We start from the raw sequence: 57,671 nt of genomic DNA, 5'->3' as shown, positions 1-57,671 counted from the left end.
TGCATCATTGATGAAATAATCAGCCAGTGGTGAAAGCATTTTTACCATATGGGTTTCGGCCTGCTGTGGTGGTTCTCTCTGCAATATTTCTTCGGAGTAGAAACGTACATTCTCCAGTAGAAGAATTTCTCCTCCTTTTAGATCCTTAATGGCCTTCCGGGCATTGCTACCAAATATGTCATCCACATAACCCACTGGTTTATCCAGTAAATTGGAAAGGGCTTCAGCATGCTGTTCCATTGTTGTGAAATCTTTTTTACCCGGACGACTCTGATGAGCAATTATAACAGTTTTAGCACCTTTGTCTGCCAGTTCAGCTATGGTTTCAGCGTGTAGTTTTATGCGTGTATCATCAAGTAGTAGTCCAGTAAGGGGGTCAACTGGTGAGTTTATATCCACTCGTACCAGTACTGTCTTTCCCTCCACTTCCAGGTCATCTATGGTGTTAAAATCAGAGGCCATTATTTATTCCACCGTTAAAGGATTTTAAAATATTCCAAGTTAGATATTTTCCATGTTCAAGATTTGTTACTCTTATCGGGTTTATATCTGTAATATATGATTATATCTGTACGATCATATCTGTATTAGTGCGTTTATCTGTTTAATTCCCATAATTATTACTAACAGTAATCATTCCCCAAGATTAAATGTTTTTACTAGATTTGGTATTGATTGCTGAAATTATTATGGTCTTAGAATCATTATAGTCTTAAAACGGATTATTTATTTTCCTTAATTTTATTTATTTCCGATTAAGTTAGATTCTATTCTGATTAAACTAGATTCATCCTATTAAACTAGATTTCATCTACAGGTAGGCCTATTAGGTTAGATCTTACTTACCAGATCCAGAAGGGCCTGTTTGGGGTCAGAAGCCAATATAATTCCTGATGCCAGGAGCACTCCCTCACTTCCCAGTTCCAGGGCTGCTTTCATATCATCTCCAGTAGAGATACCTGCACCACACAGGACTCTTACATTGGGATTGATATCTTTGATTGCTGCCACACTTCCCTCCACTATTTCAGGTTCGGCCTGTGATACAGGTATCCCTGATCCAATGAGTTCTGGTGGTTCTATTGCTACAAAATCAGGTTTCAAGGCGGCTGCGGCTGCACTGGTCTCCACATTGTTGGTACACACTACACTGATCATGTCAGCTGCAGTGACTTTGCTGATGACTGTATCAATATCAGCCAGTTGCATTCTCTGCTCAGAATGGTTGATAAGTGTGCCTGATGCTCCTGCTTCCTTCGCACATTCAATTAACATACTACCAGTGTGTCCGCCGGCATCCACCGGGTCAATGTGTTGAGCTAGAACCGGTATTTTTACTTCCTGTGATAATCTCCAGAGGTCGGCTCCTTGAGGTGCCGCTACCATGTTAACTCCAGTTTCTTCAGCTACTTGTTCCAAAGCTCTGGCTAATTGCAGGGCTTTTTCTCCAGTAGACTCTAAGTAAGTTTTAAAATTCAAAATTACCAGAGGGGTTTGTGTTATTTTCATAATCAGCCTCCTAAAAATGTGCAGTACTCTGTATTTCTTTTTAAGGGCGAGATATAAAAATATTTTGGTTTTAATCCAGATTGAATTCATACCCCTAAAATCTATAATAATTAGATAAAACCCTAAAAAATGGTTAATAAATAGTCTTAAAAAAAACTGAGATAAAATGGCAAATCCTATGAAAAATGGTATATGTAGTGGTTTATTATTTTGATAAAAATGTTAATAAAATAAAAAGAGATAGTTTCAACAGTTCTGCGTTGAACTGCTGAATTTTTCGTTTATTTCTAGGTTTTAATTTAGTAGTACTTTTATCCGCCTGCAATCACAGTTGCTGAGCTGTCGTGAGCAGTTGGTTGTCCTACCCATGCCTGACCAGAGTAGTCAGCATCAACCCAGCTATTACCATTCCAAACCTCAACAGAACGATGATTGGAAGAGTAGCTGTTTGCATACTGAACAATTCGTGCTCTTGTACCGGATGCTGTTAACTGACTGTACATAGCATTACTGACATCCCAGCAATCACCACTGTAACCCTTACTGTAACTGTAGGATTTAGTGTAGCTTCGAACTGCAGTTGCATAGGTTTTCTTGGATGTTGATTTACTTGAACTGTAACTAGTGTCACTGGTACTTTCACCGGCTGCTGCCTGCACCTGAGCTAAATACTTATCCCAGTTCGCCATGGCATTTTTAGTATCATTACCCACAACACCGTCAACAATTAAACCGGATTCTTCCTGGAAATCTTTAACAGCTTTTTCAGTGTCATTACCAAAAACACCATCAATATTACCAGCGTAGTAACCGTAATCAGTCAACCACTGCTGTAGTTCTTTAACTTTATCACCGGTAGCTCCAAGCTTCAATGAACCATTAGTAGTAGTGTTATTTCCTAAAATCTTACTTGAATTCTCACCAAACGGCTTGTTATTAACAATCACAGACTGAGCCTCATTAACCTCAGCACCTGTAACACCAACCTGCAAACCACTGGCAGGATTCACACCATTCGCACTATTATCCTGGTCACCCACAGCACCCGAAATCGGGACCACCGCAACAACCATACATAACATACATAATACTGCGTAGGTAGAGTTTCGCTTCACTCGCTTAATTATACCGCCTCCGTGCCCCATAAAATCAAGTTTATGGGACTCTCTTGGACTACATTATGATGGAAACAATATCCCTTATAAAGGTTTCGAAAAAAATCTCGAAAAACGGACCATAGAGGGCTTTTTTTAGGATTTAAGACACGCTATGAGGTTATTTAACTTAACGATCTGGGACCGGCTGCTTCCTTTAGTATTTTTAGTAAATCACCTTAATTTAAAGCCCATTTCCCCAAAATAAGCTTATGCAATTCCAGTTTATATGAGGGATATACTTCCTTATAAGGCATAAAATGGAATTAATCAAACTTTAAATGATTAAAGACCATCAAATCATGAGTTTTTGTTAAATAAGATTTATATGAACCTTAATTAAATTTAAGAGATTTTAAGGCATTTTTTAACAAATGAGGTCTGATTCTTTTCTATTAATAATTTTTACCCATTTAAAATGGAATTTTTAATAACTAATTGCCGGAATATATATTCCGGTAGGGGCCAATGGAACTTGATTGTACCTTCATTAACCTAAATAAACCTTAAATAATCTATAAACAGATAGTAACTGTAATAAAGCACAAAATATTAAAAAAAAGATAAAATAAATTTTTTAACACATAAGCCTAACTCTCCTCCGAAATATTCTAAATAAAAAATAAATAATCTACCTTAGAATATAGTAGAATATAGTAAAAATAATGGATGACAATGAACTCTTTCAAAACGAATATTAGTTAAATACAAAACAAATATTTCTTATATTATTCCCCATATTTTTTCAATTTCTTAAGACAATCCTAAACATTATTTTTCTATAAAATTTTTCTATAAAAATGATTATTAAAAATAGAACTATTCATCTACTGTAGAATCAATATGGGATAGGTGAACTTAAATTTGAGTTCTATCCATTATACAATTAATCTTATACAATTAATCCGAAATATACCAATTACAAGATGCAAATTACCTAATAACTAATGTAACTATTTAAAAAATAATGTAACTATTTAAAAAAAATCACTAAATAATCACTGAAATCATATACAATACTAATTATCACTTACCCAAGAAGAATTAAAATTTAGGTGAAACAGGAAAATGCCATTAACAGATCAGGCCATAGAAGCACTGGAAAAGAAAGGATATCGTTTTGTGGGTTCAAAAAGACATGCAGCAGCTAAAGTGTGTCACTGGACTAAAAAAAGTATCATGGACGATGGTGTTTGTTATAAAGAAAAATTCTACGGTATAGAAAGCCACCGTTGCCTGCAAATGTCACCCAGCATAGCATTCTGTCACCATAAATGTCTCTTCTGTTGGAGGGATATTTCCATAACCAGCACTACCTGGGAGGAAGAGTTCGATGATCCAGGGGAAATAATAGATGAATGTATAAAAGCTCAGCGTAAACTGCTGGTGGGCTTCTTTGGTAATCCTAATGCCAACAGTCAAAAGATAGCAGAAGCTCAGGATCCCACCAATGCCGCCATATCACTGGCTGGGGAACCATTATTATATCCTTCTATCAACCAGCTTCTGGAGGAATATAAAAAGAGGAAATTCACCACCTTCCTGGTGAGTAATGGTCTCAGTCCAGATAAGCTGGGAAGCCTGGATCCAGAACCAACTCAACTGTATCTGTCCCTTGATGCCCCCAACATTGAAACCTATAAGAAGCTCTGCGATCCCCAGATTAAAGATGGTTGGGAGAAATTAAATCATTCACTGGATCTTTTATCAAGTTTCAACTGTCGCACCGTGATTAGAATGACCAGTGTTGCAGGTTACAACATGACCCACCCGGAGGAGTATGCGCGGATCATCGAAAAAAGTGACCCTGATTTCGTGGAGATCAAAGCTTACATGTATGTGGGTAGCTCGCGTGACCGTTTAAAATTCGAAAACATGCCCCGATCCAATGATCTTAAGAATTTTGCCCAGGAAATTGCCAGTTTATGCGGGCGCAAAATTGTAGATGAGTCTCCTGAAAGCAGAGTGGTACTTCTAGCTTAATAAACGTGTTCTAGTTTAATTCTAGTTTAATTCTAGTTTAATTCTAGTTTAATTCTAGTTTAATTCTAGTTTAATTCTAGTTTAATTCTAGTTTAATTCTAGTTTAATTCTAGTTTAATTCTAGTTTAATTCTAGTTTAATTCTAGTTTAATGAGATTTATTGTAAACACAAGTTAGGAAATTACTTTTGTAATATAAATCGTTTCTCAAATAATCATAAAATTACTATTACTAAAATAAAATTAATACAAAGCAATGGGTACAATGATTGGGCTAAAAAATAGATTATAATCCCCATAAATATAAATTATCAAAATATGATTGCCCCCATATAGTTATATGTTATAAATTTGATCATGACTCTTTTTTATTCACCCCATTATCCAAAGGAAGGAATTACAGGAACCCAATAGAGTTTTGAATCATAATTTTCCCATAGATTTAATTAGGTGTTAAACATAATATGGAAATGATATTAAAATAATTGTTAAAAATTAAGATCAACGGAGTGGTAGGATGAAAAAGTTGTTGTTAGTTCTAATAATATTAATAGCATTTTTAGGTTCCGTATACGGTGCAAGTACCTCTGGTTTTGCAATAACCTATGGAGAGACAACTTACAATAACCCTTCCTATAAAAGTACGGTGAACACCTACTTCCAATCCCATACTGATAAAAATTTGAGTACATTCAATACCAAGGTTGTTACTGCATCACAGGTGAATCAAATTGCCAAAAATATCACTGGACGCACTTACAACTCTAACCAGATTTTTTCCTGTGCACTGGTAGACTTGAGCTACAGTCAGGGCATCAAGATCATTGTGGACAGCAGCAAAATAAACACAGTGACCTCTAAAATGTATGCCAATGCATTAAAATCCACGGGAATTACCAACGGTTATGTGGTGGTTACATCACCAGTCAGTGCTACTGGAGAATCAGCACTTACGGGAGTGTTAGAATCTTATGAAGTCGCAGTGGGAACTTCCATACCGGAAGAAGCAAAGAAAGCAGCCACTGAAGAGCTTTACACTGAAACCCAGATTGCCAACCAAACCGGTCAAAGCACGGATAAAATAGCTGAACTGTTTGATCAGGCCCAGCAGGAAGTTCAAAAACAGAATTTACAGGACCCCACCCAGATAAAAACCATCGTTATTAACGTGGCCAACAGTATGAATATAAATTTAACTGACAGTCAGGCTCAGGACATAGCAAATGCCCTTGCTAACTCTCAAAAAGTTCAGGGCAGCCTTACTGATTTCAAAAACCAACTAGAAGCTGCCACCCAGCAAGCATCTCAATCCCAGGGCATATTGAATCAGATAAAGAATTATCTGCAGAGTTTCGCTGATTATATTATGAGCTTTTTCGGAGGATAAGATCAATCTTCTAATCAATATACATTATTATGAGCTTAATCAAAGGGATAAAATCATTATAAAAATTATGAGCTTCATAGAAGAGAAGATCATTATAAATAATAGATCCAGATACCATTAAAGATGTGAAATTGTCAGATTATCCAGTAGTCATATCATATATTAGTTATATGAAAAAAAATCCACAATGGCAAATACAACAAAATCGAAAAACAGATTGATCAATGACTATGCTTAAAAATTAGTAACCTTCCACCAGATTACTGGTAAACACAACCCAATCAATCTGAACATAGGACCCTACGATTATTATCATAGGCCATGATACTCAGCTAACCAACAATGATATGGGAAATATCATCCATTGACTCCCTGCATCCATTTGTAATTATCCATTATTAATAGACCAGATACAAAATAGTGATAACCATGTTAATCGCCCAAAACCATTTACAGCTCATATTAGAAGTGGCCGTGATAATACATATGGGCGTTTTACTGCTTATAAATATCATTCCATTCACTTTGAGCATGGTACTTTTCTTGTCCCTTATTTTAACCATGTTCTTGGCGGGAATATTCAGTGTAGACACAGCCCTTCTTTTCCTACCATTTTTCTCTCATCAGGAATTTACCCACCCCTTTGGTCCACTTGCGGTTTTCGCCTGGACAACTCTTTCTGCATCAGCCAGTCTGTTAAGTGAAGTTGAAATCAAATCAACATCAATAACTGCCCTTTCACTGATTCTTTTCGGTGTGATAGCCGTTGCCGGAGGTTTAATGCACCGCTCATTCCTGATATTATGGTTCCTGGGATGGTTCCTGGGATACTTTATCATGTCCAAAAGCTTCCGCAGAAGCGTTAAAATTACCAGAAAAAGGGTTTTTACAGTTGTAGGAGCAGCAGTAGGCGGTTTTGCCCTTCTGGAAATCTTATCAAGAGTATTAAATGCTACGGTACTCAGCCCCCTACTTAGATTAAGTAGATTAGAAGAATATGCAATTCCCAGTCTGAAGATGGTTGTTAAAAACACTCAACTTTGGGGACACGTTCAAGGTTCCTGTTACTGGGGAGCAAGCTGCCTGGGTGGATCTGATGGATATGTAACATTACCCATGAACCTGATAAACACGTTCACCCTACCATTCCCATTGTTTTTTGGAGTTTTAGTCACTAAAAAGGATGTTATTGACTATATGCTCCCTGGAATCTTTGGAGTCGCCTTTGACTTCGGATTCGGTGGGCTCTTTGCTTTAATGTGCTGGTGTGTATTTGTCATGTGCAGTGGTTTTTACGTACTTCGCAAGTACCGAAGCAAAAGGAGAGTTGGAAATAGGAGATACTTGGGAAGAGAAGCCCTCTTAATCGGGGCATTAACCGCATTCATGGCTCAAACCATAATCGGACTGTTCCTATTCAACCGAAGCTTTAATGGATCCGCTATGATAACCTACATATTCTTATCTGCAATGGTGGTAGCTCACTTAGTAAGTGTAAGACCCAGTTCAAGATAAAGATACAGGTTTAAATAAATACAATCCACTACTTTTATGATTCATTTTACATTTTTTCCAATCTTATCTATCAACAATGTAAAAAAAACTGTTTAAATAAATTAATAAAGAAAAAACAGATGCATAACAGAGAAATATGAAAAAAATGTAAGAACAAAAACTAGTGGTAAAATTTTTAATTAATTATATTTTAAGATAAACTTTACTTTTTAATCATTTTTGGAAAATATGAAATGAAAAATAAAAATAAAAGATTAATTTTTACTTAACTCATTGCATAACTCGACTGCTTTCCTGGCAGCAGCTTCCATAGATGTTTCATAGCTAACTCCTGCCTCGGTAAGAATACGTTGCCCCTCTTCTTCATTGGTACCAGTAAGGCGGATAACCAGAGGTATTTCTCGTTTAGTCTCCTCTAAAACACTGATAACACCGTTGGCCACATCATCTGCACGAGTGATCCCACCTAAAACATTTAAAAATACTACCTTTACCTGAGGGTTGGATATGACCAGGTTCAGTGCCCGGGCTATGTTTTCCTGTGATGCTCCGCCCCCAATGTCCAGGAAAGTGGCTGGTTTTCCACCGTAGAGTTTGAGCATGTCCATTCCAGTGAGGGTGAGACCAGCACCGTTACCAATGACTGCAATATCTCCATCCAGCTTCACATAGGCAAATTCATCACTGGGTTCAGTTTTAAACCTTGCCAGGTCCCGGTGACGGTACAGAGAATCATCATCAATATCCAGTTTGGCATCAGCAGCTATAATTCCCTTGCTGGTGAGTACCAGGGGATTGATTTCTGCTATATTGGCATCATACTTTTTGAATATCTGGTAAAGTTTCCAGATGATCCCACCAACTGAGGATATCAGATCATTAGTTACTCCCATTTTACGAGCTATCTCCCGTGCCTGGTAAGGCATGAACTCATCCAGGGGATCCAGATAATATTTAAATATTTTTTCAGGAGTTTTATGAGCTACTTCCTCAATATCCACCCCACCAGATTTACTGGCCATTATAATGGGTTTGCGAGCAGACCGGTCCACTGCCACACTCAGATAAAATTCATCCTGAATATCAAGCATTTCTTCAACCAATACTTTCTGGACAGTTTCACCCCTAATATCAGATCCTAATAATGTTTCAGTGATTTGATATGCTTCAGGAGGGTTTTCAGCGAATTTAATACCACCGGCTTTGCCTCTTCCACCAATAAGAACCTGGGATTTTATAGCCACTGGCTTATTAATAGTTAGAGCAGCTTTTTGAGCTTCTTCAGGAGTTTCTGCCATTATACTTTGTGGTGTGGGTATTTTCCCTTCACGGAAAATCTCTTTGGCCTGGTACTCATGGATCTTCAAATTTTAAGCCTCCTGAGTGGAAAGTTCCATTCCTGCTTCAAATGCAGACAGATTTTTTTCCTCAGTTCCAGGTGGAACACTGGCCACTATAGCGTTACGCGCTGCCTCTTCAGATATAACCTTGGTGAAACCGATTATAGCACCAATCATTACGATGTTAGCCACGATTCGTAGGCCCACCTTCTCATCTGCGGTACGGGTGGCTGGTGCATGGTAAACTTTAATATCATGTTCTTCCACAAATGAACGAATCTTATCTTCCATTACCATGTCTGGGTCTATTATCAGGATACCCCCCTGTTTCAAGCCGTCCAAGTAAGCAATTAATGCTTCATGGGACATGGCTACAAATATGTCAGGATGGTGCACTTTAGGATAGTCAATTTCTTCATCACTGATGACCAATTCTGTCCTGGAAGCACCTCCTCGTGCTTCAGGACCATAAGACTGGGTTTGAACTGCATGTAATCCATCGTATAACGCTGCAGCCTTACCTATGACAATTCCTGCCAGTATGACTCCCTGACCACCAAATCCGGCTATTCTTATTTCTTTACGCAATTTATTAATCCCCCTGATATGCTGATCTGATTGAGGATGGTTTTCCAGTTGTGCATTTGGCTTCCATCAGCTGACAGATCTTGTCTGAGAATTCAGCTTCTTCCTTGTTTTGGAATTCCCCCACTATGATCTTTCCTTCCAGTTCCTCCTCAGAAAGCTTGTCTGCCCTTTTCTTAACAATACTCGCCTCTTTCATCCATTTCATCATCTCCACTGGGGATCGCATCTTGTTTTTACGACCGAAGTAAGTTGGACACTGGGAAATCACTTCTATGAATGAAAATCCATTATTCTGAATCCCTTTTTTAATGGCGTTGGATAATTGCACTGGCTGAGCAGTGGTCCAGCGGGCCACATAGGTTGCACCTGCAGCTTTAACCATCCTGGAAAGGTTGAACGGCCTTTCAACTGCCCCGTACGGTGCTGTTGACCCGTAACTTCCCTTGGGACTGGTGGGACTGATCTGTCCACCGGTCATCCCGTAGATACTGTTGTTGATACATATGACTGTGAGGTTGATGTTACGGCGTGCTCCGTGGATTAGGTGGTTGCCACCTATAGCTGCTGCGTCTCCATCACCTGTAAACACTACAACTTCGCTTTCTGGGTTGGCCAGCTTGACACCAGTGGCAAATGATATGGGTCGGCCGTGGGTGGTGTGAAGTGAGTCACATTTAACGTAGCCCGGCACTCGGGAGGAACATCCAATCCCTGATACCATTATCACCTTTTCAAAGTCCACATTTGCCATTTCCATACCGTTGAAGAATGTGTTCATGATAATTCCATTTCCGCATCCTGCGCAGAATATGTGGGGAAGTCTATCCTTCCTTAAGTATTTCATAAAACGGTTTTCCCTGTTTTGGTCCATCTTCTTCATCTCCATGGATGAAAATATATTATACTAGTTTAATATCGATTGAAATTGATTTATATCATTTGGATATATCGTTTGATTAATTTATATCGATTTAAAGTGTTTTTAGTTTAAATTATGAAGAATATATTGTTAATTTTATGTTAATTAAATCCAATAATCTAATTGATCATCATTTACCCTTGATTTTTTCCAGGATCTCTTCTGGCAGGTGCATCTCACCACCGATCTTGGGTGCTAGTTCTGTCTTTACTCCGGGAAGGATCCTTTGAATTTCATAAAATATCTGTCCAAGGTTCATTTCCACTACAATTACCCGCTGAGCTCCCTCAACAGCTTCCTGGATCATTTTCTCAGGGAATGGCCATACAACATCCATTTTAATAAATCCTGCCTTTAACCCCTGTTCCCTAGCTGTTCTAACTGCTTTGAGAGCTGATCTTGAGGGTGCACCGTAGGAGATCACAACTACCTCTGCATCATCCACATCTTCGGTTTGTATCCGTGCTATATCATTGGTATGATGCAGGATCTTGTCACATAAACGTTTAACCAGTTTGGAGTGTGCTTGTGGACTGGAAGTATCAGGGTATCCCCGCTCGTCATGGGTGAGTCCAGTGATATGCATTTTATATCCATCACCAAAGGCAGGCATGGGACTGACTCCATCAGGCTCTGCATGGTATGGTAAGAATTCTCCAGGTTCCTGGGTGGGCATCTTCCGGGCAGTAATTTTAACTGTTTCCGGGATGCTGATCTTCTCCCTCATATGGCCCACTATCTCATCACTCATGACCATCACCGGGACACGGTACTTTTCAGCCAGGTTAAATGCTTCTACTGTGAAATCAAAACATTCCTGTACTGATGATGGGGATAATGCTATGATTTCGTAGTCTCCGTGGGATCCCCAGCGGGCCTGCATCATATCACTCTGACTGGCCATGGTGGGCTGTCCTGTGGATGGAGATCCTCGCTGCATATTCACTATCACCAGGGGAGTTTCAGTCATTACCGCGTATCCAATGTGTTCCTGCATCAGGGAGAATCCTGGCCCTGAAGTAGCGGTCATGGCCTTCACACCAGCCCACACCCCACCTATAACTGCACCCAGGGCAGATATTTCATCCTCCATCTGGACGAATGTTCCTCCCTCACGGGGTAAGAATACTGCCATGTCTTCTGCGATTTCTGTAGATGGAGTTATGGGGTAGCCAGCAAAAAAACGACAGCCCGCTTTAATTCCCCCTCTGGCACAGGCTTCATTGCCCTGTATAAAATAATCCTCAGTTTTCATCCTTCTCATCCACTTTTTCATCTACTCTTATTGCCTGATCAGGACACATCATAGCACATAATTGACATTGCGTGCATTTGTCCTCATTTTCAGGTACTGGAACCTGCACACCCTTCTTGTTAAGGATTCCAGATGCCTGGTAAACCTTACGGGGACAGAACTCGGTGCAGATGTTGCAACCTTTACACAGATTCTCATTAATTGTTATCATGAAATCTACCATTTTTTTATAAAATATTAGTTTTGATATTTTAAATAATTGTTGATGATTACATCCTTCATTGAAGCCACTAAATCACATCCCACCGAACAGGATGAAGTTTAATATCTTTAATAAAGCTCATGAGTGCTAATAGTTCAAGAGATTAATTGCTCAAGAGATTAATTGCTCAAGAGATTAATTGCTCAAGAGATTAATTGCTCAAGAGATTAATTGCTCAAGAGATTAATTTTTTTTAATCCACTTCTTCCACATACATGAGAGGATACTGAAGTTCTTCAATGTAGTGCATGCGCACCACCACCCTGGTTTCCTGGTACACTGATGTGACTTTCACGTCCAGCATGTCTCCAGAGAGGGAAAGATACTCATATTCATTCTCTGCTTTTTCGAGCATTTCACGGTCAATTCGCACTTCAACACTACTGATGCATGGTTGTAATGTTAGGGATTCTTCAATGGCTTTTTCCAGAGAAGGAGCACTATCCATACTTACTGGTGTCCCTACAAACTGATGAAAAAGAGCTCCCATGGTAATTGCCCCTTCAAATATGGCCCGCTCACGGGTGGTGATATTCTGGAAATATTTCTCGTCACTCATCTTAAAAACACCTGATTTTAAATTCAATTTTACTCTACATTGTTATTAGGTGGACCATGACTATTTAATTAGCTATTAATCATGACCTCCCTAGAATCATTGACAAAAAAATATGAAAATCAAGATCAATTAAATTTTTAACACATTATGAATAATCGATGGTATTTAGAGAAGTATAGAATTTGAAACACTACTACATTAAATTAATTTAATTTTAGAATCCTAAACTCAAAAAATCACTGATACGGGACATGTTTGACTCCAATGTTTCCGGGGGAATAGGGAAAAAGTATCCCAACATCAGGAAGAAGGTTAAAGCAACCGTCAGTATGAACAGTATGATCCTGTCCTCTTTAACCGGGTAAAAATAACTTAAAACAGTGCCTCCTATCATAAATAGCAGGATTATGATAATTGCATAGTGTTGCTGTTGACTGGGGATTCTGGAAGTTTTGATGGGATAGATGTTCCCCTGTTTAGCCTCGATCATCAACCTTTCCTTGGTTGATCCCAACGGATAACAGGTTATTAGAAACAGCACGTTACCCTGTTCAACTGACAACCGGTAATCCGCGGGTACTATGGTGCTGTTTTCAATGATGTATTCAACATAACCTATTCCCGGCCATTCCAGAGTTACGTTATCACCGGGTTGTAGCTGGTCCAGTTTCAGGAAGGGAGATCCATGTAGCGTGCGGTGTCCAAATAGAACCACAGTACCACTACCCGGTTTAGAAGATTGAGGTTCGTGATAAATTCCATAATCCACTGATTTGTTGTTAATGGCTTCATCAACACCAATTTTAGGAATTATAATGTAAGGAGTGTCTCCAGGTTGCTGGTTAATGGTTTGGGTGGCAGAATAGTAATTAACCTCTACCAGGGCATACAGGGAAATTATGACCATTCCGGCTATAATAAAAAAAGTGGATAGTTTCATGTGAATTCACTGATCAATATGAATCTTTGATTAGTATGGTTAAAATATACGTTCACGACTATTTCATGAAAATGATATTTTGAAATCTAAGTTTAACAGTTAATGAATATTCATTACCAAATATTCATCCTACTAACTTTTTATTTAATATAATTAATTTTAACTGAATATTCATTACAACTTCAGATTATCAACCAGTTCCCATCTGAAGAAATTAACTTTCCATTAAGAACTTAGTTCCTATCTGGAGAACATAACCCCATTGGAAGAAATTGGATGTCCTATCGGAAGAACTTAGCGTAAGCTACGCCTGCACCTATGATGATTACACCAACCAGGAATAAACCAAATGGAACACCGGTTTGCGATGTAGGTACAGTGGTATTTGTAGCGGCTGCTGCAGTGGTAGGTATGGAAGATGCTGCAGCTGCAGAACTTCCTTTAGATGTTGAACTTGAAGATGTTGCTGGCCACTGGTAAGTGTAGGAATAATGCTTGCTTTGACCGGGGTATAAAAGTACATCCCATGCTGCAGTATTGGCCCATGGTACTTCTTTATCCGTGTATGTGACTTGAGGATTACTATAAGTTAAACTTGAGTCAATTGGAACAATTGGAGCTCGTACAATTCCTGATACTTTTGGACGTGTTGTGTCTGTATTTTTTATCCAAAAACAAAAATGACCCTTCCAAGAAATAAGATCTAAACTTGGATTCAGGTACTCAATTTCATTAGGAAGGAACCAAGAGGCCTGTAAACCAGGTTCATTTAAAAGAGGCCAAAAGGTGTTGTTCGCTCCGGGTTGCCTTATATAAGAATTCGGATTAACTTCACCAAAGTTAGTGGCAGTCACTTTAAATGAAACAGTTTTAGTTTCTCCGGGTTGGATTTTCCACCCAAGATCATCCTCATCCACATCAGACATGTATTTAATCATTTTTAATGCACAAGGGTCTGTCCATACTACTTTCCAGTATATGGGGGAGCCAGAAGTAGTATCTAATGTTCCAGTGTACTTTTGACTTATCTTGAAATATTCCACATGGTCATTGTTATTTTTAATAGTGACCGTTATGGTAGACTCCAAATAAGTAAACTTTACTTCTGAGTTTTGTTCTGAAACCCATGTTTGTTGATCTTTGGTTATGTCATCCACAGCCCACGAAGATGAAAGGGATATACACAGGACTACCAATATCACGACCATGAATAATTTGTTGATGTTCATCTAAGCCTCTCCCCCAATTAATCGCTCTAGTTATCCCATGTTTTTATCCGTATCCATCTATGCGGTCCCGTATATCTTTTTCAACTCAGTTATCATCCATTCCGGAGCATTCTGAGTTGGAACTGTGAGTTGTAAGCTCTGACTGTTCTGCATCAGGAACAGGGCATTTTCACGGGGTACTTCCAGCACCACCATGTACCTTACATCCAGTTCTCCCAAATTGGAAGCCCGTTCAAAGTCAGACAATCTCCAACCATAAGCATTGAGTAAACTGGTGACTTGCGCCTCGTTCCAGGTGTTGGATGCTGCAGCCTTGAGGAGTTCTTCAACATCTGTATTTGCAGTTTGAGTTCTACTGTTGGTCATGGTCAGAGTGTTAACTGCAATTTCCTGAGATTGTTGCAAGTTAGCAGTCACTGTTCCACTGTCTTTTGCCCTTAAAATCGCCAGAACAGTAGCTCCACTAATGGTTGGCGATGAAGTTGTTGCAGTAGAAGTTGTTGCAGTAGTTGTGTTATTACCAGTTGGGGTTGTTGCAGATGAATTGGTAGTGGTCAGGTAAACATCCACACTGTCACCCACATTAATCAGACCACCCGCAGCTTGAAGTCGGGTGATTATTATGGGAACCGCTACAGTGTCCGGAGTTTTAATTTCCATGTTAGATAGTACCGCTGCATCTGCCTCGTTAACAATCTTCTGAGCATCTACAACTTTCACTATCAGGTTCTTCTGCCCACCGGCAGCATATGTGATCATTACCCTTCCGTAAGGATCCTGTTTAGTTGTTATCTGTTGATTTTGATAGTCACGCCAGCTTTGAGTGGCTGGACCTATTACATCCACCGCCAAAACCATTTCTGGCGTTGTTCCTGCATCAATCTGTGCAAGAAGCAATGTTTTATTGTAATCCGTTGCAAGTGCACCTTTAAAGTAGGTGTTTACCTCTGTAATCTTGGTTTGCTTGGCTGCGGTCATGGCATCCTGGTAGGGTGCGAAGACCAAAAAGTAGTAACCAGCACCAACTAATATAATAAGTATAATTCCAAATACAGCCGCACCAACCAGGGTTCTTTGATCATCATCAGAACCACCACCCAATCCTGCTGCACCACCAATAGCACCGAAACGTCCTTTCTTCTGAGGTTGTTTCTTTAATGGTGGTTTTAAAGCTGGTTTGTCTCGGGGTGTGGGACGAGGTTTAGGACGGGGTTTTGGCATTGGCCGGGGCTTTTTATCACCAGAAGATAGTTTTCCATTATCCCCCTTGCCATTGTTATTTATTTTTTCCTTAGATTTTTCAGTGGCCTTGGACACCATTCCTTTAAGACGTCCCCCGATGTCCGAGTCATCTTGTTTCCCGTCTTTTCGAAGATCAGGAACATCTTTTTTATCTTTATCCTTTTTTCCTAAGATCTTATCTAACATGTGGACCACTTCTATGAAGCCTGCCGTATAATTCCATAAGAGGCACAATTATTACATATATTATAGTGAAGATGAATAAAAGCTTTGCGGGAAGATAAGCAATTGCTGAGGAAATGTTCTGGGGCAAAATTGTTCCAATGATTAATACACTGCCACCGGCCATCAATAACATACCCCTAAATTTAGGATACTCAATGGTACTTATCATTAACACCGCAATCACTGCCATGATGATTAATGCAAGGTCCATTCGAAACATGCCTGAGAGGTAGAATGATCCTAGGATCAACGCAGTGATAGGTATGGGTAGTCCCACGAATTTATCTCCACCTGGAACATCACTTGAATCTGCAAGTACATTGAACCTGGAGAGTCTTAATATTCCACATATAACTATTAGGAGTGCTACTAGTATATTAAGGTATGGTATAGAATACGATTGGCACGCGCAAAACAAAAGCATTCCAGGGGCAACACCAAATGAGATCACATCCGAAAGTGAGTCCATGTTCGTGCCAAAACCATGTTCATCAACTCGGTTAGTTTTTCGGGCCACCCAACCATCCACAGAGTCAAAGATCACCGCCAGGAGGATGAACTTGGCTGCCAGTATTAAGTCCCCAGTGGCTACCATTACCACTGCCAGGAACCCGGAAGAAGCATTAGCTAAAGAAACAAAGTCAGCAGCAGCCACGTAATGCCTTATATTCATATTCATACTCCACTATTAATTATAAGAATATTATCAACTTTTTTTATGCATCTGAGCAATTATAGTCTCCCCTGCAGTTGGTTTTTTACCTTCAGTAACCATCAGTTCAGTGTTTTCATAGGGAATAATTAGATCAACTCTGGAACCGAATCTTATCATTCCCAAACGGTCCCCTGTTTTCACCTGGTCACCTACTTCCACGTACTGAACTATACGCCTGGCCACGAAACCAGCTATCTGTATGACACCCACTTTTCCATACTCTGAATCTATAACTATTAAATTCTTTTCATTTTCAGTAAGTACATTTCGCATGGCAATTTTAAATTTACCAGAGTAATGTTGGGTCTTCACAATCGTTCCAGAGATGGGAGCCCTGTTCACATGAACATCAAAGGGTGACATAAATGTACTTATCAGAATACCCTTCCCTCCAGGACTTAATATATACTCCATTAGTGGATCTTCATAGTGAACTGTTTTTACACGATCGATTTTTCCCTTTAATACCCTACCATCTGCCGGAGCGACAATTAGCCCCCCATTAGAGGGTATTTCCCGGTTAGGATCCCTGAAAAACTGCATCAAGAAGGCTATCATTGAGAACATTATAAAACTTATAATAACGTAGCCAAAAAGAAAGGGTAAAACCGCAAGGGTTAGTAGTATGCCTGCTTTTTTTAAAGTTCCTTTGACGAACATGTGTTATCCCTGTTATCAAAAATTTAGGTTGATTAGTGCTGTATATCGGCCTTATGACCAAAAGGACAACAACAACACATTATAAAACTATATATACAGTTAGCATATGATAGTAGCTTTAATCATTTACTTATAAATTTATAAACTTAATGATAATCTTAGAATTTAATGGTAATTCAATCACTTACTTATATATTACTGAGAAATTAAAAGTAATTTCATATATTAATAAGATTAAAAGTAAATCTCATCCCTATCACAATATTCAAAATTATTTATTATATTTATAAGGTATAAAAGGCTTCAATGAAGTTAATTATAAAAAACTTTCAATTACAAAATTAGATTCAATTACATAATATTAAATGACTAAATTTCAGAAAATAAGGGTGATTTAAACCATTGATTATAACCATTTAATTATATATATTATAGAAATTAAATTGATATGCTGAACTATTTATTATATACTAAATGCTTACCAAAAAAAGCTAAATTCAATTTTAATAAAAGTGGTAACTGATGATTGAGAATAAAATAAAGATCCTGAGAAAAGCAGCCGAAGTTTCTACAGTACAGGATTCAGATTATATATGGTGTGTCATTGCTGGTAATGAAGACATGGTCAACAATGTAGCTTACTCTGCTATAATGGATAAAGACAGGGTTAAAGTGCTCTGTAGAGAACATGTGACCACCAGAGAATCATTTGTAACCAAAAAATTCGATTTTATCATGCTTCATGGTGAAACAAGTAAAATAAGAGAATTGAGCATGATATGTAAAGAGAATGGTGGTGCTTACCTCAAAATAGCACCTTATTATGTTAAAGATGAAGGTAATCTTCTTTTAACAGTTGGTCCTGAAAATGCCATCAAAAAATTTGTAGGGGATTGTGAAAAAAGCATGGTGAAACTTTCATTCCTGTTGGAAGATCAAACCACAGGATTTATAGAAACCGATGTTTACATAACCAATATATTACCACGTTTCATTCGCAACACCATAGACCCATTATTCAAAATGGCCGATGTTGCCCTATCAACTGTCTTAATATCTGCAGAAGATGAGAACGTTCAAAAAATTAAAGATATTGCCAGATCCAATAAGATATTCTTAATTGAATTTAATAAAATTTTGAAGAATTAGAAATATTAATGAAGTTTAAGGAGGATTAAAATGTTCGGTTTAGGTAAGAAAGAGGAAGTAGAAGATGACAAGAAACAAGCCTTGTCCAATACTTTGGGCATAGACTTAGGGACTCTTAACACAGTGGTGGCTAGACCATCCGGAGATAAATTTGATTTATTCAAAATACCCTCAGTAGTGGCTGTAAAAAAAGAAGACCCTGGTTACGTACTGGCAGTTGGTGAAGAAGCCAAAGCCATGCTTGGAAGAACCCCAGAGGATATAATTGCAGTAAGACCACTCAGGCAGGGAGTTATTGAAAGCATTGCTCAGGCAGAATCACTACTACTGTATTCCATGGATTTAGGTTCCGGTGATGACACCGCAAGTATCGACCGAATTGTTGTTGGTATTCCTGGAGACGCTTCTGAAGTGGAGAAAAAAGCTGTAGAAGACATTGGAAAAAAAGCTGGAGCCAATTATGTTCTGGTGATAAGTGAAGGACTGGCAGCAGCAATAGGCGCAGGTCTTCCAATTGCAGAAGCCTCTGGTACCATGGTGATCGATATAGGTGCTGGATCCAGTGATGTGGTAGTAATTTCCCTTGGTGGAATAACCGATATTGAAACCATACGCAGCGGTGGAGACGATATAGACTCCAACATCGTTGAAAAAGTGAAAGAAATCTACAATGTAGAAATAGGTATCCACGAAGCTGAAAAAGCCAAAATAGAAGTGGGAATGGTTCACTCCGAAACTGATGGAGAAAATGGTAAAACCGTGGTTATTGGTAAATCCATGGCAACCAACAAACCAGAAAAAGTGGAAATAGATTCCCACCTGGTGGCAGATGCTGCTGAACCAATCATTGTTAGACTGGTAGATGCCCTGGCAAAAGTCCTAGAAAGAATGTCACCCGAACTCATTTCCGGTGTTTACAACAAAACCGTAGTAGTAGGTGGAACTTCCCAGCTTAAAGGACTTAAAGAACGTATCTATGAGGAAGTAGGTGTTCCCGTGGAGATCTCAGATGATCCAATGACTGTGGTTGCCAAAGGAACCGCAATTGTGGCTGCTGAACCACGTGCACTGGAACCAGAAGTACGTCTTAAAGCCATGAAATAAATATTAGTAAAATATTTGTGATTAAATCGGGTCGTTATCCTTTAAAACAAGATTTCTAAAGAGGATAACATCATCCCCATTTAAATCACGGTCTATTTTAGGATGCCTATTTTAAATATAATTTAGGAATATCCATTTTTAAAAAGGTACACCCTTTTAAAAAAAATTAAAGATAAATAATAACAAAAATATTGAAATCCATGAAAATATTAGGAATAGATGAAGCAGGCCGAGGATCTGTTTTAGGGCCCCTGGTTGTTTGCGGTGTTGCAGTGGAAGAAGATCGAGTGAAATATCTTGAAAGACTCGGTTTAAAGGATTCCAAGAAGATTTCACCCAAAAGGAGATTATCTTTATCCAGAAAGATAGAAAGAATCGCAGAATGTCATACTGTAAACATCACTGCTCTGGATATAGACACACTACGATCACGGGATGTTAACCTGAATGAGATTGAAAAAATCGCCATTAATCAGATCATTGGTAATTCTAACCCATCCACTTGTTTCATTGATTCCATGGATGTTAAACCGGAAAGGTTGGCCAGTGAACTGGAAAGCATGCACTCACAACTCAATGTGGTGTCTGAACATAAGGCAGATGACCATTACCCCATTGTCTCTGCAGCATCCATTGTAGCCAAGGTGGAACGTGACCGGGCCATACAAAATATTCGAAAAACATACCCCGATGTAGGATCTGGTTATCCCAGTGATCCCAAGACCATTGAATTCTTAAAAACACTCAGCCAGGAGACACCGAATGAGTTACCAGAATTCATACGCAGGTCATGGGCTACAGTTGAAAGAATATTAAAATAATTAAAGGTTAATTAGATTTATTTGAATACATGGAATATTAAATGGATAATTGGAATATTGGAAAATATTTGGAATAATAGAATTGGAATAACTGAAATTACTAAAACAGATAACAATTCATGATAACAATTCTCAAAATCAATATAATCAATATAATTCTTAAATCCACATTAAACTAATACGAGGATAAGATGATCTACGAATTTTTCGCAGGCTCCTTTGCCACCATAATGGAGATGTTCAAAAGTGGAGGAGTCATCACCTATATCATTACCCTAATCGGAATTTATGGAATATATTCTTCTGTAGAGAAAATATATTACCTGCGCAAGATATCCTTGGTAGGATTACCCCAGATCATGGGAGACGTTAACAAAGCCATGGAAAGAGGTGGTTCTCTGGAAGCATTACGTTCCATAGGACGTTACCAGAATCCTATTTCTAAAATAGTTGCAGAAGCCCTTAAAATCGGTTTTCGTAACAACAGAGAAGTTGAAGATGCCATGGAAAGGGTGTTCATTGTGGAAATGAGCCGTATGACCAAAGGACTGGATACCATACGAACCATTATTGAAATAGCACCCCTTTTAGGATTGATTGGAACTGTTCTGGGAATGTGGTACACATTCAAAGCAATGGGAGTAAATGCCAGCCCGACTGGTATGGCTGAGGGTATTTACGTGGCACTTATTACCACCATTGCCGGTTTGGCCGTGGCCATAATTATCCTCCCCCTATACACTCATATTAACAGTAAAATAGAGCATGAACTGGATAAAATAGAAATCGCCAAAAAAATGACCAACTGGCGAACTGCAGAGATGCGCATAAAAGTGGATTCAGATATTGAAAATGCAATTACTGCCTTAAAAGAATCTGATGGTATTTTAGAAGTGAAGGAACTTCATCAGGATAAAGAAGCTAACATCTGGATTTCACTGAATCCCCACATGCTGGAAAAAAGTATCGGCAACATAATTAAAGAGAAATGCAATACTGAAGCCAGGATTGTGGAAAGTAAGCTAAAACAGTGAAAATAAATCAGTAATTTCAATAAATAGTAAAATAATGAGTAAGGTTCAAATAATAATTGTTTAATACGAATTTCAATTAACTTCAATTAGAATGTAAATAATTCAAAGTAATTAAATCCACAAAATAATTATATTCCTAATCAGAAAAAACCCAATTTCGGATTATATCATTACATAAAACTGTAAAATTGAATAATAAACTAAATAATAATTAAATTAAAGGGGAATTTGGAGATGACTATAGATACCAGTAGTTACCGTAGGAAAATGCGTAGCAAACAGGCCAGGGTTAATCTGGTTCCCCTCATTGATGTTATTTTTACTATTCTCATATTTCTCATGGTTACCAGTAGTTTCCAGGTTGCAGCTGATTCCAGTGCAGGTAAACCACAGGTAAGTCAAAGCAGTGGAAGCTCAGAATACTACCTTTTCCCAGTGACTGGTCTTAAAACTGTCACCGTCAATGGAGTGGATATGTCCAAAGACATTCGTAACAGTGCCATTGCAATCCACACTCAAGTAATTGATGAAGGAGAAATCATTATCAAACCCAAGGAAGGATCCATCATCATCACTACACCTGCAGGGATGAGTCCAGATAAGGCCGTTAATATTCCCTCAACTTGACCCCACCCAGTTTGACCTACGACTATTTACTGTATGATACATAATTACAAAATACACTCCGTGAACTTTTTATGAAGTTTGCAGATAATTTAGGATTAAAACTCTAGGATTGTAAACTCTCATAGATTGCATAATCATTTAAAATTTAAAAGAGTGAATATTGGAAAGGTGAAATACATGTATCTAGGAAGAATATTGGCAGTTGGAAGTAACAAAACAGGTAACTTTGTGGCGTATAGGGTGTCCAGCCGTTCATTTCCCAACAGGATGACCAGCACGTTCCCTGAAAGGGTGGCTGTGGTTCCAAAAGAAGGATTTGAAAAGGATGTTTTTGTCAGTCCCTACATAGCCTACAATTGTATCCGTCTGGTGGATGATGTGGCAGTGGTTTCCAATGGTTCCCATACCGATGTTATTGCTGAAAAAATAGCATCAGGTATGAATATCCGGGATTCTCTGGCTCTTTCACTCATGACCATGGACTACGAAAAAGATGACTTTAACACTCCCCGGATTGCAGGGGCTACCACTTTAGATGGGGACTCATACATTGGCATTGTTACCCATGAAAAGGTCCAGGTGGAAAAGGTTCCTAAGGGTGAATCCAGTTACATTGCTACTTATGAACATATCCAACCCAATAAAGTGGAATTTAGTGCAGGTAACGTCTCAGAAGCTGCTCAATTCATAATGGATGGAGGCAAATTCGCAGAATTCACCAATCCAGTAACTTCTGCCGCTGCATTCGGTAAAAACAGTTGGGAATTAGATTCCATCTAAATCATACAAAGATTCAACGGTTAAAAAAATTTCCAACATTTTTTTTAAGATTAGAATTCTCCTCAAAAAAATTTCACAGATTAGAATTCATCAAAAAACCTGCTGTTTACAATGTAATCAGTGAATTATGTAAACTGAATTTTGTAATCCACATTATGTAAACTGGACTTATGTAAATTGGAATTATTTAAAGCAGAATATATGTAATCTGTGAATAATGACACTACACTGATAGAAAAATAAATTATTTAAATTTATAAAAATATCCCTTCTGTGTGAAACTATGGAAATTAAAATTATAGGAATCAAAGGTATTCCCCTCATTAAAACTGGAGATAATCTATCCCAACTTATCTTAAAGGCGGCAGAACTGCAGGACCTTCAACTGGATAATGAGGATATTCTGGTTATTGCTGAAACTGCAGTGGCCAAAGCTGAAGGCAATTTAATTCATTTAGAAAATGTTAAACCAAGCCCAAATGCCATAGAAATTGCCGAAGTAACTGGGAAAGATGCAAAGTTGGTTGAAGCAATAATTAATGAGTCAAATGAAATCATTAAGGTTGGACCTGACTTCATTATCTCAGAAACTAAACATGGTTTTGTGTGTGCCAATGCAGGTATTGATGAATCCAATGTAGATGATGGGCTGGCAACACCCATACCACTGGATCCGGATAACAGTGCCCAATTGATAAGGGAAAAATTAGAAAAAACTACTGGGAAAAGTGTTGCAGTAATAATATCTGACACACAGGGCAGAGCATTCCGAGAAGGTGCTATCGGAACCGCAATTGGAATTTCAGGGATGTTACCAACATGGGATCGTTGTGGTGAGCTTGATTTATATGATAGAGAACTTAAAACTACCAGTATAGCTGTTGCTGATGAATTATCATCTGCAGCATCCATGGTCATGGGTCAGGCCAATGAGGGAATACCAGTAGTTATAATCCGCGGTGTTAGTTACTTTAAGAAACTCAGAAATGAATATGCCAATATAAAACCATTAATAAGACCCAAAAAATACGATGTTTTCCGTGAATAAATTGTTTTCTAAACAACATATTATCTAAACCCACACACAAAAAGATCATTTAGAACTTAGGGAATAATATTGAATAAAATGGAAATATCGGATAATATGGAATGATTTAAAACTGTGAATAAACTTTCATAGAAAAAAAACTTCATAGAATAATGAGGAAACTTTGAAGAAAAATTTAAGGATAATGAAATTTTTAAATAAAAAAACTGTTTAAGAAAAATGCTTTATAAAACAATTTGGTTTTATGAACACATTTGATTCTATGAAACATTGGCTGAAATGATTGAATTATCTGAAATGATCGAATTATGAGTTGATCTTATGCCTGTTAATCAGATTGAAACACAACTGGAAGCTATAACCACTACCATTGCTTATCTAGAAAAGAAGGGTTCTTGTGACCCAGAAGTTCTGAAAGAACTAAAAAATGAGCGAACTCGCCTTTTAAAGGAACTGAATGTTCATTAAACAGGCATTTAATCCTTAATAATTATACAGTCATTAATAATTATGAAGAATGAACTGTAGTTTATAACAAATATTGATAATTAGTTTATACGTTGATAAAAATGATAAGCGTGCTTTCCGGTGGAACCGGCACTCCAAAACTCCTTCAAGGTATGATGGGGTTGGTAAATCCTGAAGATATCACGGTAATTGTGAACACAGTGGAGAATGATTATTTCTCAGGAGTTTACGTGGCCCCTGATGTGGATACAGTGCTTTACACCCTGGCCGGGATCATCAATGAAGACACTTGGTACGGAGTTAAGGATGATAGTTTTATAACCCATGACCGGTTAAAGGAAATCGGGTGTCCGGAAACCCTAAAGATTGGAGATCGTGACCGGGCCCTGAAAATCCAGAAAACAATATTAATGAAAGAACATTCCCTATCTGAAGCTGTAGATACCCAGAGAAGGGAACTGGGAATCAAGTCCAGAATAATTCCCATGAGCAACCAGCAATCCCATATCACCATAACTACCAATCTAGGTGAAATGGAATTCCACCAGTTCCTGGTTGAAAACCAAGGAAAACCAGAAGTACGCAAGATCAGTTATCAGAAGGTTGATCCTGCTCCAGGTTTAATAGAGTCAATTGAAAACTCAGATATGGTAGTTATTGGACCTTCAAATCCCATAACATCCATAGGACCCATAATATCAGCCAAAGGTGTTCGGAAAGCTCTTAAAAATTCTTATGTTGTTGGTGTATCCCCAATAGTTGGTGATAAACCAGTTAGTGGTCCTGCAGCTAAGTTTATGCAGGCAATGGGTCATGAAGTTTCATCTCTGGGCGTGGCTGACATATATAAAGATTTTATGGATAAATTCATAATTGACCTGGTGGATAAAGATCATCAGAAAGAAATAGAAAGACTAATATCAGATGTCATGATAACAGAGACCATCATGACCAATGTCATAGATAAGATAAATTTAGCCAGATGTATTTTGGGTGAAAATATATGATACAAATGACTTTAATTCAAATTGACAACTACGGACCCTGGACTGTTACCCCCAAACCAAGGGCCGAAGCAGACCTGCAGATATTGCAGGCAGAATTATACGCCGACCTGCAAAGGCAATTCGCAGTCAAAGGGGGACTGGTTTTCTTCACCCGCTTTGATAACATGCTGGCGGTTACCAACGGAGTGGACATGGATCACCATCTGCGTATTCAAAGGTCCATCAACAACCGTTACCCCATAACCGTGAGTATGGGTGTGGGAACTGCCGAAACTCCCTACGAAGCACAGAGAAGCGCCACCAGTGCACTTCAAAAATATGGTGGAGCCCAATCAGAGGACCGTAGCGAAATCCTGGCCATTGAAGGCCTGGTGAAACCAGATGACAGTTTTGTGCAGATTGCCCATATTGACATAAATGGAATCACCGATTCCTTAACCGATATCATTCCTGCGTATGACACTTCTTTTATAGTTAATCGAGTTCAGCACTTCCTCATGAAAAAATTAATTGAAAAGGGATCTTTGCTCTTTTTCATTGGTGGAGATAACTTCATGTCTCCATGTAATGGTATGAATCCCGAAGGACTGCTCACCATAATTGAAGAAATTGAAGAAGAAATTAATATCGCCCTGAAAGCAGGCGTTGGAAAAGCACCTACCGCTGAAAAAGCAGCTAACCTTGCTGATCTAGCCCTAGAAGAAATTCGGGATGGTTGCACCTACAATCTGGTTCATGTTTTGAAGGAATAAAATTTACACACTATTGAAATTTTTATAAAAAAGTTAATGGATAGTATTAAAAAATAACGGATTGTATAGTCTTTCAGTATCAATTTGAAAATTAAACAGTTCATGATATTTGAAGCTTCATGAGCAGTTGATGCTAATTATACTAACCTTATGATCAAATACTAACCTTTCAATCAAAGATTTGATTGACTCAACTAACAACAATTATATTTAAGAACATATTGGAGTGGAATTTATTGAAGTCCTAGCTCCCATGGCCGGTATCACCGATGGTACTTTTTGCCGGGACATTTCAACGCTTGGGTTTGACATGGTAACCTTGGGAGGTTACAATGCCGATCAACCCACTCACAATGCAGGACAGGACATCCTGGCACGTGGAAGACCTGAGTTTGACTTAAAACCAGGGGAATTAATTTCTCACCTGGAAAAAGAAACGTTTCTCCTTAAGGATCAGGACACATGGAACGGCATAGTTTCAGTTAATCTCCGTGCCATGACTCCAGATCCTATTATTGAAGTTTCCCGACTTAAAAATGTGGATGTGGTGGAGATCAACGCCCACTGCAGGCAACCGGAAATAACTGATCTGGGCTGTGGACAGGCCCTCCTGAATAACCTGTCTCATCTGGAAAAATTCACCAGAGAAGTGGTGAATAAGGCAAAGAGTGAAGTATCAGTGAAAATACGAGCAAATGTCCCCGGTGTGGATGAAATTAAAGTAGTTCAGGCCATTGATCATGTTGGAGCGGATTATTTACATGTAGATGCCATGAAACCTGGTTTTAACTCAGCAGATTATGACCTGATTAAATCCATCCGTCCAGAAACTTCTATGTTCATTATTGGTAACAATTCAATTAGGGATGTTGAATCCGCCCAGAAAATGTTGGCTGCTGGTGCAGATGGAATATCAATTGCCAGAGCTGCCATTGGCGGAACACTGCCCTTTGATCTATCCCTAATATAGCAGTGAATATTTTTTTATATATAAAATTTTTAATATTAAATCATATAAATTAAAAACAATGGATCAAAATAATAAGAGAACATAAGGCCCATAAGATAAACTACTCATTTAATTTATTATTATTGAAGAAGGTGGTTAAATGTCTTTTATAAAATTGGAAAACGTCACCAAGACCTTTGATGGTGTAGAAATCCTGAAAAACCTGAACATAACCATAGAGGAAGGCGCTGTCCTGGGTATTCTGGGAAGAAGTGGCTCTGGAAAGTCAGTCCTCATAAACATGTTAAGGGGAATGAAGGACTACCGCCCCACCGAAGGCCGAATCATTTATAATTTGGCTGTTTGCCCCGAATGTCTGAGGGTGGAACCACCTTCAATGGCAGGGAAACTCTGTGGATGTGGATGTAATTTTGAAGCTCAGAAAGTTGATTTCTGGAATGCGGATCGTAAACTTTTCGCTGCAGTCAAACGTCGTATTGCCATCATGCTCCAGAGAACATTTGCTCTTTACGAAGATGACACAGTTATAGATAACGTTATAAAATCAATCACTGGACACGATGAAGAAGAAAGCACCTACATGGCCATTGATCTTCTGGATATGGCCCAGATGACCCACAGGATCACCCACATAGCACGTGATCTTTCAGGTGGAGAAAAACAGAGAGTGGTTCTGGCTAGGCAGATCGCCAAGGAACCAATGATATTTTTAGCTGATGAACCCACTGGTACACTTGACCCTCAGACTGCTGAATCCATACATCAAGCCCTAATTAAAGGGGTAAAAGAAAAGGGAACCACCATGGTCATCACTTCCCACTGGCCAGAAGTAATGCGACAACTATCTGATTACGTAATCTGGTTAGAGAAGGGAGAAATTGTGGAAGAAGGAGACCCTGAAACTGTGGTAAAAAGTTTCATGAAACAGGTCCCCCTTCCTGAAAAGAAAACCGAGTTCAAGGCTGGTGGCCCCATCATAAAAATGGAAGGAGTAAAAAAACACTACTATTCCATTGATCGGGGAGTGGTTAAGGCAGTGGATGGTATAGATCTGGAAGTAGATCAAGGAGAAATATTTGGAGTGGTTGGACTCTCAGGAGCAGGTAAAACCACCCTTTCCCGTATTCTTTATGGTCTCACCGATCCCAGCAGTGGCCAGATAATGGTTAAATTAGGGGACAACTGGATCGACATGACCGAAAAAGGTATATTCGGCAGAGGCCGTGTTAAACCATACCTTGGAATATTACACCAGGAGTACAGCCTTTATCCCCACAGAAACGTTTTAGGAAACCTCACCGAAGCAATTAGTCTGGAACTACCCGCAGAATTTGCTAAAATGAAAGCATTATACGTCTTGAATGCCGTGGGTTTCGATGAAGCTTATGCTGAAAAGATAATCACCAAATATCCGGATGAGTTAAGTGGAGGAGAAAGACATCGAGTGGCACTGGCCCAGGTTCTAATTAAAGAACCAAATATCGTCATCTTAGACGAACCCACCGGTACCATGGACCCCATAACCAGGGTACAGGTTACTGATTCAATCAGAAAAGCAAGGGATGAACTTAAACAAACTTTCCTCATTATAAGCCATGATATGGACTTTGTGCTGGATGTTTGTGACCGTGCAGCCCTCATGAGAGGTGGAAAGATCCTGAAAATTGGTCTGCCTCAAGATATTGTTGAAGATTTAACCCCTTCAGAAAAAGAAAAAATGTTAAAGGAGGAATAAGATGGTCTGGGAAGATTCACCATCACATGTGTGTCGAGGTGGAGACAAGAGAGCCTTAACATTCTGTTGTCCTCCTGTCAAGCCTTGCCCCATAGTATTCGCTCTTGAAGAAGCTGAAATGACTCCTCAAGAGTACATTGAGATTAAAGAAAAATTTGGAGAAAAAACCCGTCTGGGTGAGGGTGAAGGAACCTGTTTCGGATCCCTGGTATGGTGCTGTAAACCATCCAAACCATGCCCACTGCGGGACATGGTACTGCGCAGGATCGATATGAGTCCTGAAGAGTACATGGATCTAAAACACCAGTTATCACAGGAACTGGTAGGTCATGAAACTGTAGATAACGAAGAAAGTATTAAAGCTCTTTCTGATACATTCGGTGTTTCCAATGAGGAAGCAACACAGGTTCTTTCAGAGTGCGGTAACGACCTGAAAACTGCCATTAAGGTTCTCAGGATGAAAAACCTGGAGTTATAAACCAGGGAGTGTTACCCATGGGATGGACCCCGCTCTACCTGGAGATGCAGGATAAAAACGTCTTGGTGGTTGGAGCAGGGGAAGTTGGGCAAAGAAGAGCAATCCGTTTCCTGGAGGCTGGTGCTAATTTGACTATGACTGGAGGTCAGGTCCCCCAAGAGCTCGAAGAAATGGGAGTCATTCCCCAACCAAGTTCAGAGCTTCCGAAATGGGTTGATTGGGCTGATCTGGTGGTGGTAGCCAGTGGAGATCAGCAGTTGAACCAGGAAGTAGCCCATCTAGCTAAAGATAAGCTCATAAACCGTGCTGATTATCCGGAAGAGGGTAATTTTATTGTTCCATCCTCTTTTTTTATTAAAGATGTGCAGTTTTCCATTTTCACCCAGGGAAAAAGTCCAATTATGGCACGACAGCTGCGAAAACGTATCCAGGCCATGATCCAGGAAGAAGATATTTTAAAAATGGAACTTCAGCATTTCACTCGCCAGTTACTCAAAGGAAAAGTGCATGATCAAAAAAACCGCCGCGATTATTTATACCAAATATTAAATGACAAGAAGATTAATGAATTTTTAGATAAAGGTGAACTGGAAGAAGCCCAGAATTACGTTACCTTTCTTCTAGAAACCCAATATTGATACATAAATATTAATTTCAAACTACAATCGGAAGACAATCTTGACCATTATTATTACAAAATTAACTTAGAGTAATATAATTATTATGAAAACCTAACGTTTTCCAGTTTTAGGAGGGCTAGAGTGATTCTTAACATCAGGATCGACCATAAAACAGCGGATATTCGCAAAATAGAGGAATCCACCCATAAATTGGATGAAATATTCGCGAAAATACAGGAAGATCACTCAGTAAAGGAGTACATTCTTCTAAAAACCTGTAACCGTGCCGAACTTTACCTGATTCTGGATGAATGTTATTTGGATTACCACTGGGGTGGCCTGGTAGTCGAAAAGAATGAAAAAGCCCTTGAACATGTTCTTAAACTTTCCTGCGGATTGGAATCCATGATCATTGGAGAGGATCAGATACTGGGCCAGTTGAAAGAGGCCCATAAAACCAGTATCAAGGAAAAACATTGTGGCCCAGTTTTAGGGACCATCTTCACCAAAGCCGTACACGTAGGACAGGCAGTGCGGAAGAAAACACGAATAAATCAGGGATCAGTTTCCATTGGTTCTGCAGCAGTTAACCTGGCAGAATCTGTTCTAGGTGATCTCAAATGTAAGAAAGTGCTGATTATAGGGGCAGGTAAAATGGGAACCCTGGTGGCTAAAGCCCTGGTGGAAAAACACCTCAAGGCAATCGTGGTGGCTAACCGTACCTATAATCGGGCAGTTTGTCTTGCTAAGGAATTAGAGGGAAGTGCAATTCATTTTGACCGTCTGGCTGAGGCTATGTATGATGCAGATGTGATCATATGTGCAACCGGAGCTCCTCACCCCATACTTACTCAAGAAAAGGTGGAAGCATCTGTTCCTGCTGAAAACCTGGAGAAAATGGTGATGGTTGATATTGCCAATCCAAGGGATATTGAGGAGGATGTGGCTCAGTTGGGAGTGAGACTTTACAACATAGATGATCTCCGTGATATTGCCGATAAAAACAGGAAAATGAGGGAACGTGAGGCATGTGAAGCTGAAAAGATTATTGCTGAGGAATTGCAGCTTTTGGAAACATCCCTGCGGCATCTGGAAGTAAAACCCATTATTGGAGATATCAGATCCCAGGCCGAAGTAATCAGGCAAAGAGAAACCAAAAAGGCACTTCGCATGCTGGGAGACATGAACGGCAAGGAGAAGGTGGTTGATGACCTTACCAAAGTGGTAGTTGATCGTGTTTTTTATGATATAATCCATAATTTAAAAGAAGCAGCAGAAAATGATGATAAGGATGTTTTAGAAGCTGCAAAGTATATTTTTAAGGATGAAACTCGCTGATAATTTTTAGATAATTTTTATACCCCTAATAATTACTAATTTTGATTAAAAAGTTAAATTAAAGTTATCTTAAAAAATCTATGAATCAATTCCATAAATCTCCTAAAAATAATTCATTAGAATCCTCCTAAAATATCCATAAAAAATAATTCTATAAATCTTCTAAAATGTCCATGAATTTAATCAACTCCAGCATGGTTCAGATTAGATTAACTAATTGAACCTATCATTTAATTTATACTATTTATTAATTAAATGATGTTTGTCAGTTTTTGACTGCATCAAATCAACCTAAGCAACATATTCTACTACCAATATTGTAGATTCGCGAAATTAATTTTAGATTCTCTAATATAAACTGTTTACATGAACTCTTTTTGACAAAAATAACAGATCATATTTAAAAAAAAATATTTAATTTTATAAATCATTTATTTCTTCATCTGGCGATTTATCCGGTACATCAATCAAGCCTAGTAAACGTGTGGTGAATATCATTAGAAAAGGAGCGATTAGTACTGTAGAAATGACATCCCCCACTGTGGAACCCAAATACGGAATTCCATGGAGGGTGTCAAAAATTAATCCTCTGACAATGTAAAGGATGACTATGGTGATAAAAGAGACCACAACCATATTTTTTAGACCTACGCTGCGTATTTTTCTAAATACATGAGTTAAGTTAAAACCCCAGCGAAGGCTCCCCTCATGATGAGCCATGGTTAGAATTGCACCCTGCATCGTAATGTTAAAACAAAGAAAGAAAAATAATGCAATGATTATTGTTAAATAAGTGTTCAGTGGCCCAAAATCAAGGTTAGTCATGTCCACAATCTCAGCAAATCCAAAAATAAAGAGGATGACCGGAATGATAAAGTAAACGATTAGGATCACGCTTTCCTTGATTCCATGAGTGAACAAGTTTAAGGGATGGTGGAAACTGGGAGGTCGAGTTGATCCCTGTACTGTTTCCTCCACTATACGAAAACCATATCCGACCTCCATAAATGACAAAAATAAAAGAATAATAATTATTAAAAAGCCAAATAAGCCCCACAATGGTGAAAAATCATCAAGCCCTATAATATGATCGGTTAAAAATAATATTAACCCTAGTACTAAAAAATTACGCCAATCAGAGACTGAATAAAATATTGAATCTTTTATAATGGACTTTAATTTCACAGAGAACACCTGCATCCCCTAAAAACTCTATTTAAATTGCCATATGGATAAATTAGGGGGATCTTGTTAGATAATGAATTTAATTACTGATATTAAATTTAAACTTATATAAACTGTTTTTCACAATATCTCTCTAACCAATCCTGTTAATTTTATCTTAAATTATTATTTATATCTTAAATAATTAGAATTATTATTTAAGGACTCTTTTAAAATATTTCAGAAGTTTATAAGCAGATTATATGATCAAAATAGATATAATAATATACCATGTTTGAACGTCAAATATAGTACATCTAGTTAAAAAAAGAAAAAAATACAAAATAATTTCAAAATAAGGGATTAAAATAAGAAATGAAAAAAGGGGATTAAAAAAAAGAGAGATTGGAAATAAATTCCCCATTAAATACATATGATTCAGGCAAACATATTTTTAGGTTCATTTTTCTCTTTTTCATGATGTTTAAGTGCGTACTGGAAGTTATCCCAGGTTACACTGTCCTGATCTTCAGATATTGCCTTATGCAGTGCCACTTTAAGCAGCCGGTCCTTGATGTCTCGGCCAGACATACCCTTGGATATGCTAGCCAGTTTCTTCGCATCAGTGTCAACTGGTAAAGGCATTGATTTTATGTACATTTCCAGAATCTTTCTTCTTTCATCCTCATCAGGGAGCGTGAATTCTATTTCCTCTTCAAACCTGCTTCTTAGAGCATAATCCAATAATTGAGGATTGTTAGTGGCCCCAATGGTTACAACTCCCAGGTTGGGGTTGATACCATCCAGTTCGGTTAACAGGGCATTGACCACCTCAGAAACATCTCCTCTCAGGGACTGGTATTTACGGTCCAGGCCAATGGCGTCTATTTCATCAATGAAAATAACTGCAGGTCCACAGGCTGATGCTGCATCGAAAAGGTCGTGTATCTGGCGTGCTCCATCACCCACATGTTCTCCTATGAGACTGGTGGCTTTAACCAGGAAAAGGGGAACCTGAAGTTCATGGGATAATGATTTAGCCAGCATGGTTTTACCAGTACCAGGTGTACCATGGAACAATACATTCTTTGGTGCCCATTCCTGGAAGGTTTCTGGTTCCTTCAAATATTTGGTTATAATCTTACATTTGGTCTTGGCCCGTTCCTGGCCAATAACATCACTCATTTTAAGGTCGCTTTCGATTTTTTTAATCTCACGAACCTCTTCCACCTCCATCAGGAGTATGGAAGTGTTTTGAGTTATCCGGGAATCATCTGGATGGGCTTTAATTACCTTGAAAGCAAAATCTGGCAGTAATTTCTGGTCAAAAAGAAATGAACCTTCTTTTACTGTGGAGCCTACCCATTGTTCCCGAGCATAGAGTTCGAAAAGTTCATTATCGAATATTTCGATCTTAGGATTTTCCACCAGGTTGCACAGGAAAGGATAACCAATGGATTGAAGTACCACCATTTTGGTTTCTTTCCCGACTTCTTCCAGACCAGTGGAGGTCTTTTTTTCAGATACAATCGGATCAGGAGTTATGTTGTTGAGTTTCAATATATCACATTTTTACGCCTTTTTTCAAATAATGGCATGATAAATTCTTATTTTGTTAAATATTAGATTTAAGAAATAAAACTGATTTTATAATGTTGAATTTATATATAGATTATTTGTAAGATTTATATATAGATGTTAGTTATTTAAGAGTTTTTTCATTTCTTAAAAATTAGGATAATATGACAGTAAATTGATCAATTAACTCAAAATTAATGTGAAAAATATAATTTTATTTTATAATCAATATGCACTTTATTTTCAGCTAAACCATCAACATATCCCTTATTTGATATCGAATAATACTATTTTGATTGGGAATTATCTTTTGTCTACCCCATTTTGGCTTTGTATTTGATAAAAAAACCGTTCTTATTAAATTTCAACTGAATGAACCATTCTATTGCCTTCTCAGGAAGAATAACTTAACATAGATGGGTGTTATTCAGGAGGTTAAATCCAAAAATTTTAAATAGTTTGTTCTATAAGTATAGAACATTCGATATATGTAGAACTATTCGATACCAGTAGAACAATAAATAACATGTAGGACGCGATTTATCAAGGAGCAAAGAATATGGGATTCATTGACTTGTTTAAAAAACCCCAAACGGTTGAAAATAATCAAGGAGGAGATAAAATGGAGAAAGAAGGTGCATTAGATATGTTCTGTTACCAGTGTTCACAAACAGCCCGTGAAACTGGTTGTACCGTTGTAGGAGTATGTGGAAAACAGCCCACTGTGGCCCGACTGCAGGACAACCTGCTATTTGCCATAAAAGGAATATCAGCTTATCTATACCATGCCCGTGAACTGGGATATACTGATGATGAGGTGGATGCATTCCTGGAGAAGGGTTTCTTCTCTACTTTGACCAATGTCAACTTCGACGCCGCAGACCTGGTGGAACTGGCCATAGAAGCTGGTAAAATGAATATTAAAACCATGCAACTACTTAAAAAGGCCCATATTGAAACCTACGGCGAACCTGTACCCACCGAAGTACCGGTTGGATCAGTTAAAGGACCCGGCATTGTAGTCACTGGACACAGCCTCAAAAACCTGGAAGAACTCCTGAAACAAACTGAAGGAAAGGGAATTAACATATACACTCACTCTGAAATGTTACCAGCCCACGGATACCCTGGACTTAAGAAATATAAACACTTGGTGGGACAGCTGGGAGGACCCTGGTTTGACCAGAAACAGACTTTCTCCAAATACCCGGTTGCTATCCTGGGAACTTCAAACTGTGTACTCTTACCCAGAGAGGAATACAAAGAAAGAATGTTCACCAGTGGGGTAGCCCAGTTACCTGGAGTGCAACATATAGATGACAATGATTTCACCCCAGTAATTGAAAAAGCCCTGGAGCTTCCGGAACTGGAAGATGAACCACGAGACACTGTACTAACCACTGGATTCGGAGCTTCAACCGTTCTATCCCTCGCTCCAAAAATTAAAGAACTGGTAGAAGCGGGTAAAATAAAACAGTTCATCCTGGTGGGTGGATGTGACTCTCCAAAACCTCAGGCAAAATACTACACCGAATTTGTGGAGAAACTCCCTAAAGAAACAGTAGTTCTGACACTGGCCTGTGGAAAATACCGTTTCAACGACATGGATTTAGGGGATATTGAAGGTGTGCCCCGACTGATAGACCTGGGACAGTGTAACGATGCCATAGTTGCAGTAGATATTGCAGTGGCCCTAACTGAACTATTCGGTGTGGAACTCAATGAACTGCCATTAACCATTGTTCTAAGCTGGATGGAACAAAAAGCAGCTGCAATTCTCTGGAGTTTACTGGCCCTGAACATTAAAGGAATGTACATTGGACCTATTCTCCCTGCATGGGCCAACGATGACATTCTGAAAGTTCTGGTAGAAAATTACGACTTGAAACCAATTGGAGATCCAGAAGAAGATATCAAGACCATAATGGGGGAATAATTACCTCATTTCCCTCATTTTTTAGGGAGGATAAATTTTTGTGAAAAAAATAATTTTACAGGTCCACTTAAATTATTGCCACTAGAATTAATTAAAAAATAAGTATAACAATGCGGGTGTTCCTATGAATATAATTGAAATGGAAAAAAGTCCAGTTATGGACACTCCTCACAAAGTGGATGTTAGAAAGTTATATGATACAAAAAACGCTTTAACAGTGCATATAACTCTCCAACCTGGTGAAAAACTTAAAAAACATATTACTCCTGTGGATGTTTTTTTCTATGTTTTAGAGGGTAAGGGCATAGTAGAAATTGGGGATGAAAAAAAAGAGGTTTCAAAGGACACATTAATAGATAGTCCTGCCCATATACCACATTGCTGGTACAATGAAAGTCAAAAGAAACTCCGTTTTTTAGTAGTTAAAGTACCTAAACCAACTGCTGAAACCAAACTATTATAAAAAATTAAGTAAAATTAGTAAAGGAGGATTTAAATGCCTAAAAAAGGATGTGACGAAGACAAAGCATTTGAACAGGCTTTAAAGGGGAAAATGGGTTGGAAATGTTCATGTGCACTGGAAATTATTGAAAACAAATCATCCTTACGGGATGTTACCTGCAAAAAATGCGGTATGACCTTCAAAACTGATCGGGATACAGATCTCTGTTTCCGCTGTGAAAGAGGCCAGTGAATCAAATAATGAATAGTAAAAATAATAACTGGAACAATCAATTAATGATAAACAAGTTAAAGGATGAAAAATGGTAAAAAATAACATAAATCACGACCCCCCTACCATAGAGGGGGACATAACTAGCAGCATAAATGAGAATAATAGTGATATAAAGAATGATAATCATATTTCTAATTCTGAAAATATCCAGATCGAACTTTTCGCCACCCCCAGTGGCGTGAAAGCAGTTAAAAGCCCTGTCAGGGTTAAAATTTTATCCATGCTCCGTGAGGGTGATCTCAGCTTTGATGAGTTAGTTAAGTTTTCTGGCCGTGCAAAATCAACTGTATCCAGTCATCTTAAATCATTGTCCCGAGAAGGAATAATTAGTTCCCGGGTTGACCCGTATGATGCTAGGAAAAAGATATTTTTCATCCAATCAGAATACATCGGCAAACTGCAAAGAGAACAACTTCAGGAAGACATTAGTGCCTATATCCAGAGGTACATTTCAAGTGAAAATGACCCCTTTGAGTTCTTCCGACTGATATTTCACACCATCCGGATTTCACTGCTCACCCAGGGAGTGGATATAGACCCCATACTTCACGAAGCAGGTTTAAAGGTGGGAGAAGCCCTTTATGAAAAAGTTAAAGATCCAAATAAGGATACTTTTCTGGGAAACATTGCCAGTTTCTGGCAGACACACAGCCTGGGAACCGTGACCATTAAAACCCTTGAACCTTTAACCATAAGCGTCCAGGACTGTTTTGAATGTAGTGGACTGCCTTATCTTGGTAGGCCAGCTTGTGCTTTTGATAGTGGTATCCTCGAATCATTATTCAGTCTTTATAATAATGAAAAAGCAAAGGTTAAAGAAACAAAATGTTACGCTCTTGGAGATAAGTACTGCCGTTTTGTAATTGAATAATTAGCTAAATAAGGAAAATACTCTAAAATAACAAGGATTAAATTTAATAGGATAAAAATGGACCGAAAATAGTAGGGATTAAATTAAACTATAAATTAATAAAAATTGATAAATTGAATGGATTGAAAAAATTAGATTTACAATAATAATTTGAATTATTTATAAAAAAGAATTTATAAAAAAATTATTTCCGACTATTTTATCTTAACTGCCCTGAATCTTGCTTTAGCAGCTAACCATCTCAATTGACGATCTTTTACCTTTAAATAATCCACATCTTCATCTTTAAATTCATTGATAATCTTTGTTAAAACGTATTCTTCAATTAAATCAGTGACCAAAAGCAGCAAGTGATCTTCTTCAACATAATCATCTTTCATTAGACTTTTAACCAAAAACTGCTCTTCCATTTAATCACCAATTTTAATCTCTGATAGTATTATTGTTTGATTAATATATAATTGTTAATCATCCACATAAAGAAACTTAGAATAAATTCTGTCAAAACAATCTCTTTTAAACAAAGTTTAGATATTTTGGACAAATTCAAGCCAAAAGTCCTTAAAAAAATAAAAAATGCCTAAAAATAGTAGTAATTAACCATTTAACACTTTTTTATAAACATCTTTCATTACCAGCGCATCCTGCTCCAGTAGGGGTGTTTCACAGATAATAGTAGCATCCCAACCACAATCAACCAGTTCCTGGAGGAGAGGTTCTAAAGGTGGGCCATATTCTTCTTCCATCATAACGTGGTGTTTTCTTTCACCAGCATCAGTGTACTCAATCCGGGTAAAGTGGCAGTGAAGTGCTTCCTTGCCTTTACCTATTCCATCCAATCCTTCTTCTAACCGGGTTAAGATTCGATGATAATCATCTGCTCCTTTTATACAACCCCTGCCCCTGGCGTGAAGGTGGGCAAAGTCTATGGTGGGGGAAAAATGGTCAAATGACTGACATATGTCGATGATTGCATCCAGATTACCCAGTTGTGATCTTTTTCCAGTGGTTTCCGGTGCGAAGGTGAATTTTTTTATTCCCATGGTATCCAACTTTTCCAGAAGCTCAGTTATTGCTCCTTTGCATCGGTTTAATGCCTCAAGTGGAGTGTATTTTGTGTAAAATCCGGGGTGGAAAACAATACGATAGGCGCCTATCCACTCTGCTGCTTGGGCTGATTGAACCAGTCTTTCAATGGATCTTTCCAAAACATCGTCTTTTTGAGCAGCTAAATTGATGTAGTAAGGTCCATGCATTGAAATCCTTACATTGTTAGAACGGGCATTTTCACCCAGTTTAAGACCAGATTGTTTTTGAATCTTCACTCCATACGTGGCCTGATATTCATAGGCTTCCAAGCCTATGTCACGGATATAATCACAAACATTGACTGTTTGACCCTTAAAACCTATTGGATTGCCTGCTGGTCCAAATTTTATCCTTTTTTTCATGTTATCCTGTAGAATAATTAAAATAATTTAATTTAAAGTAATATCATCGATTGAGTAATCAATGGAAGTTTTACATCTTTATCTCTTACAACTTAATCCTTACAGCTTATCTCGGATTCCTCAGTCACTTCTACAAAGGCAATCAATGCAGCCACCGCTCCTTCAGCACAGGCTACAACCCACTGTTTGATTCCACCGGTTATATCTCCAGCAGCGTAGATTCCCGGAATGTTAGTTCGCTGGTGCTTATCAGTTACTATGTAACCCCCTTTGTCCAGTTCCACACCGGCAGTTATGGCTACTTGATTAAGGGGCTCTTCTCCCACAGCAATGAATACCCCATCAGTTGGGAAATCATTCTTCTCCTGGGTTTTACGGTTGATGAGAGATACACTGCTAACTGCCTGTTTACCATTGATCTCTTCCACTGCCGAATCCCAGATTACGGGAATTTCGTGTTCTTTTAATTTATTCTGAAGATATTTTTCAGCCCTTAACTGGTCTCTGCGGTGTATGATGGTTACGTTGCAATCCAGGTCTTTTAAGTAGATTGCTTCCTGAACTGCGGCATTTCCTCCTCCCACCACGATAACGTTCTTACCCTTGAACAGGGGTCCGTCACAGGTGGCACAATATGAAACTCCACGACCCAGGAATTCAAACTCACCCGGCACATTCAGTCTTCTGTGATGACTTCCTGTGGATATCATCACAGCCTTTGCCTTATATTCTCCTTTAGTGGTGGTTACTAGAATACCAGAGGGATCATTTTTACTGATTTTTCGAACTTCCTCCATGTTTTTAATAGGGATGTGTTTTTCCACCTGTTTTCTCATCTTCTCCAGTAGTTCCTTTCCAGATATCACATCAAAACCGGGGTAGTTCTCCATAATTGGAACCATATAACCGGAGCCTGCTCCAGTCATCCTTTCCAGTATTACTGCATTCATTCCTTGCCTTCCAGCGTATATTCCTGCAGTTAATCCGGCAGGTCCTCCCCCAATGATAATCAGATCGTATTCTTCCATGTGAAAACTCTCCATTTACTTATAGATACTTCTGTATTTCTTCCTTCAAAAATTTGTTAACCAGTTTACCATCTGCTTTTCCCTTGAGCTCTTTCATTGCCATTCCCATCAGGGATCCCATGGCACCCATTTTCCTTTCGGTAATCAATTTTTCATTGGAAGATACTATTTCCACGATTATGTCCCTGACGTTTTCTTCTGAAAGCATTAACAGATTTAGATTTCCAGCAGCCTCTTCAGGAGTCCAGTTTTCCTTCAAAACTCCCACCAGTACATCTGATACAGCATCCTTGGATATCTTACCCTGTTTCAGTAACTGAAATGTTCCCTTCAGACTATCCGAGAGATCTTCAACATCCAAGCCTTCCCTTCTGAGTTCTTTGAGAGTGTAAGCCAGTAGTGAAGCCACAGTGGTCGGTTCAACCCCACACTCTGCAACAATTTCTTCAAACTGTTCTGTTCTATCCTGTCGCACCAATTGGTGAGCTAGATCTTCACTTAAGTTATATTCTTTTATTATACGGGCCTCTTTTTCCTTGGGAAGTTCCGGAAGATTAGCCTGGACATATTCCAGGAGTTCTCGGGAGACCACCTGGGTAGGGATATCAGTTTCCACGTACATCCTGCTGGCAGTGGGCAGTGGCCGGAGGTACTCGGTGTTGGCATCATCCAATGCTTTCCTGGTTTCCTCAGGAACACCATCCAAAGCCATTATAGCCCTTCTTTGCACCTCTTCCAGGGCATTTCTGGCCTTATCTCCTTCATCTGCAACCAGAATAAAAGCATCATTTTCCCCAATTTTCAGGAACCCGTTAATCAATTCTACTTCATGGGAAGTTATTCCATATGCAGGTAGTTCATCGGTGTGGAATATACCTGCCACTCCCATTTTTTTAGCATATCCTGCCAGTTCAGTTCCAAATCTCCTGCCCGGCTGAACTTCTTTACCGATTAATCCTTTGTAACCGTTTAATTTGATTGCTAAAACTTTCCCATCTTTTTTAAGGGCTTTGGCTATGATCTTGGATTCTGTGTCCTTGAGGGTTTCTCCCAGATCATGTATCGTGTCTTCAACCTGTGCCTCTCTTTTTTTAAGTTCGTCCATGATTTCCAGGAGTTTAAGCTGTCGGGTGACCTCGTTTTTCACCAGCTGTTCCATGGAGTCCAGATCCTGCACCCCCTTCACTTCAACCCGAGCCCCTTCCCTTATGGAGATATTCAGATCCTGACGTATGGTTCCCAGACCCCGTTTTACCCTGGTACTGCGCAGAACCTGACCAATCTGGTAGGCCACTTCCCGTACCTGTTCCGGCCGGTTCATTGAAGGGTCCGTGGTTATCTCCAGTAAGGGTATTCCAAGTCGGTCCAGGCGGAATTCAACCTTTCCCTTCCTTTGACCCATTCTTCTGGCGGCATCTTCCTCCAGACCGAGGTTTTCAATAACAACCTTACCGTATGGTGTGTCTATGTGTCCCTGAATTGCCAGTAACCCTGTTCTCTGGAACCCTCCAGTGTTACTTCCATCGATTACCTGTTTTCGCATGGTGTGAAATTCATCCACCACCGTCATGTTCAAGAGGGTTGCAATTATTAGTCCTATCTCCAGTGCCTCCTGATTCAATGGATGTGGTGGTTCATCATCAGTTTCCACCAGACAGGTGTGATGAGGATAGGCATCATAGCAGAAGGTGAGTTCACGGCGTGACTCTTCAAAAGCAGCCCGGTCTATTTTACCAAGTTCACTCTGGGTGGGCCTCAAATACCTTAAAACATGGTAATCTGGTTTTTTATCGGTGAGTTCGCATTCACAGGGACAGAAGAGCTTTTTGGTTGTGTTAAGCTGCTGGTGTATCTCCAGGCCCATCATGAGGCCCAGTTTCTCGTAATCCATTTCAGTATTCATATCAATCACCATGACTCCATCTTATTCCCCATAATCTCGCAGGAAGTATTTAGAAGATGATTTCTCATCCATTTCTCCCTTCAGGTTAGTTTGCATTATTGTTTTAACTTCTTCCAGTTGGTTAGTCTGTCCCAATGCCCATACCAGTTTCACGTAGGCAGTCTCTGCCAGCATGTCCCCCACCGATATAACACCAGAAGAGAGGATTTTACGACCAGTACTATACACATTGAGATTGGTACGACCGTAAAGACACTGCGAAGTCATAACCACCGGTATTTCTTCATCTGCAGCTCTTTCCAATGAGGGGATCAGGTGATCCGGGCAGTGCCCCAAACCGGTTCCTTCCATTAAAATACCCCTGTAACCATTATCAATATGGTAATCCAGGAGTTCAGCGGCTATTCCAGGGTAACTCTTTATAAAGCCCACCTTTTCCTCCAGGGAGTCATTGACATCCAGCTGGCACTCACCCCTTTTACGAGGGGTGAATGTTTTATCGATGATTTTAACCCTGCCATCTTTTACACTGGCCAGTGGAGGGCTGTTGATACTGTTGAAAGTGTCCCTACGGCTGGTGTGCATTTTACGCACCCGGGTTCCACGGTGGATGTGTGCCTGGTTATCATTTTCTGTGGCGTGCATGCAGACTGTGACCTCTGCTATGTCTGACTTGGCCATGGCCACCGAGCTCATCAGGTTTATGAATGCATCTGAAGAGGGCCTATCCGAGCTTCTCTGTGCACCGGTGACGATGATGGGAACTGGTGTTTCCAGTATGAAGCTTAAAGCAGCTGCAGTGTAGTGCATGGTGTCTGTTCCATGGGCCACTACCACACCATCTGCACCTTCAGTTATTTCATCAGCCACCGCACGTGCAGATTGAACCCAGAACTCAGGTTTCATGTTTTCACTTAAGATGTTCATTATGGCCTTTCCACTGATGTTAGCCTCATCTAAAAGTTCAGGAGTGGCCCTTAAAAGATCATCTGCGGTGAATGCAGGGTGAACAGCCCCGGTTTTATAATCAATGATGGATGCCACTGTCCCACCGGTGGATATAATTGATACATCCATCTTTTCAGGGTCCCGTTTTATCTCCAGTAGTGGGAGGTTTATTTCAGGTTTATCACCCTTTTCAAGAAGTTTGACTTCTGATCCAGTCAGGGCAATGCCCACGTTGTAACCACTGTCCATCTTCAGTACGATGTGTAATTCATCAGCATCTTCGGCCCGGTCCAGGAGCATGCCCATGTATTCAGTGTCATCTTTTTTTATGGAGATAATGTCTCCAATGGAAATATTCTGTGATTTTAGAAATTCTTTGGCTCTTCCACGATAACTCATAGCATCCCTCTAATTTTCTTGGATAAAGTGAATTTTGATAGATTTATCATTTTCCTTTCATATTCTTTATTTACAATATTTCTATAATCTTTTTATTAATTCAACCATTCTATTCATTCTTTATCAATTCAAATATTCCATTCAAATCTGACATAATCTCAAATTTAATATAATCATTACTGATTATTGGTTGGATTAATGATTATTGTTGGTAATTTTAAGATAAATGTCTATAAAAGCCAGTTAAAATTAGAAAGAAAATAAAATAAAGAATTATAATGGGTTGATTAAGTAAAATAGAAAATATAGAAGATGATGTCCGAATTAACTTTCTCTCAATTCTTTTTCTGAACCATTAAGACAGAAGAGATCATTTTTAAGTTCCATATTCTCTGCTACTTCACATTCCGGGCATATGCAGTCGTCTTCTTCCAGGTTACATTGGGATTTACCCAGTATACAGTAGAGTCCTTCGTATTTTTCCTGGGCGCACTGGTTGTACATGGGGCAGTCTGGACATATGCAGAGGTCTCCCATCTCATCTAACAGTTTTTCCCCAATCTCTGAATCAGATAAGCCTTCTGAAGATAATTTATCCATTTTTTCTTCGAATTTGTCCATTTTTATCCTTCCAGTTATATTTTTCATTCCAGCATTATTTTTATTAATACAATCAGTTTCCATTCAAAAATTGTCCAGTTAGTCTTCCAGTTTTATGTCTATCCCCACTGGACAGTGGTCCGAGCCCATAACATCAGAAAGTATGTAGGCAGATTCTATATTATCCATGAATTCCTGGTTCACAAAGAAGTAATCCAATCTCCAGCCAACATTCCGTTCCCTGGCACGTGTTCTGTAGCTCCACCAGGTGTAGTTTTCAGGTTCAGGGTTGAGTTCACGGAATGTATCCACGTAACCATGACTTAGGAATCGATCCAGCCATTCCCTTTCTTCTGGCAGGAATCCTGATATTTTCTCATTTTCCTTGGGGCGTGCCAGGTCTATCTCGTTGTGGGCCGTGTTAACATCCCCACAGACAACGATGTTTCTTCCTTCCTCCTTCAGTGCATCAGCGTAGTCCAGGAAGGAGTCATAGAAATTCATTTTGTACTGGAGACGCTCAGGAGACATTTTCCCGTTGGGAAAGTAAATGTTAAACAATACAAAATCCCCGTAATCAGTTATTAAGGTACGACCTTCACTATCGAATTTGGAAATTCCAAAGCCGTTTTCCACTTTTTCAGGTTTTAGACGCGTGTAGGTAGCTACACCACTGTATCCTTTACGTTCTGCTTCGGAGAGATATAGTCGATAATCATCTAGGTTCTGAATATCCTTAGGGAACTGTTTCAGGTGAGCTTTAGTTTCCTGGATGCATAATATATCTGGTTTATCTCCCATTAACCAGTCTTTGAATCCTTTTCTGTGCACAGCCCTGATTCCATTGACGTTCCATGATAATATTCTGATTTTCCTCATTTTGCACCTCTTTTTAAATTCACTGGCTTACCATAATGATTTACCATTAACTGATTTACAAAAAACCATCAACTGATTTACTAAAAATATCATCGGTTTTCATAAATATTTAAACAGGATTTTAATCCTTCATCTTTTAGTGTCCAGTAGTGACCTTATTTTATTCATGTCGAGTTTTCGCTGGAATAATGGTGATTTTTTATCATGGTACACACTCAGGTTTTCTTCGAATGTTTTTTTATCAGGATTCTGGTAAAATATGCCCAGTGGATATTCTCCGGTTTCTGTGGCTCTGCGGAAGGCTTCATTCCGGTCCAGTGGGTCATGGTCATCCTCAAGGTCGTAGGTGTGTTCCCTGAACCAGTCCCTGGTGTTTACCTTGTTGAATGATACACAGGGCTGGAATATGTCCACCAGGGCATATCCTTTGTGTTTTATGGCAGCTTTAAAGATTTCAATGGACTGTTTACGGTTTCCACTGAATGTTCTGGCCACGAATGATGCATCCAGTGCTATGGCCACGGCCAGTGGGTTAAAAGGTTCCAGGAAAACACCATCCACCTGTAGTAGGGTGTTGAAGTCCTTTTGACTGGTGGGTGATGCCTGTCCCTTGGTTAGGCCGTAGACCATGTTGTTGTGCACTAGATTGGTAATGTCAGGGTTACGGCGTATGGTGTGCATGAAGTGGTTTCCCCCCTCCCCATACATACAACCGTCACCACTGACATCTATAACTGTTAAATTGGGGTTGGCTGCTTTTATACCCGTTGCTGGAGATAAGGACCTGCCATGTAATCCATTGAACACGTTTCCTTTAATGTAGTGAGGGAGTTTACCAGCCTGACCAATACCAGATACAAAAACCAGGTTTTCAGGTTGTATTTCCAGTTGCGCCAGTGCTGTTTTGAGGTTGCGCAGGATGGATAGGTTCCCACATCCAGGGCACCATGCCACATCGGCATCAGGCATGTCAAAGTCCTTTGGTTTCATTTTAACACCTCCCCTGAACCTGCAGCATCACTCTCACCCATGTTATCATCCTCAATTCCCATGAACTTTCTTATTCTTTCCTCAACTTCCTCCACTGAAAAAGGCATTCCATCATATTTTAAGAATTTTTCCTGTATTTCAAAGCCAGTTTCCAGTTTTATGAGATTGGCCAGCTGTCCCTGGGCATTGTTCTCCATGATGATGACATCATCTGCTTGTTCAAGGTATGCTTCCACTGATTTGTGTAATGGGTAGACCTGTTTGAAGTGTAGGAAACTGATTTTCTCCCCGGGATATCCTTTAATGTCTTTTTTGTAGATATTTTCCAAAGCTTCCCTTATGGGCCAGTAGGTGGAACCCCATCCAATGACCAGGCTATGGTAATCTTCTCCTCCAACCATTTCCGGGGCCACTGCATCTTCACGGATCTCATCTATCTTCTGCAACCTTTTATCCACCATCTGCGTCCTTATTTTAAGGTCTTCGGTTATATGCCCTTCTTCATCATGCTCATCTGAATCTACAACAACCAATCCATCACCATATCCTGGTATTCCTCGTGGGGTAACCCCATCATGAGTGATGAGGTATCTTTTGTATTCTGGAGTGGTTTTAACCAGATAATTCTCATTTTCCACATCTTCCAGTGGGAGTGATGGTATGTTGTAGTAACAGTCTGCAAAGTACTGATCAGATAGAATGAAAACCGGTATCTGGTACTTTTCAGCCATGTTAAAAGCTCTTTGAGTGAGGGTGAATGCATCTTCCAGTTTTCCAGGAGCGAATATTATCCGCGGGAATTCTCCGGGCCCGGAGTAGAGAGCCAAGTTCAGGTCTTCCTGGCTGGTACGGGTGGGTAGGCCCACTGCGGGTCCCGGTCTCTGGCCAAGGTAAATGACCACTGGTGTTTCTAACATTCCTGCCAATCCCACTCCCTCTTCCATCAGTGCAAATCCACTTCCTGATGTGGCTACAATGCTCCTGGCCCCGGCGTAGGATGCTCCCAGTGCCATGTTGATAGCTGCTATTTCATCCTCTGCCTGTTCATATACCAGTTCAAATTCATGGGCATTACCTGCCAGGAAGTTCTGCAGGGGAGTGGAAGGGGTCATGGGATAAGATGACATGAACCGACACTCTCCAGCCAGGCATCCGAACCCCACTGAATCGGTACCATTAATCAAAAGCTCATCACGAACGGAAGATTCTCCCTGTAATGAAATATGGATAGTGTCTGATTCAGATTCCCCTGTTCCAGATTCCATTAAATGTTTACCAATACTGTAACCTGCTTCACCAGCTTTTAAGTCCTTTTGAAGTATTTCCTGACCTTTCCTGGTAAACATGTCACTGATAAGACCATCAAATATTTCCCTGGGAATGTTCAACAGACATGAAAGGGCTCCAGCTGCAATTACATTGGCAAATATTGGCCCTCCCATTTCCTGGGCAGTTTCCATAAGTGGGATCTCCATAAAATTAGGCCCTGAAACAGAATCAAAAATTTTATTATCCTTCACTGATTTCAGGTGTTCTGGATCTCCTATGATCAGAGTATCCGATGAAATTCTGTCCTTGAGGTGATTTACTGCCCCAGAACTTAGTGCCAGTAGGATGTCAATTCGATCCACATATGAGGCAACCCTATGGGATGATACTCTTATTTCAGTGGAGTTTTGACCCCCTCTGACCCTTGACATGTATTCTTTGGTTGAGAAAATGTTGTATCCGCTTTGTTTTACAGTCTGGGCCAGTATTGCCTCTACTGTCTGGATTCCCTGACCAGCCTCACCACACAGAACCAGGGAGATATCTTCTTCTTTTAGGAAAACAGTCATTATTTCACCCCTTGAAATATTATCCCCTAAAATTTAATCCCATTCAAATTACATCAGTACTGTTATAGTTAACATTATGACCTGCAATTTACTTAAAATTTACATATTTTTGGATAAAACAGGTAAAGAACAATGGATAGATCATCCCTCAAAATAAAAATTAATAATAAATAATCTATGAAATTTAAAAGAATAGAATTTAATTATGGGATAGTAAACAAAAAAGAGTATAAAGTTAAGAAATGAATGAAGAAGTTTAAAAAAATGGTTTGAGAGAGTTAAAATAAGAAATATCTTATTTTAAATAAATTTATTATTTCTATTTTCTCTCCATGATGTTTCTCATTTTTTGAGGTTTTCCCGGGCCCACTTGGCACCGGCTTCCAGTATTTTCAGGTTGGCTGGTACCAGTTTGGGTTTTCTGCGGAAGGTGTGTTCCACTGCTTCGGTGAAAACATGTTTAGGAAGGCCAGTTAAGCCTAATTCCATTATAACTCCCAGCATTGCAGTGTTAGCTGCTCTTTTTACACCATGCTCTTTGGCTATCTTACGGGCAGGTATGGCCAGGGTCCTGAGTCCTTCTGGGGTTTCAAACTCACCAATACTGCTTTCGTAGATGATAATTCCACCTTCCCTAACACGGGATGCGAATTTTTCCATGGAAGGCTGGTTCATTGCCACCAGACCATCAGAAGTTTGCAGAACAGGAGAGCCGATTGGTTCACCTGATATTACCACAGTACAGTCTGATGTTCCTCCTCGCTGTTCCGGTCCGTAGGATGGGTACCATGACACGTGTCGCTGGTCATTACAGGCTGCCTGGGCTAAGGTGAGTCCCATACTTAAAACTCCCTGACCTCCGAATCCTGCAATTCGAACCACCTTTCTGGGGAAGGATGGGTCATCCCGGGCCTCCCATGAAGTGTCATCCTGAACTTCGAAGATGTCTTCCAGGGATTCCTGTGAAAAGTCACTACTCGCCCTGCAGAGGGTTTCGGTTTCGCTTCTTTTATCTCGGAAGTTTTTGAGGGGGAACTCTTTGGTCATCTCGTTGTTAACAAAGTCTTCGGTTGCCTGAGCATCCATTCTAAGGTTAGTTGGACAGGGTGAAAGTACTTCCACAAATGCATAGCCTTTACTATCTCTTTGAACTTCAAGGGCTTTTTTCACTGCTCTTTTAGCTCTTCGAATGTTTTTAGGGTCTGCGACAGATACGCGTTCAATGAAGACCGGTGCTTCCAGGTTGTCCAGTAATTCTGCCATGTGCATGGGGTAACCCATGTAACGTGGGTCCCGGCCTGCAGGGCAGGTTACAGTGACTTCCCCGACCAGGGTGGTGGGTGCCATCTGTCCACCGGTCATTCCGTAGACCGTGTTGTTTACAAAGAACACTGCCATTTTTTCTCCCCGGTTGGCAGCCTGGATGGTCTCATTTAATCCTATTGATGCCAGGTCTCCATCTCCCTGGTATAACATGACCACTGCGTTTTCTTCTGCACGGGATATTCCGGTTCCCACTGCTGGTGCACGTCCGTGTGCAACCTGCACGTGTCCACAGTCAAAGTAGTAGTAAGCGAAAACTGCACATCCCACTGGACTGGTCATGACTGTGCGGTCCTGTATTCCCAGTTCATCCATACATTCTCCTATGAGTTTGTGGAGTATTCCATGGCCACATCCGGGACAGTAGTGAGTGGCGGTTGGTGCGCTTCCACCTTTGCGGGGAAACTCATCCAGCATGGATTCTGGTTTTTTGAGGACTTTTTCATCCATCTTTACTTGGTTACCTTTATCCATGGTGTTATCAAGTGTCATCAGTTATCACCTTCAATTTCATGGATTTTATCTATGATACTTTTCTGGTCTATGAGGTTTCCACCCATACGGTTCACCAGTTCAACCGGGCGCTGGCAGCCGATTGCCAGGATGACATCTTCTCTCATTTGACCATTGCTCATTTCCACTGATAAAAACTGACAGTCTTTCCGGGCTAGTTCTCTTAATCGTTCTTCTGGGAATGGGAACAGTGTTTTTGGACGGAAGAGTCCTGCTTTTATACCCTCTGCTCTAACCATGTCCACTGCTGAACGGGCCACTCTGCTGCTTATACCATAGGCTACCAGGATGATATCAGCGTCATCTGTCAGGTATTCCTCGTAATCCACCTCGTTTTCACGGATGGTCTGGTATTTATCCTGTAAGCGGTAGTTGAAGTCTTCAAGCTGGTCGAAGTCCAGGAATATACTGGTTACCAGGTTTCCTCTTGTTTCACGGTTGCCCCTGACCGCCCATGACTTATCATAGGTTGGAGTTAGAGCTTCCGATGGGAAGTGGAGTCTTTCCACCATCTGGCCCAGTACTCCATCTGCCAGAACCACAGCAGGGTTACGGTACTTTTCTGCCAGCTGGAAGGCTTTCATTGTGAAGTCACACATTTCCTGAACAGAATTAGGGGCCAGAACGATGTTATGATAGTTTCCGTGGCCTCCTCCTTTAACCAGTTGTGTGTAGTCTGCCTGCTCCGGTCCAATGTTCCCCAGACCTGGCCCGGCACGCATGATATCTACCAGGACGCAAGGGAGTTCTGCTCCTGCAAGGAAGGATACACCTTCCTGCATAAGGCTTATTCCCGGTCCTGAGGATGCAGTTATAACTCTATGGCCGGCGGCAGCTGCTCCGTAAACCATGTTTATGGAGGCTTCCTCTGATTCGGCTTGTACGAATTTACGGCCTACCTTTGGGAAGTAGAGTGAAGCTTCATGTAAGACTTCAGAAGCGGGCGTTATGGGGTATCCAAAGAAACAGTCACAGCCTGCATACATTGCACCGACTATAACTGCAGTGTTGCCTTTTATTAGCTGTATGGTCATTTATCTTCCTCCTTAACCCCTTGTTCATTGTTAATCTTCTTTTGATCCTTATTTCGAGATCTTCGGGGTATGTGAACTTCCACCGCCAGTGGTTCTGGGCAGGTGTAGTAACAGTCCCCGCAACCGGTGCATCCTTTTCCAGTGTATTCTGCATAATGGTAACCACGTTCATTGATGTCTTCACTCATTTTAAGGACACCTGCACGGCAGGCCAGTATACAACGTTCACATGCCTTACATTCCAGTTCATTGAACACTGGATAAGGTTCTTTCTTGCGATTATTCATGATTCATATCATCCCATTAATATTCAATATAAATTTTAATCTTTGGTAAAACCTTAAAAAAATGAGGGAAATAGATTTAAATAGACTATAAAATCATTGGATAAATAATTATCATCCTAATTTCCCATTAATCTACATAAACAGGCTTATTATTCTTTTTCATCCTTTTCCCTGATTTCAACCCGGCGAATTTTTCCGCTAATGGTTTTGGGTAATTCATCCACAAATTCCACTACCCGGGGGTATTTGTAGGGTGCAGTTACCTGTTTAACATGGTTTTGGATTTCTTTGGCCAGTTCAGGAGAGGGCTCATAATCCCCGGTTAGTACTATGGTAGCTTTTATAACCTGCCCCCTTACTGGGTGAGGAACCCCGGTGATGGCACATTCCAGGACTGCCTGATGAGATATTACAGCACTTTCCACCTCGAAAGGACCAATACGGTATCCTGAACTTTTGATCATGTCATCGTTACGTCCCACAAACCACAGGTAGCCATCTTCATCCTTCCAGGCAGTGTCTCCGGTGTGGTAGTATCCATCGAACCAGGCAGCTTCAGTTTTATTATCTTCCTTGTAGTATCCACAGAATAAACCTGGAGGTTTACCATCGGCGGTTTTTATCACTATTTCGCCCTCTTCACCCACATCGCACTGTTTACCCTCTTTATCCATGATCTGGATGTCGTATTCAGGGGCGGATTTTCCCATGGATCCGGGTCTGGGTTCTATCCAGGGGAAGTTAGCAATGCAGACCACACATTCAGTCTGGCCAAATCCTTCCCTTAAACGCAAACCGGTGAATTCATAAAATTTATTGTAAACTTCAGGGTTCAGGGGTTCTCCTGCAGTTACCGCATATTTCAGGGTTGAAAAGTCGTACTGAGACAGATCTTCCTTTATGAGGAACCGATAAATGGTCGGAGGTGCACAGAATGTGGTTACTCCGTGATGGGAGGCCTTGTCCAGCATTTTTGCTGCATCGAATCGTTCGTAGTCATATACGAAGATCGCAGTGCCTGATATCCACTGTCCATATATTTGACCCCACATGGCCTTGGCCCAGCCAGTATCAGCCACAGTGTAATGTAACCCATCCTCCACCACATTTTGCCAGTACTTGGCGGTTATTATATGGCCCAGAGGGTAGGTGTAATCGTGCATGATCATCTTGGGCAGTCCTGTGGTTCCTGAGGAGAAATAAATAAGTGCCACATCATCATTTTGAGTTCCTTCCTCTCCACTAGGGCGCTGGAGTTCAGGTGATGCATTTTCTAGTTCTTTACGGAAGTTGAACCAACCTTCTCTATCCTCATCCCCCACCAGTGCCTTTACAAATGGAGCGTCGTCTAATTGCAGGTGGGCTTCATCGAAGTATCCGGGTACTCCATCTTCTGCTATGCATACCACCATTTTGATACCGGCGTTCTTTATACGGTAAACAATATCCCTGGTTTTTAGCATGTGGGTGGCAGGTATGGTTATGGCCCCTAACTTGTGGAGGGCCAGGATACAGAACCAGAACTCATAACGGCTTTTTAAGGTGAGCATTACCCGGTCTCCCTTTTTTATGCCCTGCTGGGCAAAGAAGTTGGCAGCTCTGTCTGAGTATTCTTTCAAGGTTTTGAAGGTGAATATCCGGTCAGTATCATCGTTGCACCATACCATGGCCACTTTTTCGGGATACAGACGGGCATACTCATCCACTACATCATAGGCAAAGTTGAAGTTTTCAGGTATCTTTATACGGAAATTATCCTTAAAATCAGGGTAAGACTCAAAATTTACCTGTGAAACGAATTTTTCAAGTAAAGATGACATTTTTATCACCAGTTATTTTAATAAATCAATATTTATCAATTATTTAAATTTATAATGCTTATTCTGAATTATATTTGGTTTTATTTAATTTTTATAAGGAATTTTGTAATTTTTATCCGATTTAAACTATCCAATTTACATTACAATTGCCAGGAATTTAGCTGTCTTATTTTCCAGGGCTTCCATGGCATGTTCGTAGGATGAATCAAAAAAGATTGAATCTCCTTCGTTGAGTACAATCTCATTGTCGTGTATGTAAATCTTCAAAGTACCCTCTAGAATGTAGTTGAATTCCTGTCCAGGGTGAGTATTGGTTGATGGTTTGTATCCTTCACCTTTTGGCTCCACGGTAACGATAAAGGGTTCGGCTTTTTTGTGGATGAATTTTTCCGCTAGATTTTCGTACTGGTACTGTTTTCTGCGGCCTACTTCCACCCCTTTTCCCTTTCTGGTTACGCTGAAAATGTGCATCCGGGTTTCTTCTCCAGTTAATAATAAACCCATGTCCACTTCCATTTTATGAGCAATTTCATAGAGAATGCTGGCAGGAATGTCTTTTTTTCCGGCTTCGTAATCCTGGTAAGTTTCCAAAGGGATATGCAGGTAATCTGCCATGTCATGAATACTGATATCCGAGAGCTCTCGAAGTTCTGTTATTCTCAGCCCAATTTCCTTCATCTTTTCATTCATAAGTAAAACCTCACATTAAATGTGGTTTAAGTCTTTTAATCAAGCCCTTGGCTAGTTTACCAGGGGGTATAAAAACTAATAGATTTTTATTTTAATTGAGGATTCAAAGATAATTTGATTCTATAATCCAATTTCTATATCTTTAATCTATGCTCACCTTTATATTATAACTTTACACTAATTTTATAATGATTGTTAATGACAATTTAATTTTGCTACTATAAATAAATTACCAATACCCTGATACCCCCATCCATAAATTTGTAACTGAGAAAAATTGTGGGCTGGAAAAATTTGAGATTGAACAATTTGATGGAAAAAGTTCAATATTTTATGTAAAATAATCCCACGAAGTTAGTTAAATTAACATAAAATAAATTCCAAACTATTTTAGTAGAACACCAAATTTTTCCATACAACACGTACAAATATTCCAGGACGTACAATATTCAGGATTAAATGGAAGATAAAGGAGGAAAAGAGATGGAAATGGATATTAAGATGGTTAATCTGGAAGCACCAGCAGATTGTAATCTAATTTTGGGCCAGAGCCACTTCATTAAAACAGTGGAGGATCTTTATGAGGCCATAGTGAATACCGTGCCTCAGGCAGAGTTTGGCCTTGCATTTGGAGAGGCTTCAGGGGACTGTCTGGTGAGAACTGCCGGGAACAATTCAGATCTGGAGAAACTGGCCGGAGAGAAAATGCTGGAGCTGTCCTGTGGTCATAGTTTCCTGATCTTCCTGGCTAACGCATTCCCCCTAAATCTCACCCAGAGAATCAAAGATGTGCCGGAGGTGGTTAATCTTTTCTGTGCTACTGCCAACCCGGTCCAGGTCCTGATTGTGGAAACCGAACAGGGACGAGGGATAATTGGAGTTGTTGATGGTTTCAAACCACAAGCAATTGAAACTGAAGAAGATGTAGCTGGAAGGAAGAAATTCCTCCGGGATATTGGTTACAAATTATAATCAAAGAATATTCGACTATTATCTAAGTTTCAATTCATTTAATTTTTTCCCGGTTCATCCGTATTCAAAACTCTTCAATATTAAAAAGAACCCTCAAAATTCTTTAAAATTTTTCTTATTTTTATAAAGTCATCTTTAATCTGATCTTTAATAAGAATTACACCGCAAAATTGCAATTTAAGATTATCTTAAATTAAAAATGATATCTTTTGAAATCACGGAATATCCCCACAATCCAGTCATATTATCTTAAATTTTATATTCCATGAAATCAATATTATAATGTATAAAATAGGTCGAATACTTTGTTAAAGAGTTCAGGGGGTTAAAATATGGCCAATATTTTATTTTACAGAGTTAGTGGGAGTAAAAAGAAAGATACTGTTATTGATGTGGATGATAAGTACATATCACTCCAGAACAGAAGCGAAGGAGCCATGGTTGTAAAATTCAGGGGTCCTGAAGATAAATTAATGGAAATCCATGATTTTTTCGATGCACTGCTAGATATGGAAACTGTACCCGTGGATATTGATAGTACCGGACCAGTAGAGTACTATTTCAGGGGGATCTCACCTCTGAGTGATGATGAGGATAACGGCTTTCCCATTAAAAGGTTCAGTGTGACTTTGCAGCAGCGAAGATAACCTATTTAAAATTAAGAAGATTATTCCAGCATCTTTCAGATTTATTTAAGCATTTCAGCATGTTTCTGGAATATAGCTGGTATTTCCTCGGGATTTTCAAATACAGTGGTGCTGTCCATTTTTGACAGTTTTTCAACGTGCTCGGCATCTTCACGAGTTATAGTCAACTCCAAATCCTTACCATTGGGCAATTGAGTGGTAACAATACCCTCCCTAAAGTCCGTAGGCATGACGTAAATCGGAGTGTTAGTTTTTTGACCCATTATGGCTGCATTGGTGAGTAGAGTGTCTGCTATACGTAGCGAGATTTTGGCCACTGTATTGGATGTTGCTGGAGCCACCAATAAGAATGCATATCTTCCCAGTTGAATCTGTCCAGCCAGAAAGGGAGCATTGGAGTTGATTTCAGTCCATGTTTTGTCAAACTTTGTTTCCAGAGTATTAGAGAGGTTGTAATATTTTAAAACCTGGTCTCCTGCCTTGGATATAAACACCCTGATGTCGAATTGTTTATGGTATTCATCCCTCATCTGTTGCATGATTTCTACTGTTTCCACCAGTTTTTCACCGCTTCCCGTAATCCCCCAGGCTATTTTTCTTTTTTTGTTCATGACCTTATTTCTGTACTGAGTTCATAATTTATTTTTCGATTTTGTTTAACCATATGAAGTCAAACCATAGATTAAAGTCAAACCATAAATATTAGAATTAATCTAAGGAATAATCTAAAGAATAATTTAAAGGGCAAATTAAATCTTCAACAAATATACCATTTCACATACTGCAGATTAACCCAAATATATAATCCATCTTTTGTAAAAGAGATAATAATTGATTAATAAGGGCTGATTGAGCAAATAAATCCAGATTAAGCAAATAGAGTCAGATTATGTTTACTAATTCCCATAAACTAATTCCTGGTGGTGTTTAACATCCAGAATGAAGAAAATAAAAAAACTGAAAAAATTGAAACCTGTTACACTTGTGGTAAAAAGTTTGACATGAATAAAGAGGATGGAAGCCGCTACCGATACGAGAAATTCCCATTATGTGCATATTGTGCTGAATTTTACGGCTTTTATTTCGATGATCCTGGGCAAAAAAGAAAGGAAAAATAAGGAAAATCGTTAGGAAAAACATTACTTCAAAAATAATTAGTTCCCTAAATGCTTTTTAACCAGAGAAATACCCCATTCTGCCATTTTAGTAGCATCATCAGTGTTTTTAGCTTCTGCAAAGCATCTGAAGATGGGTTCTGTTCCAGATGGTCTGATTATAATCCATCCTTCATCCCGGAAGATCTTCACCCCATCGGTGGTGTCGATTTCATATTCCTTGGTATCTGCGGCGATTTTATCCATTATCTCCTGTTTCCGTTCATCAGGACATTCCACTTTCATTTTCACTGATTGATAGGCCGGAAGTTCTGCCACCAGCTTGGATAATGGTTTTCCAGTGAGGGCCATGATTTCCACAATTTTGGCAGTGGACATTGCGGCATCCCTGCCTAAGACAAAGTCCGGGAAAATAAGACCTCCATTTTCTTCTCCACCGAATAATCCATCGCTTTCTTTGAGTTCACGGGCTACCAGAAGGTCACCCACTCGGGTAGCTTTCACTGTCCCCCCGTACTCCTCGGCTATGTCATAAATTGCAGTTGAGGTGGCCACGGTGGTTACTATGAGTCCTCCCTGATTTTCCTGCAGTAACTGTTTTTCCACCAGAGCGAATGTTTTATCCCCCATTACAAAGTTACCCTCTTCATCTATACAGATGGTACGATCGGCATCCCCATCATGGGCAATTCCCAGATCTGCTCCAGTGGCTTTCACTGTTTTTATGAGTTCCTGAAGGTTGTCTTCTGTTGGTTCGGGGTTTCTCCCAGGGAAGTGACCATCAGGTTGACAGTTTAAGGTGGTTATTTCACATCCCAGTTTGCGGAGAATGTATGGAGTGGTGGAACAAGCTGCTCCACTACCACAATCTACTATCACCTTGAGATTGGCTTTTTTAATGGCGTCATGGTCCACACGCTGTATCACTTCATCAATGTATTCATCTACCAGACCAGGATTGGTAATGACCTCACCAATTTCATCCCAGGCCACCCTATCTGGGTTTTCATTGAAGTACATATCCTCGATCTTAAGTTCCATATCTTCAGCAATACCAATTCCATCTTCATCCACGAATTTTATCCCGTTGTACTGTGGAGGATTGTGGGATGCGGTGATTATCACTCCACCATCGTAGTAGTTCCTTACTGCATATTGAACTGCAGGTGTTGGTAGTATTCCCAGATCAACCACTTGACATCCAGATGAGAGGAGTCCTGATATCACTGCGTGTTTTATTAATGGAGTGGATGTTCTGGGGTCCCCCCCAACAGCAACCCATCCTTTAACCAGTGTTCCGTATGCTGCGGCCAGTTTTGATGCGAATTCTGGTGTTAATACTTCATTGGCAATTCTTCTAACCCCAAATGTTCCGAATAACTTTTTCATAAGAGCACTTCCTTAAATTTTCATGTGAAAATGTTTGAATACAATAATGCAACTGAATTAAGTACTTGATTAATTTTGCAATGATCTTAAATCTGTATTAATATAATGTAAAATCTACTTTAAAACTCCATATAAGAGGATTATCTAA

57 protein-coding genes (1 of these 57 running past the window's edge) are annotated in these 57,671 nt (G+C 39.6%); 25 read left to right on the top strand and 32 right to left on the bottom strand.

What is annotated here, in order from left to right; translation table 11 throughout:
- The 3 genes from A994_RS04310 to A994_RS04300 form a co-directional block, all read right to left on the bottom strand.
- Positions 1–462: the 5' portion of a phosphoglycerate kinase gene (locus A994_RS04310; protein ID WP_004030092.1), read on the bottom strand. It extends 753 nt beyond the left edge of the window; only the first 462 of its 1,215 coding nucleotides appear in the window; it begins with the start codon at positions 460–462; its stop codon lies beyond the left edge, outside the window.
- A 369-nt stretch (positions 463–831) separates the two neighbouring features.
- A complete protein-coding gene (gene tpiA, locus A994_RS04305; protein ID WP_004030088.1) occupies positions 832–1,509 on the bottom strand; it encodes a triose-phosphate isomerase in 678 nt (225 codons plus the stop codon).
- A 311-nt stretch (positions 1,510–1,820) separates the two neighbouring features.
- On the bottom strand, positions 1,821–2,654 hold the full coding sequence (locus A994_RS04300) for a peptidoglycan-binding protein (protein WP_237739698.1): 834 nt from the start codon (positions 2,652–2,654) through the stop codon (positions 1,821–1,823).
- A 1,077-nt stretch (positions 2,655–3,731) separates the two neighbouring features.
- Here A994_RS04300 and twy1 point away from each other — a divergent pair.
- The 3 genes from twy1 to A994_RS04285 all read left to right on the top strand — a co-directional run bounded on the left by twy1 (position 3,732) and on the right by A994_RS04285 (position 7,547).
- Positions 3,732–4,646: a 4-demethylwyosine synthase TYW1 gene (gene twy1 / locus A994_RS04295; RefSeq protein WP_004030085.1), complete on the top strand. Its 915-nt coding sequence runs from the start codon at positions 3,732–3,734 to the stop codon at positions 4,644–4,646.
- A gap of 516 nt (positions 4,647–5,162) precedes the next feature.
- Positions 5,163–6,032: a DUF1002 domain-containing protein gene (locus A994_RS04290; protein WP_004030084.1), complete on the top strand. Its 870-nt coding sequence runs from the start codon at positions 5,163–5,165 to the stop codon at positions 6,030–6,032.
- A gap of 429 nt (positions 6,033–6,461) precedes the next feature.
- On the top strand, positions 6,462–7,547 hold the full coding sequence (locus tag A994_RS04285; protein WP_004030083.1) for a hypothetical protein: 1,086 nt from the start codon (positions 6,462–6,464) through the stop codon (positions 7,545–7,547).
- 254 nt (positions 7,548–7,801) lie between these two features.
- Here A994_RS04285 and sucC read toward each other — a convergent pair whose 3' ends face one another.
- From sucC to A994_RS04230, 11 genes are all read right to left on the bottom strand, one after another.
- Complete coding sequence (sucC, locus tag A994_RS04280) at positions 7,802–8,914, bottom strand: ADP-forming succinate--CoA ligase subunit beta (RefSeq protein ID WP_004030082.1); 1,113 nt, start codon at positions 8,912–8,914, stop codon at positions 7,802–7,804.
- 3 nt (positions 8,915–8,917) lie between these two features.
- Complete coding sequence (locus tag A994_RS04275; protein WP_004030081.1) at positions 8,918–9,475, bottom strand: 2-oxoacid:ferredoxin oxidoreductase subunit gamma; 558 nt, start codon at positions 9,473–9,475, stop codon at positions 8,918–8,920.
- Between the two features lie 4 nt (positions 9,476–9,479).
- Positions 9,480–10,346: a 2-oxoacid:ferredoxin oxidoreductase subunit beta gene (locus A994_RS04270; RefSeq protein WP_004030080.1), complete on the bottom strand. Its 867-nt coding sequence runs from the start codon at positions 10,344–10,346 to the stop codon at positions 9,480–9,482.
- A 178-nt stretch (positions 10,347–10,524) separates the two neighbouring features.
- Complete coding sequence (locus tag A994_RS04265) at positions 10,525–11,649, bottom strand: 2-oxoacid:acceptor oxidoreductase subunit alpha (protein ID WP_004030079.1); 1,125 nt, start codon at positions 11,647–11,649, stop codon at positions 10,525–10,527.
- Positions 11,639–11,860: a 4Fe-4S dicluster domain-containing protein gene (locus A994_RS04260; RefSeq protein WP_004030078.1), complete on the bottom strand. Its 222-nt coding sequence runs from the start codon at positions 11,858–11,860 to the stop codon at positions 11,639–11,641. The genes A994_RS04265 and A994_RS04260 overlap by 11 nt, the downstream gene beginning before the upstream one ends.
- A gap of 244 nt (positions 11,861–12,104) precedes the next feature.
- On the bottom strand, positions 12,105–12,470 hold the full coding sequence (locus A994_RS04255; RefSeq protein ID WP_004030076.1) for a dihydroneopterin aldolase family protein: 366 nt from the start codon (positions 12,468–12,470) through the stop codon (positions 12,105–12,107).
- Between the two features lie 214 nt (positions 12,471–12,684).
- A complete protein-coding gene (locus A994_RS04250) occupies positions 12,685–13,410 on the bottom strand; it encodes a class E sortase (protein WP_004030075.1) in 726 nt (241 codons plus the stop codon).
- A gap of 281 nt (positions 13,411–13,691) precedes the next feature.
- Positions 13,692–14,639, bottom strand: coding sequence for a hypothetical protein (locus A994_RS04245; RefSeq protein WP_004030073.1), 948 nt, complete (start codon positions 14,637–14,639; stop codon positions 13,692–13,694).
- A 57-nt stretch (positions 14,640–14,696) separates the two neighbouring features.
- A complete protein-coding gene (locus A994_RS04240; protein WP_004030072.1) occupies positions 14,697–16,067 on the bottom strand; it encodes a DUF515 domain-containing protein in 1,371 nt (456 codons plus the stop codon).
- Positions 16,057–16,779, bottom strand: coding sequence for an archaetidylserine synthase (locus tag A994_RS04235; RefSeq protein ID WP_004030071.1), 723 nt, complete (start codon positions 16,777–16,779; stop codon positions 16,057–16,059). Before A994_RS04235 ends, A994_RS04240 begins: the two co-directional genes overlap by 11 nt.
- 33 nt (positions 16,780–16,812) lie before the next feature.
- Positions 16,813–17,481: an archaetidylserine decarboxylase gene (locus tag A994_RS04230; RefSeq protein ID WP_004030069.1), complete on the bottom strand. Its 669-nt coding sequence runs from the start codon at positions 17,479–17,481 to the stop codon at positions 16,813–16,815.
- Between the two features lie 522 nt (positions 17,482–18,003).
- Here A994_RS04230 and A994_RS04225 point away from each other — a divergent pair.
- From A994_RS04225 to hemA, 15 genes are all read left to right on the top strand, one after another.
- Complete coding sequence (locus A994_RS04225; protein ID WP_004030068.1) at positions 18,004–18,630, top strand: hypothetical protein; 627 nt, start codon at positions 18,004–18,006, stop codon at positions 18,628–18,630.
- A 30-nt stretch (positions 18,631–18,660) separates the two neighbouring features.
- Positions 18,661–19,734, top strand: a complete 1,074-nt coding sequence (locus tag A994_RS04220) for a rod shape-determining protein (protein WP_004030067.1) — start codon at positions 18,661–18,663, stop codon at positions 19,732–19,734.
- A 200-nt stretch (positions 19,735–19,934) separates the two neighbouring features.
- Complete coding sequence (gene rnhB / locus A994_RS04215) at positions 19,935–20,555, top strand: ribonuclease HII (protein WP_004030066.1); 621 nt, start codon at positions 19,935–19,937, stop codon at positions 20,553–20,555.
- Between the two features lie 191 nt (positions 20,556–20,746).
- On the top strand, positions 20,747–21,589 hold the full coding sequence (locus tag A994_RS04210; RefSeq protein WP_004030064.1) for a MotA/TolQ/ExbB proton channel family protein: 843 nt from the start codon (positions 20,747–20,749) through the stop codon (positions 21,587–21,589).
- Positions 21,590–21,823: 234 nt separating this feature from the next.
- A complete protein-coding gene (locus A994_RS04205; RefSeq protein WP_004030063.1) occupies positions 21,824–22,216 on the top strand; it encodes an ExbD/TolR family protein in 393 nt (130 codons plus the stop codon).
- 177 nt (positions 22,217–22,393) lie between these two features.
- Complete coding sequence (locus A994_RS04200) at positions 22,394–22,996, top strand: IMP cyclohydrolase (protein ID WP_004030061.1); 603 nt, start codon at positions 22,394–22,396, stop codon at positions 22,994–22,996.
- Positions 22,997–23,279: 283 nt separating this feature from the next.
- Positions 23,280–24,044 carry a coenzyme F420-0:L-glutamate ligase gene (locus A994_RS04195; protein ID WP_004030060.1) on the top strand — a complete coding sequence of 255 codons (765 nt, stop codon included), beginning with the start codon at positions 23,280–23,282 and terminating at the stop codon, positions 24,042–24,044.
- A gap of 321 nt (positions 24,045–24,365) precedes the next feature.
- A complete protein-coding gene (locus A994_RS13355) occupies positions 24,366–24,512 on the top strand; it encodes a hypothetical protein (protein ID WP_004030059.1) in 147 nt (48 codons plus the stop codon).
- A gap of 101 nt (positions 24,513–24,613) precedes the next feature.
- The gene (cofD, locus tag A994_RS04190; protein ID WP_004030058.1) at positions 24,614–25,519 is read left to right on the top strand and encodes a 2-phospho-L-lactate transferase; all 906 of its coding nucleotides are present in this window, start codon (positions 24,614–24,616) and stop codon (positions 25,517–25,519) included.
- Positions 25,516–26,271, top strand: coding sequence for a GTP cyclohydrolase III (locus tag A994_RS04185; protein ID WP_004030057.1), 756 nt, complete (start codon positions 25,516–25,518; stop codon positions 26,269–26,271). The genes cofD and A994_RS04185 overlap by 4 nt, the downstream gene beginning before the upstream one ends.
- 253 nt (positions 26,272–26,524) lie before the next feature.
- Complete coding sequence (locus A994_RS04180; protein ID WP_048204072.1) at positions 26,525–27,241, top strand: MJ0144 family RNA dihydrouridine synthase-like protein; 717 nt, start codon at positions 26,525–26,527, stop codon at positions 27,239–27,241.
- Positions 27,242–27,380: 139 nt separating this feature from the next.
- The gene (gene atwA / locus A994_RS04175; protein ID WP_004030054.1) at positions 27,381–28,976 is read left to right on the top strand and encodes a methyl coenzyme M reductase system, component A2; all 1,596 of its coding nucleotides are present in this window, start codon (positions 27,381–27,383) and stop codon (positions 28,974–28,976) included.
- Between the two features lies 1 nt (position 28,977).
- A complete protein-coding gene (locus A994_RS04170; RefSeq protein WP_004030053.1) occupies positions 28,978–29,454 on the top strand; it encodes a methanogenesis marker 9 domain-containing protein in 477 nt (158 codons plus the stop codon).
- 17 nt (positions 29,455–29,471) lie between these two features.
- The gene (locus A994_RS04165) at positions 29,472–30,092 is read left to right on the top strand and encodes a precorrin-2 dehydrogenase/sirohydrochlorin ferrochelatase family protein (protein ID WP_004030052.1); all 621 of its coding nucleotides are present in this window, start codon (positions 29,472–29,474) and stop codon (positions 30,090–30,092) included.
- Positions 30,093–30,215: 123 nt separating this feature from the next.
- Positions 30,216–31,412 carry a glutamyl-tRNA reductase gene (gene hemA, locus A994_RS04160; protein ID WP_004030051.1) on the top strand — a complete coding sequence of 399 codons (1,197 nt, stop codon included), beginning with the start codon at positions 30,216–30,218 and terminating at the stop codon, positions 31,410–31,412.
- A gap of 420 nt (positions 31,413–31,832) precedes the next feature.
- Here hemA and A994_RS04155 read toward each other — a convergent pair whose 3' ends face one another.
- Together A994_RS04155 and A994_RS04150 are read right to left on the bottom strand one after the other, a co-directional pair.
- Complete coding sequence (locus A994_RS04155; protein ID WP_048204071.1) at positions 31,833–32,612, bottom strand: DUF4013 domain-containing protein; 780 nt, start codon at positions 32,610–32,612, stop codon at positions 31,833–31,835.
- A gap of 402 nt (positions 32,613–33,014) precedes the next feature.
- Positions 33,015–34,136, bottom strand: coding sequence for an AAA family ATPase (locus A994_RS04150; protein WP_004030049.1), 1,122 nt, complete (start codon positions 34,134–34,136; stop codon positions 33,015–33,017).
- A gap of 640 nt (positions 34,137–34,776) precedes the next feature.
- Between A994_RS04150 and hcp the strand changes: the two genes are divergently transcribed.
- From hcp to A994_RS04130, 4 genes are all read left to right on the top strand, one after another.
- Positions 34,777–36,090 carry a hydroxylamine reductase gene (gene hcp / locus A994_RS04145; protein ID WP_202802584.1) on the top strand — a complete coding sequence of 438 codons (1,314 nt, stop codon included), beginning with the start codon at positions 34,777–34,779 and terminating at the stop codon, positions 36,088–36,090.
- A gap of 124 nt (positions 36,091–36,214) precedes the next feature.
- Positions 36,215–36,553, top strand: coding sequence for a cupin domain-containing protein (locus A994_RS04140; protein ID WP_004030047.1), 339 nt, complete (start codon positions 36,215–36,217; stop codon positions 36,551–36,553).
- Positions 36,554–36,586: 33 nt separating this feature from the next.
- Positions 36,587–36,784 (top strand): hypothetical protein, encoded by a 198-nt coding sequence (locus A994_RS04135; RefSeq protein WP_004030046.1) that lies wholly within the window; start codon positions 36,587–36,589, stop codon positions 36,782–36,784.
- Between the two features lie 70 nt (positions 36,785–36,854).
- Positions 36,855–37,697 carry a V4R domain-containing protein gene (locus A994_RS04130; RefSeq protein WP_004030044.1) on the top strand — a complete coding sequence of 281 codons (843 nt, stop codon included), beginning with the start codon at positions 36,855–36,857 and terminating at the stop codon, positions 37,695–37,697.
- A 194-nt stretch (positions 37,698–37,891) separates the two neighbouring features.
- Here A994_RS04130 and A994_RS04125 read toward each other — a convergent pair whose 3' ends face one another.
- The 14 genes from A994_RS04125 to A994_RS04060 all read right to left on the bottom strand — a co-directional run bounded on the left by A994_RS04125 (position 37,892) and on the right by A994_RS04060 (position 53,400).
- Positions 37,892–38,107, bottom strand: a complete 216-nt coding sequence (locus A994_RS04125) for a hypothetical protein (RefSeq protein ID WP_004030043.1) — start codon at positions 38,105–38,107, stop codon at positions 37,892–37,894.
- 186 nt (positions 38,108–38,293) lie between these two features.
- Positions 38,294–39,148, bottom strand: a complete 855-nt coding sequence (locus A994_RS04120; protein WP_004030041.1) for a TIM barrel protein — start codon at positions 39,146–39,148, stop codon at positions 38,294–38,296.
- A 92-nt stretch (positions 39,149–39,240) separates the two neighbouring features.
- On the bottom strand, positions 39,241–40,176 hold the full coding sequence (gene trxB / locus A994_RS04115; protein WP_004030040.1) for a thioredoxin-disulfide reductase: 936 nt from the start codon (positions 40,174–40,176) through the stop codon (positions 39,241–39,243).
- Between the two features lie 19 nt (positions 40,177–40,195).
- Positions 40,196–42,067 carry a Glu-tRNA(Gln) amidotransferase subunit GatE gene (gene gatE / locus A994_RS04110; RefSeq protein WP_004030039.1) on the bottom strand — a complete coding sequence of 624 codons (1,872 nt, stop codon included), beginning with the start codon at positions 42,065–42,067 and terminating at the stop codon, positions 40,196–40,198.
- A gap of 33 nt (positions 42,068–42,100) precedes the next feature.
- Positions 42,101–43,426, bottom strand: a complete 1,326-nt coding sequence (gatD, locus tag A994_RS04105) for a Glu-tRNA(Gln) amidotransferase subunit GatD (protein WP_004030038.1) — start codon at positions 43,424–43,426, stop codon at positions 42,101–42,103.
- Between the two features lie 324 nt (positions 43,427–43,750).
- Positions 43,751–44,110: a DUF2769 domain-containing protein gene (locus A994_RS04100; RefSeq protein ID WP_004030037.1), complete on the bottom strand. Its 360-nt coding sequence runs from the start codon at positions 44,108–44,110 to the stop codon at positions 43,751–43,753.
- A 15-nt stretch (positions 44,111–44,125) separates the two neighbouring features.
- Positions 44,126–44,905 carry an exodeoxyribonuclease III gene (locus A994_RS04095; RefSeq protein WP_004030036.1) on the bottom strand — a complete coding sequence of 260 codons (780 nt, stop codon included), beginning with the start codon at positions 44,903–44,905 and terminating at the stop codon, positions 44,126–44,128.
- A gap of 129 nt (positions 44,906–45,034) precedes the next feature.
- Positions 45,035–45,895: a thiamine pyrophosphate-dependent enzyme gene (locus A994_RS04090; RefSeq protein WP_004030035.1), complete on the bottom strand. Its 861-nt coding sequence runs from the start codon at positions 45,893–45,895 to the stop codon at positions 45,035–45,037.
- Positions 45,892–47,733 carry a 2-oxoacid:acceptor oxidoreductase subunit alpha gene (locus A994_RS04085; RefSeq protein ID WP_004030034.1) on the bottom strand — a complete coding sequence of 614 codons (1,842 nt, stop codon included), beginning with the start codon at positions 47,731–47,733 and terminating at the stop codon, positions 45,892–45,894. Before A994_RS04085 ends, A994_RS04090 begins: the two co-directional genes overlap by 4 nt.
- Before the next feature lie 342 nt (positions 47,734–48,075).
- Positions 48,076–49,548, bottom strand: coding sequence for a 2-oxoacid:acceptor oxidoreductase family protein (locus A994_RS04080; protein WP_004030033.1), 1,473 nt, complete (start codon positions 49,546–49,548; stop codon positions 48,076–48,078).
- A complete protein-coding gene (locus A994_RS04075) occupies positions 49,548–50,603 on the bottom strand; it encodes a 3-methyl-2-oxobutanoate dehydrogenase subunit VorB (RefSeq protein ID WP_004030032.1) in 1,056 nt (351 codons plus the stop codon). The genes A994_RS04080 and A994_RS04075 overlap by 1 nt, the downstream gene beginning before the upstream one ends.
- Entirely contained in the window at positions 50,600–50,890 is a 291-nt protein-coding gene (locus A994_RS04070) for a 4Fe-4S dicluster domain-containing protein (protein WP_004030030.1), read from the bottom strand. Before A994_RS04070 ends, A994_RS04075 begins: the two co-directional genes overlap by 4 nt.
- Before the next feature lie 149 nt (positions 50,891–51,039).
- Positions 51,040–52,710 (bottom strand): AMP-binding protein, encoded by a 1,671-nt coding sequence (locus A994_RS04065; protein ID WP_004030029.1) that lies wholly within the window; start codon positions 52,708–52,710, stop codon positions 51,040–51,042.
- 135 nt (positions 52,711–52,845) lie between these two features.
- On the bottom strand, positions 52,846–53,400 hold the full coding sequence (locus A994_RS04060; protein WP_004030028.1) for a helix-turn-helix domain-containing protein: 555 nt from the start codon (positions 53,398–53,400) through the stop codon (positions 52,846–52,848).
- Between the two features lie 483 nt (positions 53,401–53,883).
- Here A994_RS04060 and A994_RS04055 point away from each other — a divergent pair, with 483 nt between their 5' ends.
- Both A994_RS04055 and A994_RS04050 read left to right on the top strand, forming a co-directional pair.
- Positions 53,884–54,372, top strand: coding sequence for an adenosine-specific kinase (locus tag A994_RS04055; protein ID WP_100222259.1), 489 nt, complete (start codon positions 53,884–53,886; stop codon positions 54,370–54,372).
- A gap of 332 nt (positions 54,373–54,704) precedes the next feature.
- Entirely contained in the window at positions 54,705–55,019 is a 315-nt protein-coding gene (locus A994_RS04050) for a hypothetical protein (RefSeq protein WP_004030026.1), read from the top strand.
- A 41-nt stretch (positions 55,020–55,060) separates the two neighbouring features.
- Here the strand turns inward: A994_RS04050 and afpA are convergent, their stop codons facing one another.
- The gene (gene afpA, locus A994_RS04045) at positions 55,061–55,630 is read right to left on the bottom strand and encodes an archaeoflavoprotein AfpA (RefSeq protein ID WP_004030025.1); all 570 of its coding nucleotides are present in this window, start codon (positions 55,628–55,630) and stop codon (positions 55,061–55,063) included.
- 309 nt (positions 55,631–55,939) lie between these two features.
- Here afpA and A994_RS04040 point away from each other — a divergent pair, with 309 nt between their 5' ends.
- Positions 55,940–56,137, top strand: a complete 198-nt coding sequence (locus tag A994_RS04040) for a hypothetical protein (protein ID WP_004030024.1) — start codon at positions 55,940–55,942, stop codon at positions 56,135–56,137.
- A gap of 36 nt (positions 56,138–56,173) precedes the next feature.
- Here A994_RS04040 and glmM read toward each other — a convergent pair whose 3' ends face one another.
- Positions 56,174–57,523 (bottom strand): phosphoglucosamine mutase, encoded by a 1,350-nt coding sequence (glmM, locus tag A994_RS04035; protein WP_004030022.1) that lies wholly within the window; start codon positions 57,521–57,523, stop codon positions 56,174–56,176.
- Positions 57,524–57,671: the final 148 nt, after the last annotated feature.

The organism is Methanobacterium formicicum DSM 3637, assembly GCF_000302455.1.
GTDB classification, from domain to species: domain Archaea; phylum Methanobacteriota; class Methanobacteria; order Methanobacteriales; family Methanobacteriaceae; genus Methanobacterium; species Methanobacterium formicicum_A.
Note: the sequence above shows the minus strand (reverse complement) of the source record. Positions and strands in the feature narration are given on the sequence as shown.

Coding starts and splice junctions, on each gene's coding strand:
- tpiA (WP_004030088.1), bottom strand. CDS start 1,509: ATGAAAATAACACAAACCCCTCTGGTAATTTTGAATTTTAAAACTTAC.
- A994_RS04300 (WP_237739698.1), bottom strand. CDS start 2,654: ATGGGGCACGGAGGCGGTATAATTAAGCGAGTGAAGCGAAACTCTACC.
- twy1 (WP_004030085.1), top strand. CDS start 3,732: ATGCCATTAACAGATCAGGCCATAGAAGCACTGGAAAAGAAAGGATAT.
- A994_RS04290 (WP_004030084.1), top strand. CDS start 5,163: ATGAAAAAGTTGTTGTTAGTTCTAATAATATTAATAGCATTTTTAGGT.
- A994_RS04285 (WP_004030083.1), top strand. CDS start 6,462: ATGTTAATCGCCCAAAACCATTTACAGCTCATATTAGAAGTGGCCGTG.
- A994_RS04270 (WP_004030080.1), bottom strand. CDS start 10,346: ATGGACCAAAACAGGGAAAACCGTTTTATGAAATACTTAAGGAAGGAT.
- A994_RS04265 (WP_004030079.1), bottom strand. CDS start 11,649: ATGAAAACTGAGGATTATTTTATACAGGGCAATGAAGCCTGTGCCAGA.
- A994_RS04260 (WP_004030078.1), bottom strand. CDS start 11,860: ATGATAACAATTAATGAGAATCTGTGTAAAGGTTGCAACATCTGCACC.
- A994_RS04255 (WP_004030076.1), bottom strand. CDS start 12,470: ATGAGTGACGAGAAATATTTCCAGAATATCACCACCCGTGAGCGGGCC.
- A994_RS04250 (WP_004030075.1), bottom strand. CDS start 13,410: ATGAAACTATCCACTTTTTTTATTATAGCCGGAATGGTCATAATTTCC.
- A994_RS04245 (WP_004030073.1), bottom strand. CDS start 14,639: ATGAACATCAACAAATTATTCATGGTCGTGATATTGGTAGTCCTGTGT.
- A994_RS04240 (WP_004030072.1), bottom strand. CDS start 16,067: ATGTTAGATAAGATCTTAGGAAAAAAGGATAAAGATAAAAAAGATGTT.
- A994_RS04235 (WP_004030071.1), bottom strand. CDS start 16,779: ATGAATATAAGGCATTACGTGGCTGCTGCTGACTTTGTTTCTTTAGCT.
- A994_RS04230 (WP_004030069.1), bottom strand. CDS start 17,481: ATGTTCGTCAAAGGAACTTTAAAAAAAGCAGGCATACTACTAACCCTT.
- A994_RS04225 (WP_004030068.1), top strand. CDS start 18,004: ATGATTGAGAATAAAATAAAGATCCTGAGAAAAGCAGCCGAAGTTTCT.
- A994_RS04220 (WP_004030067.1), top strand. CDS start 18,661: ATGTTCGGTTTAGGTAAGAAAGAGGAAGTAGAAGATGACAAGAAACAA.
- rnhB (WP_004030066.1), top strand. CDS start 19,935: ATGAAAATATTAGGAATAGATGAAGCAGGCCGAGGATCTGTTTTAGGG.
- A994_RS04210 (WP_004030064.1), top strand. CDS start 20,747: ATGATCTACGAATTTTTCGCAGGCTCCTTTGCCACCATAATGGAGATG.
- A994_RS04205 (WP_004030063.1), top strand. CDS start 21,824: ATGACTATAGATACCAGTAGTTACCGTAGGAAAATGCGTAGCAAACAG.
- A994_RS04200 (WP_004030061.1), top strand. CDS start 22,394: ATGTATCTAGGAAGAATATTGGCAGTTGGAAGTAACAAAACAGGTAAC.
- A994_RS04195 (WP_004030060.1), top strand. CDS start 23,280: ATGGAAATTAAAATTATAGGAATCAAAGGTATTCCCCTCATTAAAACT.
- A994_RS13355 (WP_004030059.1), top strand. CDS start 24,366: ATGCCTGTTAATCAGATTGAAACACAACTGGAAGCTATAACCACTACC.
- cofD (WP_004030058.1), top strand. CDS start 24,614: ATGATAAGCGTGCTTTCCGGTGGAACCGGCACTCCAAAACTCCTTCAA.
- A994_RS04185 (WP_004030057.1), top strand. CDS start 25,516: ATGATACAAATGACTTTAATTCAAATTGACAACTACGGACCCTGGACT.
- A994_RS04180 (WP_048204072.1), top strand. CDS start 26,525: ATGGCCGGTATCACCGATGGTACTTTTTGCCGGGACATTTCAACGCTT.
- atwA (WP_004030054.1), top strand. CDS start 27,381: ATGTCTTTTATAAAATTGGAAAACGTCACCAAGACCTTTGATGGTGTA.
- A994_RS04170 (WP_004030053.1), top strand. CDS start 28,978: ATGGTCTGGGAAGATTCACCATCACATGTGTGTCGAGGTGGAGACAAG.
- A994_RS04165 (WP_004030052.1), top strand. CDS start 29,472: ATGGGATGGACCCCGCTCTACCTGGAGATGCAGGATAAAAACGTCTTG.
- A994_RS04155 (WP_048204071.1), bottom strand. CDS start 32,612: ATGCAGGTGTTCTCTGTGAAATTAAAGTCCATTATAAAAGATTCAATA.
- hcp (WP_202802584.1), top strand. CDS start 34,777: ATGGAGAAAGAAGGTGCATTAGATATGTTCTGTTACCAGTGTTCACAA.
- A994_RS04140 (WP_004030047.1), top strand. CDS start 36,215: ATGAATATAATTGAAATGGAAAAAAGTCCAGTTATGGACACTCCTCAC.
- A994_RS04135 (WP_004030046.1), top strand. CDS start 36,587: ATGCCTAAAAAAGGATGTGACGAAGACAAAGCATTTGAACAGGCTTTA.
- A994_RS04130 (WP_004030044.1), top strand. CDS start 36,855: ATGGTAAAAAATAACATAAATCACGACCCCCCTACCATAGAGGGGGAC.
- A994_RS04125 (WP_004030043.1), bottom strand. CDS start 38,107: ATGGAAGAGCAGTTTTTGGTTAAAAGTCTAATGAAAGATGATTATGTT.
- A994_RS04120 (WP_004030041.1), bottom strand. CDS start 39,148: ATGAAAAAAAGGATAAAATTTGGACCAGCAGGCAATCCAATAGGTTTT.
- trxB (WP_004030040.1), bottom strand. CDS start 40,176: ATGGAAGAATACGATCTGATTATCATTGGGGGAGGACCTGCCGGATTA.
- gatE (WP_004030039.1), bottom strand. CDS start 42,067: ATGGATTACGAGAAACTGGGCCTCATGATGGGCCTGGAGATACACCAG.
- gatD (WP_004030038.1), bottom strand. CDS start 43,426: ATGAGTTATCGTGGAAGAGCCAAAGAATTTCTAAAATCACAGAATATT.
- A994_RS04100 (WP_004030037.1), bottom strand. CDS start 44,110: ATGGAAACTGATTGTATTAATAAAAATAATGCTGGAATGAAAAATATA.
- A994_RS04095 (WP_004030036.1), bottom strand. CDS start 44,905: ATGAGGAAAATCAGAATATTATCATGGAACGTCAATGGAATCAGGGCT.
- A994_RS04090 (WP_004030035.1), bottom strand. CDS start 45,895: ATGAAACCAAAGGACTTTGACATGCCTGATGCCGATGTGGCATGGTGC.
- A994_RS04085 (WP_004030034.1), bottom strand. CDS start 47,733: ATGACTGTTTTCCTAAAAGAAGAAGATATCTCCCTGGTTCTGTGTGGT.
- A994_RS04080 (WP_004030033.1), bottom strand. CDS start 49,548: ATGACACTTGATAACACCATGGATAAAGGTAACCAAGTAAAGATGGAT.
- A994_RS04075 (WP_004030032.1), bottom strand. CDS start 50,603: ATGACCATACAGCTAATAAAAGGCAACACTGCAGTTATAGTCGGTGCA.
- A994_RS04070 (WP_004030030.1), bottom strand. CDS start 50,890: ATGAATAATCGCAAGAAAGAACCTTATCCAGTGTTCAATGAACTGGAA.
- A994_RS04065 (WP_004030029.1), bottom strand. CDS start 52,710: ATGTCATCTTTACTTGAAAAATTCGTTTCACAGGTAAATTTTGAGTCT.
- A994_RS04060 (WP_004030028.1), bottom strand. CDS start 53,400: ATGAATGAAAAGATGAAGGAAATTGGGCTGAGAATAACAGAACTTCGA.
- A994_RS04055 (WP_100222259.1), top strand. CDS start 53,884: ATGGAAATGGATATTAAGATGGTTAATCTGGAAGCACCAGCAGATTGT.
- A994_RS04050 (WP_004030026.1), top strand. CDS start 54,705: ATGGCCAATATTTTATTTTACAGAGTTAGTGGGAGTAAAAAGAAAGAT.
- afpA (WP_004030025.1), bottom strand. CDS start 55,630: ATGAACAAAAAAAGAAAAATAGCCTGGGGGATTACGGGAAGCGGTGAA.
- glmM (WP_004030022.1), bottom strand. CDS start 57,523: ATGAAAAAGTTATTCGGAACATTTGGGGTTAGAAGAATTGCCAATGAA.